The sequence below is a fragment of the Pedobacter sp. PLR genome (genome assembly GCF_026239675.1).
In the GTDB taxonomy this organism is placed as follows: domain Bacteria; phylum Bacteroidota; class Bacteroidia; order Sphingobacteriales; family Sphingobacteriaceae; genus Pedobacter.
Genome location: NZ_JAPIVQ010000005.1, coordinates 1 through 57671, shown reverse-complemented (window position 1 = coordinate 57671; position 57671 = coordinate 1). Strand labels below are relative to the sequence as shown.

The following is a 57671-nucleotide window of genomic DNA, read 5'->3' as shown; positions in this document are numbered from 1 at the left end:
AAACCTTTGTTCTCACCTACCCGGGATACATACCTAGTACTCAGACTATTCAATATTTCATCTGCTTTCTGAAGATAGAATGTTTTGTTTTTGCTATAACTGCTCAATTCATATAATCCAGACGTAATTACAGCAGCGGCAGACGCATCACGTGGCTCATTAGGGATATTTGGCGCGTTATAATCCCAGTAAGGTATCAGATCTTCTGGCATATTTTTATGCTTAAGTATAAAGGCTGCAATATTTTCAGCCTGCTTTAAATAAACGGGATCTTTAGTAAAGCGATAACACATGGTATAACCATATAATGCCCATGCTTGTCCGCGTGACCATGCAGATTCATGACTATATCCCTGGTGGGTGTTCTTCTTCAACACGGCACCGGTATTAGGGTCATAATCAATTACATGAAAAGAACTGTAGTCCGGACGAAAATGATTCTTTATCGTTGTATTGGCATGGCTAACCGCAACTTTATAAAAAGAAGAGTCACCAGTAAGTTTAGTCGCCTCAAAAAGAAGTTCAAGATTCATCATATTATCAATAATTACCGGATTTAACCATTTGTCGGTACCATGATCCCATGAGCGAATCACACCGGTTTTTGCATTAAAGCGGGTTGCCAGTGTTTTAGCTGATTGGATAATAACATCGGCATAGTGCTTATCTTTAGTGATGCGGTAACCAGTACCCACGCTGCAATACACTTTAAAGCCCATATCATGAGTTTTCCCGTTAAACTGTTCTTTTTCAATCATTGCAGTGTAGATTTTTGCCTGCTCCATCCACATCTTTTTACCGGTATATTCATATAAAAACCAAAGTTCACCAGGAAAAAAACCACTGGTCCAATCACGTGATGGTACCAGCTTTAATCTTCCATCTTCCAAAGTCCTAGGCGTAACAAAATCTCCTTTCGCACCTTCGGCCTTAACCTTCTCTACTTCCTTAAGCATCAAAAGTGCTTGTTCATCGGCTTGTTTAAAGGCGTTTTTAACATTTACCTTCGGTCCCCTGGATTTCGAAATTTTAGCGTTCACATAGGTATCTGCCTTAAATGCACTTATTTTTTTTTCCTGTGCAAAAGAATTACCGGAAGCTAGTAACACTGCACAAATCGTTATCGAGAGTAATTTCATAGACTTTTATTATGGTTAATATTTTATTTAATAGGTAAAAGCTGGACTTCAAGTAGTTTCATTAACTCTTCGTATTTAAAATCCAGCGGCTTAATGCTAATTTCAATTAGTCCGATTCCAAGCCAAATGCTGTTAAAGGAATCTTCTTTATACCTTCTGTTTATTTTTTTAGGCCCCAGGTCCAATTGTTATTAATTGTCGCTTTAACCGGTAAAATATGTTGATCGGTCAATTTCTCTGATGGGAAGAGAAGTACTGTTTCTCCAGCCATAGTTTTTAAGTTAACTACGCTCTTCCCTTCATATGAGGTTATAGAATATTTTAGATTTTTCCGCTTATTTGACATGACTGTTTTTATTTCCATGTCGGTCTGCAAAACGCATGTACCACCTTTTTGAGCATTTATCTTAATCATTGTAGTCTTGCCCTGCTCCCGTTTGGCTGAAATCAGGAAAGCGCCTTCTGTCAACAAATTATCAAAAGCTACATCTTTCCATTGCGAAGGGAGCGCGGGAAAAATCCTGATTTTATTTCCCCAGCTCTGGATCAACATTTCCTGAATTGAGGTAGCTGCTGCAAGAGGCGTCTCCATTACCGGACCGGTTTCCCTATACAAAGTATTAGGCTGCATAAAACGATCAAACAATTCATTTAACCATTGATAGGCCTTATCTCCATTTTCAATGTTTGCATACATTGAAGCCGCTCCTGTAAAGGAAAATCCTGCAAGCGCATCCTTATAGGACAACCAATGTTCAAGAGATTTTGATATCAGACTCCTATTCTGTTGTTGATCCCAATTTACCGTATGGAAGGGATGCACCATCATCAAATGTGAATAATGCCTGTGAGAACTGTTCAAAGGCAAATCCTTACCTATCATAAAACCAGTTTTATCTATTGGATATGCAACCAGATTTTTCAATATCTCCTCCCATCTTCGCTGATCCTGATCCTTTATATTCATGGATTTATTTATATCACCTAACGCCTCCAGTCCCCAGCGTAGGGCGGCAAGAGAATAATTCGCGTCCACTGCATTCTTATATTCAGGTGAGGCCGAAACTGGTAAGTGTAAAATTCCGTTTTCATCTTTTTCCAATAAATGTATCAGATAATTCACCGCTCTTTTTAACAGCGGATATAACTTCGTTCGCAATTCAACCTCATTTTGTGAATGCGTATAGTACTGGTGGTAACAATATAATGCCCAGGTCAAATTTCCCGGCTCAAATTGCATACCTGCTAAGTTTTTCTGGTTAAGAGGAGAAACGAGATCATAACTACTAATTCGTCCTAATGCGGCTGCATTATATTGCCATTTTTCAGGCACATTTGCAATCAGATTTTTTAAGTTGTCATTAAATATCTTATTTAGGGGTTTACTCAGTTCAAGATGGTTGGCTGTATAAATTGGAGAATAAGTTAATTGAACATTCAAATTCCACCAAATGGCCGGCCAGGGAGTTTGTGAGGTAAACCACGGTCCCATTAAATCTATTATGGGTTTATCCTCCCGTGTAGCAGATGCCAGCTTGTACATTTGAATCCAATAGAAACTCTCCAACCTTCGGTCAGGTAAAGAAATAAAGCTTTTCTTGTAAAAACTATTCCACCAATTCCTGTGACGCTGAACAATACCTGTATACCCTATACTATCAAATAGCTTTAACTCAGCAATAGCAGTTCCAACAGGATTTTCCTTTTCCGTTGCTGACATTCCTACAGAAATCTTCATGATGCTTTTCCCATTATGCCGGTCAGATTTCCAAACGGTGGCATAGCCTCCCTTATTGAGCAGCTTTTGTTCGCATAAAGAATAACCAATCGTATCTCTTAGGTTGTAGGCTGGGTTTTCCTTATAATCCTTAGCTTTTGCAACAGATCCAAATGAAATTCTTGGTGTTATACTTTTCTCAGGTAACCATGCCCAGGCTGTTTTACTTTCTGCATCAGTACCCACTGCCTCAATATAAATCACATTGTGATTGGCGTCAACAAAGCACTTAAACTTAATTGATCCTTTAGTAGTATAAATTATTCCCCCTGCTTCGGCATTATAAATATCCAGTGCCATTTTAGCACCGGTAATCTTACCGGAGGTGATTAAAGTCATTCTGCCAATGGGTAAACGTGCATTCGTTAGCAATACATCGGTAAAACCTTGTGCCGGATTTGCCCGTTGATCCACGACATCAGTTCTACCTACATCGAACCTTATTGCTTGATCATTTTCTTTATAAATATTGGCTCCAAGCAGGCCATTTCCCAAAATCATACCTGTATAATAGTTAGTGCTGATACTGTCCCACTGCATCGTCTGACGCCCTATTAACTCAGGCCAGTTGACAACAGATTTTCCTGTTTGAGCGTATCCGGCAAACATGCATCCTAAGCTTAATAGCAGACATACAAAATATTTCATATTTCAATTTGATTTTAATAATTGTTCAGGATATACCCAGACCGAAATAATTTTAATTACCTAAGCAGCCTGGGTTCTCCGGTTGGTTTTATTCTAGTGGTGCAACATTACTTTCGCTACCCGTATACCCGAGGTTTTGGTTAATTTGACCACCTGTATTGGCATTAATATTTGACTGTGGAATTGGCCAAAGCATGTGAAACGGACTCATTTTAAACGGGATTCCTCCAGCGACAAGCTTCCCGCCATAAAAATTATTTGCAGCCATCACCCGATCATAGAAATAGTTTTTCTTATCAATATTCCCCGTACTGTAGCCATTTTTTCCCTGATCTGCCATGATAAAAGCAATTCTGGTAAGCTCAGTTTTTCGGGGCTCTTCTGTAAACAGCTCTCTCGCCCTTTCATCTAAAATATAATCCATGGTGACATCGGCCGGACCGATCAATGGCGCATTGGCCCTTCTCCTAACCGCATTAATGTCATCTGCTGCATTGCTCATTAGGTTCTTCCAATAATAAGCTTCAGCCCTCAACAAATAAGTCTCCGCAAGTCTGAAAATATATACATCAGTATAGCCCCCTCTTGCATCATTGCTGATCAAAGGGCTGTTTACCTCGTCAGGAACTACAATTTTATAATATTGAAATGGGAACCAGCAGCGAATAGTATCTGTAACCGCAGACTTAGGAATAGGTTTATTGAATTGAGCAGGATTTGCCGGATTGTTATATTTCAAACTATCCATGGGAAACCAGTTTGGCCAGGTGTGTCTGTAATCACCGCTGCTATTAGCCCAAATGCCATAGGCCAAACTAACCGAAGGCCTTGATCTGGCAATTCCTCTTAACAGATAAACATACTGTGGATCTCCCAGATTTCTTGTTGTTCCGGTTATGCCTGTCCACAAAGGTCCATAAGTCCGTGTACGTTGAGATCCGCTCGCCGTTCCACCAACTACCTGGTACCGATCCTGTCCTATCAGTATACCTTCTGTATTTTCGGCCAGGCTTATATTTTGCTTTCTAAATAAATCCCATAAAACATTGTATTTCGGATTCGCCTTATCAACTCCAAAACGGTTTGTCATTAGCGCAAGTCCAGACTTATTGATCACTTCATTTGCAGCTGATATTGCCTGATCAAACATACCAAGGCAAAGGTATATTTTAGTTAAAAGGTGATATCCTGCAGCGCGGTTAACCGCACCACGTGGTGCATTTACTGGTAACCACTTTACTGCAAACTCCATATCCGCCATCATTTTTCGCAGAATTCTCTTCCTTGAAGAAGTCTGCAGGTCTAACGTAGGTTTAGTGATTTCCTCTAACAACAAAGGCACATCACCGTATTGATTGACTATTCTATAATACCAATAGGCACGATGAAAATACCCTTCAGACAAAATCTCATTTTTATCTGCTTCGCTTGAATATTTAGCCTGTGAATGACGGGTGATCACAATATTGGCCGCTTTCACCGCATCCCAGGCTGCAGACCAGTATGAAGACTCACCGCCACTATCTGAATTATCCAGAATCTTTGAATTTCCGGCACCATTCGGGGTTAGCTGTGTATCAAAATCCTTTAAAGATTGTGGTGCGGTTTCACCATTAACAGTCAGATCAGAAGCATTATACTCTGTGGATATCAACGGATTATCATTAAGAAATTCATTTCTCAATTTTACCCGACTGGTATTTAACAAAGCAATCATAGAACCCTTATCGACATACGTGTTTTCAGGTGTAAAAATGGAAAGTGGATTAGGCGTCAAAAAGCTTTTTTTGCAAGAACCCAGCAGCAATAAACCAAATATTGATAGCATTGCCGGTACTTTATAATTATTTTTCATACGAATTAACATTAAGTTAGAAACTGAAATTAACGCCTAGGGTGGCAATTCTTGGAGTAGGCCCTTTTGTTTCAGGATCCCAGAAATCCCAATCTGAAACGGTGTAAACATTATTTACATTTAAAAAGACACGGGCATTCTGAACATGCAGTTTAGAAGTCAATTTACCTGGAAACTTATAGGCCAGAGTCAGGTCCTGAAGTCTGACAAAAGATGATCTCCTCCACATGGTGGGTGCAGGATTGTATCCTGAATTCAATCTCGCTGCATCATTAATTGGATTTTCAGGGGTCCAGTAATCATACTTATAGCTATTCAAACGATCATAGTAGTAACCGGTTTGAGGATGTAAATAATTACTGTTGCTTGAATAATGACCAAGATCTGCACGGAGAAAGAAAGACACCATAAAATTATCATAAATGGTAAAATCATTTCTCAAACCTATTTTAAAACGCGGATCTCTGTAGCCTTGAAAAACCCGGTCAATGTCGGTGATTGCAGTGACACCATTTACATTTGTAATATCCTGGATTTTAACATCTCCGGGCTTTCTGCCATATTTAGCTGCATCATCCTTTTCATTCTCCTGCCAAACACCCGTTACCTTGTAACCATAAATCTGATCTATGGCATGCCCGATATACCATCCATTGGCATCGTCATCAGCCTCTTTTCGACCAGTTACCACCCCATTTGCATCTTTCACATCTACCATATTTCCATACAAATGCTTTATCTCATTTCTGTTTGCAGAAAGCACGATCTGTGATGACCATTTTATATTTTTAGCCTCAATATTCTTTGAAGTCAAAGTTAGCTCAAAGCCCCTGTTGGTTACTTCCCCAAGATTTGATAAAACCGATCTGTATCCTGTGATAGAGGGAAGACTTCTGTCCAAAAGCAAATCTTTAGTTGACATATAATAGGCTTCAATAGTTCCTTCTATTCTATTATTAAAAATCCCAAAATCAAGTCCAGTGTTATAAGCAGTGGTTCTTTCCCAACGCAAATCTTCATTAGCAAGGCTATTATTCGTTATCGCTATTGCAGTCACTCCGTCAATAATGATCTTTGAATCTGAGACTGAGGCTAAGGCTCCATAAATTGGTATACTTCTATTTCCATTGATCCCGTATGACAGTCTTAATTTTAAATCACTGATCCAATCTACCTTATTCATGAATCCTTCATTAGAGATTCTCCATGCAGCGGCCAGAGCAGGAAAAACAGCCCTTGGATTTTTCGTCCCAAAAGCAGAGAAACCATCCCTGCGTATAGATGCAGTTAGCAGATACTTATTGTCATACGCATAATTGGCCCTTAGCATCATTGCGTCCCCAGTACTATAACTATCACTGTTCGTAGTTGTCAGTTTTATCTGGGCGCCAACACCCAGATCATGGTAACCTAATGCATCTGAAGGCGAGAACTGAGAAGTTGCAGTAGTACCACTCCATCCTCTGTTTTTCTCCGCATTGATCAAACCAGTTAAATCCAACCGATGTACACCGGCAAAGGTTTTACCCCAGGTCAGGATATTGTCTATCTGCCAGGAAGAAGTTGAGCCATCATTTCTTGATGCTGAACCCGAAAGATTAATACCCGGAATACTGGATGGCAAGGGTCTGCCGTTGTAGGTGTCTTTCCCGTAGAAAATATAGTTTTTTGACCAGGCCATCCTGTTGTTAAATGAAAGCTGATATTTAATACCAAAAGGTAGCTTTACATTAGCGAACAAATTGGCAACAATGTTTTGATTGGTATTTAACAGATCAGCTGCAGAATTAATAAATGGATTCATGGATAAGTTATCATCATGAGGAAACCATTTTATCGTTCCATCAGGATTATTGTAACTTCCATAAGGACTTAAACCGACAACATTATCCCAATCGGCAGGATTTGTGGTATCATCTCTATTTGCAAACTGGGTATTCATTCCTATTTGCAGAAATTTGGTGATATCAGCAGACAAATTCAATCTCGAACGTATTGTCTTGTACTTGTCTCCTACAACTATTCCTTCATTATTTGTAGAACCCAGGGACCAGTAATAACTAAACATATCAGACTTGCCCGAGACACTCCCATTGTATTCCTGGCGAAGTCCAGTTTGAAAAACCTTATCCATCCAATTTATACTATTCCCGGCCAGATAATTTTGCCTTTCAATCTCCTGTAATTTAAGCCGGTCGGTTAGCCATATGTTAACAGGATCACCAGCCTGTCCACCTAACCACGTAGTCAAATCCACTCCCGCAGGTAAATCGCGCGGATCTTGGTAATAATATTGAGGCCTGGTATATCCATTTAAAGAACGTTGTGCCTCCCCATGTGCCAAAAGATACTCGTCCTTGTTGAAAACGTCCTGTTTATGAAGCACCTGAGTTAAGCCCACCTTCATATCAAAATTGATCACAGGTTTTCCAGTCTTGCCTTTTTTTGTCGTGATGGCCATGACTCCTGAGGCTGCTCTAGAGCCGTATACGGCAGCTGCACTTCCATCTTTTAATAAATCTATGGTCTCAATATCATTGGGATTGATGTCATCAAGCGCACCATTATAAATGACCCCATCTACCACAATCAGTGGATCATTGCTTGCTTTGAGGGATTTTTTACCTCTGATCTCCATACTGCCGCCACCTTTTGCAGTGGTATTCATATTGGTATTAAAGCCCGCGACTGTCCCCCTAAGTAACTCCAATGGGTTAGATACTGCTTTATTTTCGATCTGGCTGGAATTTATGCTGGAAACAGCACCAGTTAAATCAGTTCTTTTCTGAGTACCATAGCCTACTACCACCACCTCTCCAAGATTCTGCTGACTTTCCTTAAGGACAATATTAAATTCCTTTTTATCATTTACCCTTATTTCCTGAGTTTGAAAACTGATATTAGAGATGACCAGCACATCATCCGATGCAACATTGATGGAAAATATACCATTCGCGTCTGTAATGGCACCTTTATCCTTTCCTTTAACCATAACAGTAACACCGGGTATTGGCTTCCCCTGTTCATCTGTCACTTTACCTTTAACGATAATAAACTTAAAATTATCCTGACTCCGATATAAAATTGACGGTAATCCTTTTTGGATAATAACAGTTTTATCCTTAATGATAAACGACAGCATATTTCCGGTAAGCACCTGGCTCAAGGCAGTCTCTAAGGAAGCATTTTTAAGCTTCACATCAAGATTTCCTGCTCGTTTGACAAGATTGCTCTGGTACACTACGGTATACCCGGTCTGTTTTCTTATTTCTGTAAAAAAAAATTTTAGATTCGTATTGCTCTTTTGCAAGGTGATTTTCTGACCAAAGCCAGCAGCACTCACCTGCATTAAAGAAATCGTAATTATGATGGTGATTATCTTCATAATTCGGAAAATTTGCATAGGCATACGAGTGTACAACCCATGCCTGATGAGATTATAAAAAATCATATATTTGGTTGTTTTGGTTATTTCCGGTTAATAGTTTTCAGCAAAATTTTTATAGGGTAACCATAACATCTGGCTGGAAGTGTTGGTAGCACTTTCAGCCCTTATGGTCATTACCCTTATGAGTAATTTTATTTCATTACAATGATCCTCCTTCCCTCTATTTTAAAGTGGACCCCGCCGGCTAATTCAAGTTTATCCAGGACCTGAGCAACATTCTCGTAACGCGACACACTACCTCCAAACTGGATTGTTTTGTCTACATCCTTATACACCACCTCTACATCATACCACCTGGAAATCCTTCGCATGATGCTTTCCAAGCCTTCATCTTCCAATAAAAACAGTCCGTTTTTCCATGCGATGGCGGATCCGGCATCCACAGAGATAACCTGAACGTCTTTTTGTGATAGTATAGATTGCTCGTTTGGTTGTAAAATAAGATCCTTAGACAGTTTATTATTTAGAAAGGTGGCAGATACCTTTACAGATCCTTCAATAAGTGTTGTTATAGTCGATGCTTCATCCGAATAAGCATTCACATTGAAATGCGTACCCAAGACTTCTATCACCTGATTGTTGCTTTGTACGCGGAAAGGAATTCCCTTTACTTTAGCAATCTCAAAATACGCTTCACCATGCAACTCTACTTTCCTCTCCCCGCCAGCAAACTTTACAGGGTACTTCAGACTTGATTTTGCATTTAGCCAAACATGTGAGCCATCCGGTAAAACAACCTGCCATTGTCCCCCCAAAGGTGCTTCAATGGTATTGTATTGAAGCGCAGCATTTTCATTTGAGATACTATTTACTATTTCATATACCAATGCTCCATTTGCTGTTTTAGTAATCTCCATGCCAGACTGGAGCGCAACCTGTCCGCTTATTGAATCGTTTAAACTAATCTTTTCTCCATTAGCCAGGGTCAATATCGCCTTATTGGTCCCTGGATGAATCGAACCCGCATTTGTGATCTGCTCTTTTTTATTTTTATCTTTTGTCCCTGGAGAATAGAAATAGGCAATGCTGTAGAAAAGTAACAAGCTGGCAGCTACGGCTATGCTCCATCTTATTTTTAAAACCCGCGTATCCTGTCTTCCATTTTTAATATTGCTGAATAAACGGATGTTCAACTCCTCTTCTGACTCGTCGCCGCCTGTCCATTGCAAAGGTTCAGCTGTTTCCAGATCATACCACTTATCAAGTATTTCTTTTTCTTTAGGGGTAAGTGTACCTTTTAGCCATTTATCTGCTAACCGATTCAAATCCGATCTACTAATTGGTGTCATAACCCAGGCCTTTCTTACATAGTGTCTAAAACTATGCGACTACCCTATATGACTATTAAAAAAATTAAAGAAAAAATAGAAATTGACCAATTGAGGTTCTTAAAAATTTTAACGCCCTGCTGATATGGGCTTCGATATTTTTTTGAGATAGGCCAAGATTATTCGCAATTTGCTTATTGGTTAAACCGGATTCCCTACTCATCCTGAATACGAGCTGACATTTTTCGGGGAGCGCCTTAACAGACATTTCAATTTCGCGCTGAAGATTAGAGAATTCGATCCATTGCTGTGTGGAATCATCAATCACATTCAATTGATTTATTTCTTCAACATGATCATATACAAGCTTCTTATTGCCTGCCATTTTTGCCATGATCTTGTAACGAACTATTGCAGCGATATAGGTATGAAAAGTATTATGAATTTGTAGCTTATGTCTATTTCTCCAGATGTCGAGAAATGCATCCTGTACAATCTCTTCCGCATCAGCCTCTGACAACAGCTTAAATACAACTTTATGAAGCATACGCTTCCAATACCTCTGGTATAAGAGCGTAAATGCTTCTTCATTATCCTGCTTTAATAAAACAAGTAATTCATCATCCCTTAAGTTGTCAATTTTTCCCATTACCATTCACCTTTAAGTCGGCACGCTGTGCCTGAATCATGAATATTATTGTTATTTGAGAGAAAAACATCACTTAATTTTGGTTTTAAAAAAAATGGTAATATATTTTTAAAATCACGAAACCCTCATAGAAAAACTTTATTAATCCTCAACATGTATAGTACCGCCTCTACTCCAGCCAATCTCTGTTCCACGTAAAGCTACTGGTCACCAGTTGATAAACATTCCAAAGCGCAAGATCATAAGATCGTCAAAATGGCCTCAGATGTTTTCATGAATGGATTCACTATTACTGTCTGGATATTGCTTTGAAAAAAAAGACAGTAATATCAAGAGGCTAAAAAAAACTCCATTGTGTTAAGATTCTATTTGGTTTCAGAAAGACTAAATTATTCTCTTTATTCCCATAGAACAATGAATTATTCTCTTTTTTTAATGGATTATTAACCTATTTGTTTGATTGAGTAAAATGACTTTTCATAGAAGATGTTTTATGCAAAATTTGTAATATTTATAGAACGTACAGAAAAAGCCTAGCTCAAACATATGTTATCTTATATATTGCTTTATGTTTAGAAATTTAAATTAACTAAGCTCATTACAAAATTATCATGGGCTTTGTGTTACCCTTTCAATATTTTTCTATCACTGATTTATCATAGTACATAATTCTCCCGATTTCCCTAAAAGGTATGGTCCCGCGAATCCTAAGGTTTTTTGATAAACGAGGTGACCAGAGAAAAAGGAAGAACCGTACGAGGCTCCGGTTACATTTGTACCGAAGAATAGCATATCAGAGGGAGAAGTTAACAGCGAAGAGATCGTTATACAATATTGAATAGTTAGAAAAAAAAGAGTCCTCCAAAACGCAAATTAAGTAATACACATTGCATTTGAATTATAATAGACAGTGAATAATAAACTAACTAGAAGAGATCAAATGCAATGTAATATATTTATTATCAAAAATTTATCAATAAAGACTCAGAACAGACAATCATAATCCCATTCTTTATTAGTGACCAAATTTTCAGGGAATAGCTGGTCTATGCATTCCGGAGGTGATCAATGCGCCATCCTCAATAAGCTTCTTCTTATAAGTTACCTGTGTACATCTGCGAAAATCTAATCTATTTATCCCATGTGGGACTTCCTGTATTTTAAATTGGCAATTATTGTAATCAACAGAATAGACTGTGAAAACAAAAAAGAGGAATTCTACCCATGGAACCATTTAGTTTTGAAAAACTTCCCGAAGTAATCAGAATCCTATTTGAGAAAGTAGAGCATATTGAAGAATTACTTCAGGATTTACAGCCGAAGGATCCCAACGATAATGAACTTTTAACGATTGAGGAAGCTTCCGAATTTCTGAAAGTCACTGTTCCCGCACTATACACAAAAGTAAGCAGACAGGAGATCCCGGTAAGCAAACCAGGCAAAAGACTATACTTTAATAAATCCGATCTTAAGAAGTGGATCATTGCTTCAAGAAAAAAAACAGTTATGGAAATTAGAAAAGAAGCTGAAGAGCGGATGAAAATACTAAATAAACATAAAAACTTTGTTTGACATTACCGCACAAAACGATGATTCTATTTAGTTTTTTTAGAACCTATAACGAAGTTTGATATTTCTCCCTATAGCCTTAAGAAGCTCCGTATGATCGCTTACAGTCACATCAACAGCATCCCAGTCCCCGTTCGAATTACAAACCAGCTGATACTCCCTATTATTCAGGTTAATCTGAATTTCAGTAGTTAGTTTGGTAATTCCCTTGGTAATAATGAGGTAAGTATAGTCTTTCTCCTTAAAGTTGATGCGCATGGGTAAGTTCATAATGCAAATATAGCATCGCAAATTACCTTTTATTGTGCTATTTGTTACAAACCCCATAAATAGCTATGAAGGGGTTAAAACTAATTTTCATTCCGATGCACAATAAACTTAAATGATTTGGGGGCTAAGTTTTCATCTACTTCCATTGCTTCAATTTCTTCCGGCATTTTCAACATCACCTTGTCTGCAGCATTACGCTTGGTCTTGTCTACAATTTTGGCATAGATCTCCGTATTCTTAAAAGCCTTATGACCCAACATTTTAGAAACCGTGTAAATGTCTGTTCCCAATTCCAATTGGAGTGTGGCAAAAGTATGGCGAAAACTATGAAAAGTAATGTTCTTTTTAATACCAGCACCAGCCAGCCAATGCGTAAAGAAGGCCTTCAATCTGGAATACCTCAAACCTTGAAAAACAAGTATGTTTTCTGTGTTTTGAATCCCCATAATGGAGACAGCCTGATCTGAGATTGGCATTACCTCCGCTGCTTCTGTTTTTTCCTGCGAGAACTGAAGTTCATATTTCCCGGCAGTTCCACGCAGCTCTGACCATTTCAAAGTCGCTACATCAGAAAATCTCAAACCGGTAAGCCCAGAAAAAAGCGAAGCCATTTTCATTACATCTGAGTCAGCAGGAGTTTCTGCTAATTGTTGGAATTCCTCAAGGGTAAGCCTTTCTCTATGCGTCTCTTTAGGTGTAATCGGCTTAACTATCGCATGTAGATCCTGGGGAATTAAACCCTTTTTATAAGCGATTCTTAAAATATGCCTAAACTTAGCATAATAACTTACAGCAGTATTTTTTGAAATTGGCCTTCCAGTCCTGCTAATACCAGGCCCACTAAGTAAATAATTTTTATAATCCTCACACAAGTAATCATTGAGCTCAGGAAACTTCAAATCATGGCCGGAAAATGCGATAAAGTATCGTAAGCCCATCCCCCAGTTATCTGAAACAGAGTGTTGCTTTTTACGAGCTTCCGTTTGAAAAAAGTCGATAAAGCTAGAGTCTCTCAGGGCATCAGAAATAAAACCAAACCTTCGATTCTGTATATCCAATTGCCGTTGAGCACAAACGGTACGAGCCAGCAGCATCGTTTCCTTATTGTGTTGACGTTCCAATTGATCAGCAGGATCATCAAAAATATACAATTTGAGCATCTCAAATCTATGTAATTTTCCGTTACCTGGATTTTTAAGGGGTGGTGAATAGTCAAGCAACAAACTTTGTCTATTTTTCGTAATGCTTCTCATCCTCAATTTCACTTTAGCCATAACTTTATCTGTTTTGGTTTATAATTCTTTCTAAATCAGATTTCAGTACATAGGTGTACCAGCCACTTTGATATTTTGGAATGTTATTTCTTTTGATCAGCGAGTTTAAAGCAGTTTCTGAAAAATTGAACTTTTCCTGAGCTTCACCCATAGAATAGCAATATTTCGGATGCGGCGGCTTCTTAGGTTTCTCCCTGATTTTAACTGGAATTTCTGAGTGTTCAAATATTTTATCAACTTCAGTCCTTTTAATAATGAGTTTCCTGTCAGAAAGCCGAACTGCCTTTATTTTTCCGCTATAGATGATGTTGTAGATCGTCCTGGTACAGATATGGAGTAATTTGGAAGCCTCCTTAACAGTTAGAAATTCAGCCGGTTCCTGTTTAAATTCAATCAAAGCTGCAGTTTGTTTCACCTCCAGATCAGACACGTTCACTTTAAGATCACGAACCTTCTGTTTTGCATGTCTACTGTTGCATTTAAGACTGCAATAGCGGGTAACAGTAGTCTTCGCGATAAAGGTATTCAGGCAAAATTCACAAATTCTTTTAACGGCAATATTCGAACTCATTGTATAATTATTTAACACCCTTTCATTCGTTCTCGAATCCCCCTTTTTCTCCTCAAATCATCGGTGGTAATTTACCCCCAGTTTTAGCCCCATTTAGGGTAATTAAGGTGATTTAAGAGGAATTAAGATACATTAAGCGCAATGATTTACCCTCAAATTTTTAGGGCATAAAAAAACGCATTCGAGTTACAAATGCGTTACAAAAGTCAGAAAAACAAAAGCATAAATCCAAAGATATGGACAAAAGAAATCCACACAACTTATTAACAATAAGCCACTTACTTATCATTACTTGTCGTAATTATGTGGTAATTATCATCGGTTATTTCCCGATACAGAACTTGCTGAAGATATTTTCCAGCAAGTCATCCGTAGTCACTTTCCCGGTAATCTCACCTAAATAATATAGAGCTTGCTTAATATCCATTGCCAGAAAATCCGAAGTAACCGGATTTGTCAATCCTCTGATTACGCTATCCAAAGCTGTGCGGGTTTTCTGCAAAGCCTCTACATGTCTGATATTCGTTACCATCGTATGGTTCGAAGAAAGCTTATCACCTACTGCCGTATCATACAACAATTGTTTCAACTCTTCAATCTGATGGTTTTCTTTCGCTGAAATAGAGATAAAATTAATATCAGCAGGAAGGCCTAATTCCTTCACTCTATCTGTAAATGAAAGGTCAATTTTATTCGCAACTGCGATAAAAGCAACGCCCGGTTTATGCAGACTTTTAATATCTTCTCTGATCTCATTCGCAGAAAGATTCACCACATCAAACAAGTAAACCAACACGGCAGACTGACTAATTTTCAACATCGTCTTCTCTACCCCTATCGCTTCAATCGTATCTGTAGCTTCCCTGATACCTGCCGTGTCAATCAATCTGAAGTTTATCCCATTGATATTCAAAACCTCCTCAATGGTATCACGTGTAGTACCTGCAATCTCACTAACAATCGCACGGTCTTCATTTAACAACGCATTTAACAACGTTGATTTTCCTGCATTTGGTCTGCCGGCGATTACCGTATTAATTCCTTCTTTAATGACGTTTCCTAACTCAAAAGAGCGGATTAATTTATTGATCACCAGATTGATCTTATTGATCAACTCCTGCAGCTGATCTCTGTTTGCAAATTCTACATCCTCTTCAGAGAAATCAAGTTCCAGCTCAATCATAGAAGCAAAATGTATCAATTGCTCTCTTAAAACATTCAATTCTGTACTAAAACCACCTCTGAGTTGGTTCATCGCCACGCTATGTGCTGCCTGAGAATCTGATGAAATCAAATCTGCAACCGCTTCTGCCTGCGACAAATCCATACCACCATTCAGGAAGGCCCTTAAAGTAAACTCGCCGGGTTTAGCAGCCGAAGCACCTTTTCTGATCAATAAAGAAATGATCTGTTGAATAATATAATTTGAACCATGGCAGCTAATTTCAACCACATTCTCTTTAGTATAAGATTTTGGAGCTACAAATAATGCGACAACCACCTCATCAATCACCACATCACCATCTTTGATCAAGCCAAAATGTAAAGTATGAGAATCTTGTTTTAGCAAATCCTTACTAAAAACGGAGTTCGTGATAGTTATTGCATCCTTACCTGAAAGACGAATTACACCGATGGCACCAATTCCCGGTGGTGTAGATAAGGCAACTATGGTTTCATTACTGATCATAAGAAGAAATATTCTGTGTTTCGATTATTTACAAAACTAGCCAAACATTTCATACCTTACCGTGTTTAGTTTTTGAAAAAACAAATAAACTACAATTAAACCCATCCTGGATCTATCATTTTTAACTCAAATCTGAGTTTTCTACCATTGATATGGTCTGTTAATTTAGCTCGACACTTATGAAAGACATGCCCCTAACCGTTAAAAGATCCATTGAACTCCTCGGACTCGTTCTCGTAGCCACCATCCTTGTCATTGGAAAAGACATCATCATGCCGGTGATCATGGCGTTCTTTATCAGCATTATGCTCTTACCGGTTTTCCGGTTTTTACGGAAATACAAATTCCCGGAAATAGCAGCCATCATCTTACCAATTCTATTGGTCGTAATATTCGTAGCCGCTATTGTCTGGTTTTTCTCCGCACAAGTTGGCTTCCTTGCGGCAGACTTCCCTCAGATCAAAGCCAATGTGAACTCCCATTTGAAAACACTTAGCGAATGGTTCGGTAACATTAGCCATATATCTACAACCGAACAAATGAAATTCATTACCGAAAAAAGTGATGATTTACTCGCTATGGGCGGTAAAGCTGCCAGCGGTGCCGCAGTAACTTTAAGTTCATTATTCGTGTTTGTAGGCTTATTACCAATCTACATCTACCTGATGCTTTTTTATAAAGATATCCTGCTTCGCTTCGTGTTTATGTGGTTCAAGACGGAACATCATCCAAAAGTGAAAGAAGCCATTTATGAAACCGAATCCATCATCAAGAACTACCTCGTAGGCTTACTGATTCAAGTGACCTATATGACTATTTTACTTGGCGGAATCCTGCTGCTTATAGGCATCAAACACGCTTTACTGATCGGGGTGATTTTTGCCATACTCAACCTGATTCCCTATGTAGGTGCATTAATAGGAAACATTATAGGCGTTTTACTCACCCTGACTTCCTCTACAGAATTATGGCCGGTAATCACTGTTCTTGCAGTAATTGCCGCGGTTCAGTTTCTGGACAACAATATCCTGATGCCTAGAATAGTAGGTTCAAAAGTGAAGATCAACGCGCTGTTTGCCATTCTGGGAGTTATCATCGGTGGAAGTATTGCCGGAGTATCAGGCATGTTTCTCTCCATGCCCATCATCGCGGTATTAAAAGTAATCTTCGACAGAACCCTGATATTTAAGCAATGGGGAGTATTATTGGGTGATGAAAGACCCGCAAAAAGTCCGATGACTTTCGCGTCCTTCAGGAAAAAGAAAAATGTAGCTACCGCAACAGGGGTACAAAAATAATCACCTGAATCATCCTTAATACATCATTGTTAAATAAAATGGAACCAAACACTAACGCGCGCTGGATACTCGGATTAAAACACTGGCAACTCTTTACTTTTATAGTTGCCCCCAGAATATTAGAATATCTTTTCGGCTCCTTTAGAAATCCCAATCAGGATTATTATTGGATCGAACTCTGTTATTTTACTTATCTGCTGGTTCTGTTATGTGGTTGGATCTATTTTACCACTATAAATCTTTATCCGCTCTTACCTGCTAACCTATCAATGAACCTTGGGAAATTTAAAAGAGCCATGGCTTTCTCCTTTTTCCCGGCCTTCATGCTCTTAGCACTCGCATTATATCGGGAAACTGAAGGAAATGGAGGATCTGGCTTCTTTCTGTTAGCCCTCTTAATCGGACTAATCCTGGCGTTTCCAGTAATATGTCTTTTCTACGCCATGTACTTTATGATAAAAACGCTAAAAGGAGTAGAATTACAAAGGCCAATCACAAAAGGCGACCTGGGATTTATGGATTTCACCATTCTTTATCCCCTGATAGGTGTCTGGCTTTTGCAGCCACGAATCAACCATGTTTACGAGATGTCCAATATCATGCAACAACTACAAAAGAGTAAAACCAGCATGATCTAAACCCATCTAAAGGAAAATTATTTCTATAAACAAAAAGTCCTGAACATTACGCTCAGGACTTTTTTTTATGCGATTATAAAAGAAATTACATTCTTTCCGGAACCGTAATCCCTAAAATTCTCATACCGGTTTTAAGAATGCCCGCCGTAACTGCACTCAGATTTAAACGGTGATGCTTCAAGGCCTCATCTTCTTCTTTCACAATTGGCGGAACCTCATGGTAGAACTTATTGAACATCTTAGCCACCTCATAAAGGTAATTAGCCAGACTCGCCGGACTAAACACTTTCGCCGCAGCCACAATCTCTGCCGGGTACTTAGCCAGCAACATGATCATTTCACGTTCTGTATCCGTGATTACCACTTCAGCAGCACCTTTTGCAGCATCATAACCTGCTTTATTTAACAGCGACTTGATACGTGCGTGGGTATACTGAATAAACGGACCTGTATTTCCCTGGAAATCGATAGACTCCGAAGGATCAAATAACAGACGTTTCTTAGGCTCAACTTTTAAAAGGAAATACTTTAAAGCACCTAAACCAATATTATTATATAAAGCGCTTTTCTCTTCTTCACTGAAATCATTTACTTTTCCCAGTGCTTCCGTTTTTTGTTTCGCTGTTTCGATCATCTCTGCAACAAGATCATCAGCATCTACAACTGTACCTTCTCTGGATTTCATCTTGCCACTTGGCAGATCCACCATGCCATACGACAAGTGGTGTAAGCCTTTAGCCCAGGTTTTACCTAGTTTTTCTAAAATCAGGAACAACACCTTGAAGTGATAATCCTGCTCATTTCCTACCACATAAATAGACTCATCCATATGGAAATCGTCATATTTCATTTGAGCGGTACCCAAATCCTGAGTGATGTATACCGAAGTACCATCAGCACGTAAAACCAATTTCTGGTCTAAACCATCAGCAGTTAAATCGATCCATACAGAACCATCCGGTTTTTTAAAGAACACGCCTTTTTCCAAACCTTCTTCTACCGTTCCTTTTCCTAATAAATAGGTATTACTCTCGTAATAGTATTTGTCGAAATCAACACCAAGGTTTTTGTAACTCACTTCAAAACCAGCATATACCCAGCTGTTCATGGTTTTCCAAAGTGTAATCACCGCATCGTCTCCGGCTTCCCAGTCCTGCAGCATTTTCTGCGCTTCCAGAATCAGCGGCGCATTTTTCTTCGCCTCCTCTTCCGTCTGACCAGCTTCTTTTAACGCTTCAATTTCTTTTTTGTACTCTTTATCAAAGATCACATAGTATTTTCCTACAAGGTGATCCCCTTTTAAGCCTGAACTTTCAGGAGTTTCGCCATTTCCCCATTTCTGCCAGGCCAACATGGACTTACAGATATGAATTCCACGGTCGTTTACCAGATTCACTTTAACAACCTCATGACCGCTTGCTTTAAGCAATTCAGCCACAGAATAACCTAACAGGTTGTTTCTTACGTGTCCTAAGTGTAGTGGTTTATTTGTGTTTGGCGAAGAGTATTCTACCATTACCTTTTTGCCATTCGGTTTTATGGCGCCGAATTCAGGGCTTAAAAGCTCCTGATTGAAAAGGCTTAACCAATAGCTATCTGCAACAGATAAATTAAGGAAACCCTTAATCACGTTAAATGCAGTAACTTCTTCAATATTTTCAACCAGGTATTCTCCAAGTTCTGTAGCGGTTATTTCCGGCGATTTTTTTGAGAAACGTACGATTGGAAACACCACAATAGTGATCTGTCCGTCAAATTCAGCTCTGGTATCTTGTAAACTAACCTGGTTTTCAGGAAGATCCTGACCATATAAATGCTTTACTGCAGCAAGCGTTGCAGTGGTGATATGTTGTTCGATATTCATAATTTACTCGTTTCTAAAAGCGTTAGTCGCTTTAATTAAAATTTCAAAGGCGTGTTCTGCCATTTGATTCTCTCTGTCGAGAGTTGGGTTGACTTCCACAATCTCGAAGCAACATACTTTCTGATTGGTGATCAGACCCGACATCAGCTTCCCTGCTTCTCTTTCTGTCAATCCCTGAGCAACCGGTGTCCCCGTTCCTCTTGACGCCGTAGGATCCATAGAATCCACGTCAAATGAAACATAAATGAGGTCACAATGATCAAGATAGACCAGCGTATCAATCACTGTCCGTTCTACCCCTCTTTTCCGGACATCAGCCGTCGTAAAGATCTTTACTTTATTTTTCTTCAGCAAGTATTCTTCCGGCTTCTCCATATCCCGCGCAGAAATCAGCACAAGATCGCGATAATTAATCTTAGGTGCTATATTTCCGACGTTTTTTAGCTGAAACCAGTAGTTGATCGTTTCCTGATCCAGCTTGTTCACTTTCGACTCTAAATTATCTTCGTCAAGTGCCATCGCTAAGGGCATTCCGTGCATATTTCCGGAGGGTGTAGTGTATGGAGAATGGATATCTGCATGCGCATCGATCCAGATTACCCCTAATTTCGACTTTGGAAAGGCCGCTTTTATCCCCGCAATCGTGCCCGCTGCCGTACTGTGATCACCCGCTAAAACTACCGGAAACTCTTTTTCTTCCAGGGTTGTCCGCACCTGATCACTCACCCGCTCTATCATAGTCAGTATACCCGAAATCCGCTTCGCATACGGGCTGCCGGTGCCTTCAAGCAACAAATGGTTCTCATTTGGCACCTCTACTGATTTGTGTTTCTTGAAAAATCTACTCCCAAAATCCAACGCTGCAATCTTAATTGCATCCACTCCTAAACTGGCTCCCCGTGTACCGGCGCCAATCTCGGATTTTACCTCAATAATTTTTAAAGTCTTAGTCATAAAAAAAAATACAAGTGTATTTTATAAAGTGTTTATCTTTGAGACCGAAAATTAACTCATTTAATTAGCTACCCCTTTAAATAATTGTTCAAAAATATAAAAAATGCAGAGTTACTCCGAATTTCTTGATCTAAGTGTTGGTTTCCCTCAGGAAGGTTACAGCGTTATAGACGACGAATTGTATTTTCAAGATCTCAATCTGATGGAAATGATTGAAACCTATGGTACGCCATTACGTTTCACTTATCTTCCAATGATAACTAAGAAAATCCAACAAGCCAAATTATTATTTCAAACGGCTATCATCAAGAACAATTACCGTGGGGACTATAAGTATTGTTACTGTACTAAAAGTTCGCACTTCAGGCACATTGTTGAAGAAGCCTTAAAGAATGGCATTCACCTGGAAACCTCATCAGCATTTGATATGCCTATGATTGAGGCATTGGAGAAAAAAGGTGCCCTAACCAAAGACATTACAGTGATCTGTAATGGATTTAAAACTTATCAGTACAAACAATATATCATTGATATGTTGCACGACGGATACAAAAACATCATTCCGGTATTGGACAACAAAGAGGAATTTAACCTTTTTGATGATGAGGTAGAATTAGATACACCTTGTAACCTGGGTATCCGTATCGCTGCTGAAGAGCAACCAGACTCACAGTTTTATACTTCAAGACTGGGCGTACGTATGGAAGATGTTATTGAGTTTTACAACAATAAGATCTCTGCTAACCCTAACTTCAGAGTAAAACTATTGCACTTCTTTATCAACTCAGGTATTACAGATTCTCCGTACTACTGGAACGAGCTTGAAAAATATGTGACCTTATATTGCAAGTTCAAAAAAATCAATCCTGAACTGGATACTTTAGATATCGGTGGTGGTATGCCATTCAAAGACTCTTTAGTGTTTGATTTCGATTACGAATACATGGTAAATGAAATCGTAAAAAGGATTAAAGAAATCTGTGCAGAGCATGACGTTGTAGAACCGGATATCATTACTGAATTTGGAAAATACACTGTTGCAGAAGCATCAGGTATCCTATACAAAGTATTGGGCCGTAAGCAACAGAACGACAGAGAGAAATGGTTAATGTTAGATGGTTCATTCATCACCAACCTTCCGGACGTTTGGGCTTTAAACCAGAAATACATTTTACTTCCGATCAACAACTGGGACGCAGAATATGAGCGTGTCAATTTAGGAGGAATTACTTGCGACGGTCAGGATTACTACAATCAGGAAGCGCATATGAACAGTGTGTTTATGCCGAAAACACGTAAAGTACAATACCTGGGCTTCTTCAACACCGGAGCTTATCAGGAAGTATTGAGCGGTTACGGAGGTATTCACCATTGCTTGTTGCCTAGTCCGAAACACGTAATTATCCGTAGAAACAGAGATGAGACTTTCAACTTTGAAGTATTCGGAGAAGAACAAAACAGTAAACAAGTGTTAAAAATCCTGGGTTACGCCTAGGCGATATCCAAATCATCACAAATAATCAAGAGCGGATCCGTAAAAAGATCCGCTCTTTTTTTATCCGTCAAGCACCGAAACACTGGAAAAAAAGGTCATAAAAAAAAGGACACACCCTCCGGTGTGTCCTCCCAACCTTAAACCAAACTTATTATGAAAACTCTTCCGTTTCTTAATTAAGAAACTTTTATCTCTTTAGCAGCAGATTTTGATTCATCTTTTTTGCCAATCGTGATGTTTAAAATTCCGTTGATATATTCCGCAGCAATTTTCTCTGCATCAATACTTTCCGGCAACACGAATGATCTTGCAAAAGAGAAGTAATCAAACTCTTTGCGGGTATAATCTTTTTTCTCTTCAGTTTCTGATACCTTTTTTTCCGCCCAAACGGACAAAGTATCTTTCTTCAGATTAATTTGAAAATCTTCTTTAGTTAAACCAGGTGCAGCTATTTCTATTTTGTAATCTGCTTCCGTCTCCAGGATGTTTACTCCGGGAACTTTGTTAATCGTTAAATTTTTATTTAACGCCTCACTGAACAAAGAATCAAATACGTTGTTAAAATAAGGTGCAGTGTTTCTGGTTCTGTTATTAAAATTTACTAGTGTCATCGCTTATTTCTCCTTTTTTTTAAGTTTTAATTTTATACTTCGATATAATCAACACTCATACCAAACCCATTATATATGATTTTCAAGACATTTTGGCGCAACAAAGTAAAAACAAATGACAAAAAGACAGATATAGTCAATCATTTAGACAGTTTTAAGTATAAAACACAGATTGAAACACGTTTTGTAGATTTCGACATGATGGGCCATGTAAATAATGCGGTGTACTTTACCTACATGGAAATTGCCAGAGTAAAGTATTGGAATACGGCCGTAAAATGGGACTGGAAGAAAACCGGAGTGGTCATCGCAAAAGCAGAACTTGACTACCATACCCCAATATTTCCGGAGGATAAAATCAGTATGTATGTAAAAACATCAAGAATAGGTAGCAGCAGTTTCGACCTGGAATACCTGCTGGTTAAGCTGGTCCATGGTGAAGAAGTGATTTGTAGCAAAGGAAAAACAGTCTGCGTTGCCTTTGATTATATCAGCAAGAACTCCTCGCCTATCCCTGAAGATGAAAAAGCAAAGATGATCTCATTTGAGCAGCTGCTTGAGAATTAAAATCTCTTTTAGCGGAAAAGAGTCCAAAACAAAGCGTAATTGGGAAAAAGAAAACAAGAATTTTCTAATGAAACACCTTTTCCTGATTAAAAGCAGGCTTCTTGCAGGTTAAAAACTGCAAGAAGCTCAATAAATTCTTAGAAAATCTTTCCCGGATTAAGGATACCAGCAGGATCAAAAACTTTTTTGATGCCCCTCATCAGGTTCAGATGAATCTCCGAATATTTAATAGACATAAAGTCTTTCTGTACCAATCCAATACCATGCTCACCGGAAATTGTACCTCCCAGAGCAGTGGTCAACTCAAAAATCTCTACGATACCGTCTTTAAGTTTGTCATTCCAGGCTTCATCACTCATCCCCGCTTTAATGATGTTCACATGAAGATTTCCATCTCCGGCATGGCCATAACACACGCTTTCAAAGCCATATCTTGAACCGATTTCTTTGATGCCATTGATCAGTTTCGGCAATGCAGCTCTTGGAACTACTGTATCTTCTTCTTTATAAATAGAATTAGATTTCACCGACTCAGGCATGGTCCTTCTCATGCGCCACAATTCCTCCTTTTGCTGAGCTGTATCAGCAAATAGCACATCCGTACAACCGAACTGCTCTAATACCGCATTCACCTTCTCACAATCCTTGAAAATGCTGTCCATATCATTACCATCAAATTCAATCAAAAGAAAAGCATTGATGCCATCTTTAAGGTCAAACTTAATACCATCGTATCTGATCACCCACTCCACTCCTTTTCGCTCCATAAATTCCAAAGCAGAAGGGATCACCTCTGCGCGGAAAATAGCGGATACTGCCGCGCAAGCCTGCTCATTTTCTACAAAAGAAGCCAGCATCAACACACTCTGTTCAGACCGCGGAATCAACTTGGTCACCACCTTTGTCACCACCGCAAGCGTACCTTCCGAACCGATCATGAGTTGGGTCAGGTTATAGCCAGACGCGTATTTAAGCGTATTCGCTCCGGTCCAGATGATTTCTCCGGTAGGCAAAACTACCTCCAGATTCAATATATATTCTCTGATGGTGCCGTATTTCACTACCCTTGGTCCGCCGGAACCATGCGCAACATTTCCACCAATAAAACAAGAACCTTTGCTCGATGGATCAATTGGATAGAGCAAGCCTTTCTCCGTAACCGCATCCATAAATTCCTGCGTAATTACACCAGGTTCCACAACTGCCTGAAGGTTTTCTGTGTCAATTGAGATGATCCTTTTAAAGCGCTCCATGGACAACAGTACACCACCAAAAACAGGTAAAGCACCGCCACTCAATCCTGTTCCACCCCCTCTCGGGGTTACAGGAATCACATATTGATTACAAAGTTTCAGCAATGCGGATACAGATTCCGTATCTTTTGGTTTAACAACGACTTCAGGATAATATTTCAGATCTTCAGTTTCATCGTGACAATAAATACTCAAAGATTCTTCATCAGTAAAAACACTGTCTGCGCCAACAGCTGCTTTGATTAAATCCAGCAGTTCCACAGTAATTTTAGTGTAATTCATGGTTATATAGGTTTAGGCTTTTTTAAGAGAAAACAATTACAATACAGGATAAAAACCAGCCTGCTTATTGAGGAGTAGCATAGCTCAGCTCAACAAAAGAATGGCCGATATCACCAGGCATAGCCGGACTCAGTTTCCGGATCCCGACTTTTCCAGTCAGCAGGAAAGAATAAGTCTCCAATACACGGTCCAGAATTCTACGGACTACCGTTTCCAGCATTTTCTGCGTGTTCCCCATCTCTTCCAGCAAAATAGTGTTCAGAACTTCATAATTTACAGTATGATTCAAATTTTCTGTATCACCCGTGTGTACAAAAGTAACCTCAACATCTACCATGAAATAAATCCCTGTTAACTGCTCCTCAGGATAATATCCGTGAAAAGCATAACATTTTACATCTCTTAACGCAACCGTTTGAATATAGCTTTTAGCATTGCTCATTTGACAAAAATAATTCTTTGAACGGTTATTACCAGCCATTCCTCTAAATTATTAACTTTGAGATAAGCCTGACTAAAAAATCAAGCACAAAGCACGATACCAAATATCTCCTGAACTATGAATAAATCTGCAAAAAAAGACCTTTACGAAGCTCCTGACTATTATCAGCTGGATGAATTATTGAGTGATGAGCATAAGCTGATCCGTTCTTCTGCCAGAGACTGGGTAAAAAAAGAGGTCAGTCCGATTATTGAAGATTATGCACAGAGGGCAGAATTCCCTAAACACCTGATCAAAGGATTGGGAGACCTTGGCGCATTTGGCCCTACTATTCCGGTGGAATACGGTGGCGCAGGTTTAGATTATATCGCCTATGGTATCCTGATGCAGGAAATTGAACGTGGAGATTCCGGAATCAGATCTACCGCCTCCGTGCAGGGATCACTGGTCATGTATCCGATCTACGCCTATGGTACAGAAGAACAACGCAAAAAATACCTCCCTAAATTAGCCACAGGCGAATTAATGGGCTGCTTCGGATTAACAGAACCTGATCATGGTTCTAATCCTGGTGGAATGGTAACCAATATAAAAGATAAAGGAGATCACTATTTGCTTAACGGTGCAAAAATGTGGATCTCTAACGCGCCTTTTGCAGATATCGCAGTAGTATGGGCAAAAGACGAATCCGGAAAAATCAGAGGCCTCATCGTAGAACGAGGCATGGAAGGTTTCAGCACCCCTGAAACGCACAACAAATGGAGCTTACGAGCTTCGGCAACCGGAGAACTGGTATTCGACAATGTTAAAATTCCTAAAGCAAACATCTTCCCTGACATCACCGGATTAAAAGGACCGCTAGGCTGCCTGAATCAGGCACGTTACGGTATTGCATGGGGTGCATTAGGCGCAGCGATGGATTGTTACGATACGGCCTTACGCTACTCTAAAGAACGTGTTCAGTTCGGCAGACCAATCGGCGGATTCCAGCTGCAACAGAAAAAACTAGCGGAAATGGTTACAGAAATCACCAAAGCTCAGCTATTAGTATGGCGTTTAGGTGTGCTTAAAAGCGAAAACCGCGCTACCGCAGAGCAGATCTCTATGGCCAAAAGAAACAGTGTAGAAATCGCACTCGACATTGCCAGAAATGCACGTCAGATGCTTGGTGGAATGGGAATTACCGGCGAATATTCCATCATGAGACACATGATGAATCTCGAATCGGTAGTCACCTATGAAGGAACGCATGACATTCATTTACTGATCACCGGAATGGATGTTACCGGATTAAATGCCTTCAAATAAAGATGATTTTCCCTTTTGAATTGGATATATTTGCATTTTAACAGCACATGAAGACATTTAAAAAATATTATCAGCTACCTGCACCTCCTGAAGAAGTGTATTTAGCCATGACAAAAGCACAAAGCATACAACTCTGGACAGGTGCCGGAGTAGAATTCACAGAAGAGCCAGGTACAGAATTCTCCTTTTGGGATGGTGATATCGTAGGTAAAAACCTGGAATTCGAATACGGGAAAAAGATCGTGCAACAATGGTATTTTGGAGAAGATAACGAACCTTCAATCGTGACTATTAAACTCCACGAAGATAAAAAAGGAACTTCTTTAGAATATGTGCAAACGAATATCCCTGAAGAAGACTTTGAAGATTTCACTACCGGGTTAACAGCCTACTACTTCGGAGGCCTGATCGACTTTTTCGAAGAAGACTAAGAAAGAAATCAAATCCCATAAAAAAAGCTTGTTGAAACCATGGAATTTCCAGCGTTTCAACAAGCTTTTTTATTTAATAGCTATGTTATTATCCTTCTGTATCGTACACAGAAACGACATTCTCTCTTAAATTGTAATGCGAAGCCATTACCTCTCCATAAGCACCTGTGCTGCGTAAAGCGATCAGATCTCCACGGAAAGTTTCCGGAAGCTCCACTTCCTTACCAAAACAATCCGTACTCTCACAGATCGGACCCACTACATCATATTTAACTGCATCTGCAACATCAATTTTAGAAATATTCTCAATTTTATGATAAGCCTGATACAAAGCAGGTCTCATCAACTCTGTCATACCTGCATCTAAAATGATAAAGTTCTTTTTCTTTCCGTTCTTCACATAAAGCACCCTGGTGATTAATGAAGCGGATTGTCCGACAAGCGCTCTACCCAGTTCGAAATGAACCTCCTGGTTAGACCTAACTTCTAAGAACTCCTGGAAAACTTTAAAATAAGCCGCGAAATCAGGAATCTGTTGTTCTGGATTGTGGTAATCAATACCTAAACCACCACCAACATTCAATACTTTCACGATAAATCCACGCTCTTCAAACCATGCAGCGAACTCATTCACCCTAACACATAGGTTTTTGTAAACGTCCATATTGGTGATCTGAGAACCGATATGAAAATGCACACCGATAAATTCAAGGTTCGGACTTTCTTTCAAAGTGTCCACACATGCAGGTAAATCCCATGAATTTACGCCGAATTTATTCTCATCTAAGCCCGTAGTGATGTTATGATGCGTATGCGCATCCACATTTGGGTTGATACGAATAGCGACTCTTGCTATTTTTCCTTTTTTAGCGGCCAGTTCATTGATCACTTCCAATTCCTGAATAGACTCTACATTGAAGCAGAAAATATCCTGGTCTAAAGCCTCATTGATCTCTCTGTCCGACTTTCCAACACCTGCAAACACCACCTGTTTCTGCTCGAAGCCAACTTCAATCGCCTTGCTTACTTCGCCACCGCTTACACAATCAGCACCAAAACCTACGGCCTTGATCTTTTGTAATACTGCAGGATTGAAATTTGCTTTCATAGCATAGTGCACATGAAAATTATATACCTTTGCCGCCGCTGCACAATCATTTAATGTATTTTGCAACAGGTTTAGGTCGTAATAATAAAAGGGTGTTTCTAAATTCGCGAAACGTGCTATATCTTTTTCGGAAAACATAATGTTCAAGTATCTGATTATATTTTTTGTTGTTGTTCTGGGGTTTATTTATTTCGGCAATTATGTCGATTTCAGAAACAACAAAATGAGTAGAAAAGAGTACGATAGAAGAGTAAAACTCTTTATCGCACTCGTTGTAATTCTTGTTGCCGCTATGATCTGGCTAAGAAAGAGATAAACTCTTCTTATTCAAACAAACGGTTATGTAAGCTCTTTAAAGCTTCCGTCTTATTCGCAGTATTGATCAGTAAAGAGATGTTGTAATTACTACCTCCGTAAGAGATCATTCTGATTGGAATATGTTTGATCGAATCTAAAACTCTTGCAGCATAACCATGCGTTTGCGCGCTGAAATCACCAACCACACAAACAATACTTTGATCTCTATCAATTTCTACTGAACCGAAAGCATGAAGCTCTTCTACAATTTTATCCAGGTTATCGGTAAAATCAATCGTTAAGGAAACCGCTACTTCAGAAGTAGTAATCATATCGATTGGTGTTTTATAACGTTCGAAAATTTCAAAAACCCTTCTTAAGAAACCATAAGCCAATAACATACGGCTGGACTGGATCTTAATCGCGATGATACCATCTTTGGCAGCGATAGATTTGATCTTTCCTTTTTCACTTTCCGAAGAGATTAACGTACCTGGCGCAGAAGGCTCCATGGTATTTAATAACCTAACCGGAATTTTATATTTCTGTGCAGGGAAAACCGACTGTGGGTGTAAAATCTTTGCACCGAAATAGGCAAGCTCCGCAGCTTCATCAAAAGAAAGGTGAGAAATCGGCTTGGTACCTTTAACAATCCTTGGATCATTATTGTGCATCCCGTCGATATCAGTCCAGATCTGAACCTCTTCTGCAAGGATTGCTGCACCGATTAACGAAGCCGTATAATCACTTCCACCGCGACGTAAATTATCGACTTCACCAAAGCTGTTTCTACAGATAAAACCCTGAGTAATAAACAACTTATTTCCTTTATTCTGCTCCAATATTGGCGTCAGATGTTTCGTAGTAAATGGAACATCCGGCTCATTATCTTCGTCAGTCTTCATGAAATCCAATGCAGGAAGCAATACCGATGGTACGCCGATAGATTTCAGGTATATATGATATAAGGTAGTCGACAACAGTTCACCCTGTGCCAACACTACTTTTTCTTCAACCGGAGTAAAAATATCATTCACTAAAGAAGCCAGGAAACCAAAGTGGTATTCTACAACTTCCTGTCCTTGTTCATGAAACTCTCCATGAGGTAATAGTTCAATAATGAACTCATTATATTTCTGGTGCAATGCGTTAATTAAGCTTAACGCCACCTGTTTATCCTCCTTTAAAAGTTTGCCTGAAATTTCCACTAAACTATTGGTTGTACCAGACACGGCTGATAGGACCACAATTTGCTCTTCGGCCGGATTGATGATATCCAGCAACTTTTTCATACGCTCAGGGCTTCCTACGGAAGTTCCTCCAAACTTTAATATCTTCATTTAATTGAGGTAAGAATTTTATTTTTTGATAAATTGGCTATATACTTGTATAGTGGCCGTGAAATTAAAAAAAACGGCGATAATAAACACTAAATACACAAAATAAAATTTGGAATTCCGCATTTTAATCCTGTTCTCACAAAACATGGTGAAAGATTATGCGTTTATTCCAGCAAGAGTCAAAAGATAGAAACAATCATATGCAATTAGAAGCAGCAACCCTAAGTACCATCAACCAATGGCTAAATGGTAATTACGACAGTAAAACAAAAGAAGGAATCCAGCAGCTATTAGATAAAGAAGCTTTAACTGAGCTTACCGACTCTTTCTACAGAAGCCTGGAATTCGGAACTGGAGGCCTTCGTGGCATCATGGGAGCCGGATCTAACAGAATCAACAAATACACCATTGGAACGGCCACACAAGGACTTTGCAACTACCTGATCAACAAATACCCTAATGAAAAGATCAAAGTAGCCATTGCGCACGACAGTCGCAATAACTCGGATTATTTTGCCGGAATTACTGCAAATGTATTCTCCGCAAACGGAATCCACGTCTATTTCTTCAAAGAATTAAGACCAACACCGGAACTTTCCTTTGCAATCAGAGAACTGGGCTGTAAAAGTGGCGTGATGCTAACCGCTTCCCATAACCCTAAAGAATACAACGGTTATAAAGCTTATGGCGCTGATGGCGGACAATTTACTTCCCCTGATGACGCGATGGTGATGGACGAAGTGGCCAGAATCAAAAGCATCGATGAGGTGAAATTTGACCGTGTTGAAGAAAATATTGAACTGATCGGAGAAGAAATTGATCAGCTATACCTGGATAAAATCACTGAATTATCCGTATCACCTGAAGCGATTGCGCGTCAGAAAGACCTTAAAATCGTCTACTCTCCTATCCATGGTACAGGAATTACACTGGTACCACAGGCATTGGCACAGTTCGGTTTTACTAATTTAACCCTGGTAGAAGAGCAAAGCACACCGGATGGCAATTTCCCAACCGTTGTTTACCCTAATCCTGAGGAAAAAGAAGCCCTGACTTTAGCGCTTAAAAAAGCAGAAGAAATTGATGCAGACCTTGTACTGGCAACAGATCCTGATGCAGACAGAGTAGGTATCGCCGTTAAAAATAACGACGGAGAATTCGTATTGCTGAATGGTAATCAAACAGGTAGTCTTCTGATCAACTATTTACTAAGTGCATGGGAAGAAAAAGGAAAACTTGATGGTGATCAATACATCGTTAAAACCATTGTGACGACCAATATCATCGAAGAAATCGCTAAAAAGAAAAACGTTACTTTCTATAATACCCTGACCGGATTCAAATTCATCGGACAACTGATGACCAGCCTTGAAGGAAAGAAAACCTTTATCGGTGGTGGTGAAGAAAGTTATGGTTACCTGATTGGTGAACTGGTTAGAGACAAAGACGCTGTAGTTTCCTGCGCATTTATCGCAGAAATGACCGCTTTCTATAAAGACAAAGGCAGTAGCTTGTACAATGCCATGTTAGACATGTACGTAGAATACGGCTTGTATAAAGAAGAACTGGTTTCGATCACTAAAAAAGGAAAAACCGGTGCGGAAGAAATCAAAGCGATGATGGAGAAATTCAGAAGCAACCCACCTGCAACACTTGGAGGTGCTAAAGTAGCTTTATTGAAGGATTATGAACTGGGCTTTGAAACTAACCTGAGTACTGGTGAGAAAACAAAACTAGACTTCCCTAAATCGGATGTATTACAGTTTATCACCGAAGATGGCAGTATTGTTTCGGCAAGACCATCGGGAACAGAACCTAAGATTAAGTTCTATTGCAGTGTGAACACCGCATTAAAAGACAAAGCAAGCTTTAAAGCTACTGACGCCTTACTTGGCGAAAAGATTAAAGCAATAATGAAAGATTTAGAGGCTTAAGCCTCTAAATCTTATCTTTCTATAAATTTAGTAGGTAAGGTAACCTTACTTCTTTCAGTTTGGGGTAATGATCTATCCGCAGAAAGCTCCTGGAGAATGATATCAATGATTTTTTCAGCGATCTGTTCTATGGGTTGATCAACCACACTGATTGGAGGTGTATGGATCTTGAAAACATCCTGATCATCATATGCCACAATCATAAAACCATCATCAATAGGCTTCTTAATCTTTTTAAGGAAAAACAAACCTCTTACAGCCAGGTAATTCGTAGAGAAAAACACGGCATCAATCTCCGGATTCTCTTCAAACAAGACTTTTAAGCGCTCATTCGTATCCTCTTCTGTACTATCGAATGGAATTTTAACCAGGAAATGCTGATTTGCCTCAATACCATGATCCTTTAATGCCTGCTCATATCCCAGATAACGGTTGTTAATCTGATCTACCGCTACATCAACCGTCACGAAAGCAATGTTCTTTCTCCCCTTTTTAATCAGGAATTCCGCAGCGGAATAACCACCTTTAAAGTTATCGACAACCACAAAATTTACATCCAGATCAGGAAGATTTCTGTCAAAGATGACCACAGGAATTTTTTCTGCAAGTAACTGTCTGATGTCTTCCTCAATACCCGGAACCGGTGCAATGATATACGCATCTACCTTTCTGGACTTGAACATTTCGATCAGATCTCTGGCTTTTGCCGGATCATTCTCCGTACTCGAATAGGTGATTTTATAGCCCTTTTTATAGGCTTTATCTTCAATACGTCTGGCAATGGCTGAGAAAAATGGGTTAGAAATATCCTCCACAATCAACCCGATTGTTTTGGTATTCCCTGTCCGCAGACTTCTGGCGATCTGATTTGGTTTAAATCCAAGCTCAAGAATAATCTCTTCTACCCGTTTGATCACCTCCTTGCTAATACGCATCTTTTCGGCTTTGCCGTTCAAGATAAATGAGACTGTTGTAATGGATACTTCTGCTTTTTTTGCAATATCCTTAATAGATGGAGGTTTCATTAGTAAAATAATTTACAGCCAATCTATAGAATTAATTGTTAATCTCCTCAAAATATTTACCTGCAATTTTAACAAACGCGTCTTCATTTAGAGGTTTATGTAAGTAATTCATAATTTCATGGTCGGCAGAGGCCATTAGTTCATCATCCGGATTTAGAGAAGTTGTGAGCATGACTACAATTATTTTCGATTTTCTGGAAGCCTCAATTTTACGGTATTCCTCCATAAAGTCCCAGCCACTCATTCCGGGCATATTGATATCCAGAAAGATGATTCCGGGCCTCATCTCCTCAACATCCTGCTCATATTTTCCGGTAAATGTCAGGTAATCCAGCGCCTCTCTTGCAGAGGTAATTGCCTTAATATCGACTTCTATATTGGTATTCTGAACGATTTTACGGTGGATATAATTGGTTGGGATGTCATCATCAACAAGTAATACACAACTAAGATCCTTAAATTTTTTCATGCTTATCTATCATTTTTAAGGCTAAAACAAAAGGTACTACCTTCATTCAAAGCGGATTTCACATAAATCTCCCCGCCATGGAGCTCGACTATCTTTTTACAGTGGGAAAGCCCGATTCCATGCCCTACATAGTCTTCCTGACTATTTAAACGCTGAAAAATCAGGAATATCTTGTGCTTATATCTTTCTTCTATTCCGATTCCATTGTCCTTAAACTGAAAATGCCAATGGCAATCTTCATAATGAGCGGTCACCTGAATTTTCAGGACCTCTTCTTTTTTTCTGAATTTTACCGCATTGCTGAACAAGTGTTGGAAAAGCTGTTTCAATGCCAGTTCATAAGCGGGAACACGCGGTAAATTATCGTACCCGATTTCCAGTCCAGGCCCCTCTATTTCATTAGAAAACGACTCTTGTAGCCCTGCCATCAGCTCATTGCAATCCACCAGATCCTTAGGCTCATGGGTTCCTAACCGCGCATAATCTAAAACGCCTTTGATCAGGTGTTTCATTTTTTCTGCGGATTCCGCGATATAATTCAGGTATAAAGTGCCGTTTTCATCAAACAGTGCTCCATACTCTTTCTTCAATAAACCTACAAAGTTTTTAACAGTCAGCAGTGGCTCCTGCAAGTCATGGGAAGCGATGTATACAAATTGTTCCAGCTCTTTATTTCTGAACTCAAGTACCCTTGCATACTCTTTCAATGCTTTTTCGGCATTCAGCTTATCGGTAAGATCCCGGGTGAATTTAGAAAAACCGATCACCTCATTCTCGTCATCATAAACGGTGGTGATGGTGACATGCGCCCAGAATTGTCCCCCATCTTTCCGGACGCGCCACCCTCTATGATGGGCCTTTCCATTCAGAATCGCTTCTTCCAGCAATTGATCAGGAATCTTATTGGCCCGTGCTTCTTCGGTATAAAACAACCGGAAGTCCAGGCCCACAATCTCCTCAGCAGTATAGCCTTTGATCTTCTCGGCACCTTTATTCCAGCTTCCCACGCATCCATACTGATCAAGAAATAAAATCGCATAATCCTCGATTTCCCCTAACATTTTCAACAGTAAGGGTTGAGGTTGACTTAAATTGTTCGACATGGAATAGGAAGTAGTTATGCTGAACAATATTCAAAAGTCAAGCCATGCTACCTTACCCGTATAAACACGGGTAGCAATCCCTTTTTTTTGCAATAAGCGAAAAAACATTGTCCTTCTTTTTTCCCAAATAGGGAATTGGGGAACTCACAGTTAATTTCTTATTTGCCCATCCCCTTTCACGATCCATTTTTCCGTTACCAGTTTTTCTAAGGCAAAAGGCCCTCTGGCATGAAGTTTCTGTGTTGAAATTCCGATTTCAGCACCCAATCCGAACATCTGTCCATCAGTGAAGCGCGTAGAGGCATTCCAGTAAACAACCGCAGCATCAACCTCTTCCAGGAACTGTTCGGCTTCCTGCGCATTTTCCGTCACAATCGCCTCCGAATGCTTCGAAGAGAATTCAGATATATGAGCGATTGCTTCATCTATATTTTCGACGATCTTAACAGAACACTTATAATCAAGAAATTCCCTGCCAAAATCATCAGTCGTTGCTCCGGACAAATAAGGATATTCCTCCCGATTTAAAATCGAAAAGGCAGTATCATCTGCAAAAATTTCTACCTGATGCGCAGCCAGTAAAGGCGCCAGCAACTTTAAGAAATCAGCAGCAATCATTTGATCTACCAATACCGTATCCAGTGCATTACATACTGAAGGACGGGAGACCTTCGCATTCTGCACGATTTCCGCCGCTATAAGCAACTTTGCCGTAGCAGCTACGTAAGTATGGCAAACACCTGCTCCGGTCTCTATAACAGGCACCAAAGCGTTCTTACGCACAAAAGAAATCAACTCATTGGAACCACGGGGAATAATAACATCAATATATTTCTCCGCCTGGAGGATTTCCAGTATATATTTCCTGTCCGCCGGCAATTGTTGCACAATATTTGGATCTAATCCGGATTCCAGTAAAACCTCCTGAATTAAAGAAACTAAAAAGAGATTGGTATGAAAAGCATCTTGTCCGCCACGAAGCAGACAAACATTGCCGGACCTGATACATAATGAAGCCACATCAATGGTAACATTGGGTCTGGATTCGTAAATCACCCCAACCACCCCCAGCGCTACAGTTTTCTTTTGAATCAGTAAACCATTGTCCATTGTCTTACTGGAAATCAATTGATTGGTCGGATCAGGTAAAGCAGCTACATCTTTCAAACTGCTGGCCAATCCTAAAATTCGTTCGCTATTCAATAGCAAGCGGTCTTTTTTAGGATCTGAATCTGCCATTTTCTGAAGATCTTTTAAGTTCTCTTCGATGATCTGAGCAGATTTATCACGGATTACTACGGCCAAACGGTGCAACAGCAATGTTTTCCCTTCATCACTCAACGAAGCGATGGAATATCTGGCTTTCTTAGCATTAATCAACTGGTTTTCTATAGATTCCATTGCTTTTTTTATAAGATAACGATGTCACTGGCGTTGGCAATCTCCAGATTATGTTGTTTTAAATTGTTTTGAATCGATGCTGAGGATGCTTTTGCCCTTGCTACCGCAACGATGTTCATTTGCGCATCTATCAGCTCAAATATTTCTCCGTTTTCAAAGGCAGCAACGACAGAAACCACGCCTACTGCCAGTAAGCTTTTGCGACTTCTAATCGCCTCAGAAGCTCCCTCATCGATCATTAACCTACCGGTGACCAGGCTTCCACTGGCCAGCCATTTATTTCTGGCCGTCAGCGTGCAATTTCCAGGTGTAAATAAGGTACCTGTTTTCCCGGCTGCCGCATCCAGAATACCGTTCGGTGTTCTGATGCCAAAAATCACCACTTTAATCCCCATCGTAGAAGCCAGATGAGCGAAAGTAAGTTTGGAAACCATACCTCCCAATCCGAGGTCAGAAGTTTTCTTATCTGCCAGAGAGAATACCTCATTATTGACCGAGTCTATCTGCTCTACAACTTTTCCGTCTTTATCCAATACCCCCGGAACCGAAGTCCCCAACAATATCAGCGAAGCGCCAAAACCAACACCTAACAGCGTTGCCAGCTCATCATTATCAGAAAACCTCAATTCCAGATCACTCACTACATCATTCTCATTTGCAATGGGGATTACCCCGTTTCGCCACAATTCTTCATAAGTCTCTTTAAGTTGTAGAAATTGCGTTCTATTGGAAAAGTGCCGGCGCTCACACAGACTTTGCGCCATCTGGATGCCGTAGGGGTAAAAATGCTTCGAATAGGTGTTCAACAATATGGGGTTCCCGATAGCAGCCGCAGCCTTTCTTTCAGAGATTTTCCCTTTGTAGTTCTTTAAGAATTGCTTTCCCGCAGCAACAGCACCGGAAGAAACCAGAATTAGCCGGTGTCCTTTCGCCAGCCGGGCAACCTGTGCCGCTACATCAGCAATAACTCCCTCATCCAACTCTCCTTTTGGAGTCGTAATAGATGCAGTACCTAATTTCAAAACAAGTATCGGCTTATTCATTTCTATTGAATTTGATAATTTCTCCTAAAATAGAAATTTTACCTTATTTCTCTCATCAATTCCTTTATTTTCAGCCGGTTTAAAGAATATTGCGAATTTTATTCACGCATTTGCGATTAAAACCGCTCTAAAATGATAAAACTGCCAAAAGCATTTATTTGCATCTGACAGTTTCATCTGTTAATCGCTAAAAGACAGCGAGGTACTTATACTAAGCTAGCGTCTAAAGTAATATCCATAGCGAAGGCCTTACTCACCGGACAATTTGCTTTTGCTCCCTTTGCAATTTCCTGAAACTGCTCTTCTGTAATACCAGGAATGCTGGCTTTTAAAACCAGATTAGAACTGCTGATTACGCCATTGTCTAAAGAAATGGTCGCTTTGGTTTCCAGATTACCTGGCTTAAAACCTGCCTCTGTCAGATCCAGACTTAATTTCATCGTGAAGCATCCCGCATGAGCAGCAGCCAATAGCTCCTCCGGATTGGTGCCAATCCCATCTGCAAACCTACTGTTAAATGAGTATGGTGTCTGATCCAATACTGTACTATCGGTGCTCAGATGTCCGGCACCCTCTTTAATTGTGCCATTCCAAACGGCTGTTGCGTTACGTTTCATAGTTCAATTGTTTTAAATAGTTTATTGATTTTAAGCGGCTTACAGGCTTTCTATCAAATTTATCAATTTTACCCGGCTTTCAACAGTAATTCTTCCTCATCTGTGTACGTTAAATAAATTGAATCTGTACCCCTTCCGCTTAGCATAAAATTGCGACTTTTACGGTTAATTCAATTTAAGCAAAATGTTAAAAGACGTTACCATCATTCCTTCAGCACAAAACGACATCGGGCGCATCTTTGAACTTTATGACGATGCCATCGCTTATCAAAAGACAGTATTTAAAAAACACTGGCAAGGATTTGAACGTAGTTTAATTGAAAAAGAGATTGATGAAACCAGACAATGGAAAATAATCATCGACGGACAAACGGCCTGCATCTTTGCCATCGACTTTAATGATCCGCTGATCTGGAAAGAAAAAGATGTTGATCCGGCCATATATATCCACCGTATCGTCACGAATCCCGAATTCAGGGGTCATCATTTTGTGAACATGATTATTGAATGGGCTAAGGAATATGGCGCTAAAAAAGAAAAGAAATATATCCGCCTGGATACCTGGGGAGACAACCCGAAATTGATCGCCTATTATGAGCGGTGTGGCTTCGATTATTTAGGGAATATCGTTCCTGAAGCGTCAGACGTATTGCCTAAACACTACGAAAACATCGTTCTGGCATTATTTGAAATCGAAATCCCGGGCAGCATTTAACCGACGACCGGCAACAGTTCATCCTGTTGCCTTAAATCAATTAAAACCTCCCTATTTTCCTTTGTTCTTGTTCTTATTCAGCTTGATCTTAATCTTGCCATCCTCCCCATCTGTGGCCAGTAAATGAAGGACAATCCCTTTCATTCTACGTTCCTGAATTTCCTTTTTATCGGTAATATCGGCATCCTTTTTAGGATTTCTTAAGGGCACATCAACGGCAATATTCGTTCCTTTCGACATCGAATATACCCCTGCCACATCCATATTCAGGATACTGGAATTAATCTGCATCGGGTTAATGGTAATCATCGGACCTCTGACATCGAACTTCCCGTTCAGGTTACTAAACGTAATATTGTCCAGATCCCGGAAAGGAAAAGCAAATTTCCCGACGCTGATTATCGGTTCAAATTTCAACAGCGCACCTTGTTTCAGGTCAAACGAGATATCTCCATTCAAAGAACTGGTGACCAGTTTCCCCTGATCGGTAACCAGTCCACCAATGGTAGATTTAGAGAAAAGATACCCTTTCAGGTTTTTAGAAGTCAGGGTGGTCATCCCGAAGTTATCAAAAGAATAAAAGAAACTTTTAACGTCTACATTATTCAAAGTCGTGTTGACGAGAAATCGATTATGGTTACCTTTCTGGGAGATATTACCATTCACCTTCATAGAACCGTTGCCCTGTTTCACACTGATATTTTTCAAACCTATACCAGCTTCCGAAAGGAACAAATCTGCTGTAACATCGGTACCGGTAAACTTATTGTAATACACCTTTGCTACCCTAAGGTGCATATCCACCTTACTTTTCTCAAACAGATCATTTACATCTTCTGAGAAACTGGTATTCTTAGCATTCTTTTTTGCCGCCCGGGCTGGCTTTCTACTGCCTAGAAATCCTAAAAACTCACCCAGGTGTAACTGCGGACTTCTAATCTGCCAGTTCAATAATATTTTTGCCGGATCATTATAATACAAATTCAGGAAGTTACGGATATGGCCGTCCATCAGGACAATACTCTTTCCGCTCTGCAAACGAATATTCTTAATAAAAAGATCATCAGTGGTAAAATTCAGAGAGACTGCGGTATTGGTAAAATTCAACTTTCTGGGCACATAACTTACATCTGCATTGACCACATCAATTACACCGGTCACCAATGGTTTGTGCAACTTAAAATCGACAATATCTGCCTTATAAGCCAACTTTACCGTTGCAGTACCTTTACCAAACCTCAACGTTTCCGTACCAATTGCCTTATTCAGCTTCGCGACACTAAACTTAGATTTGAACACCCCTGTGGCAATCGGTTTATCCAGATTATGGATAAAGACCGTATCAATTGAAAAAGGCATTTCCGTATAGGCACCTTTAAACTGATACAACTTGATCGCAGAATTCGCATCTGTAAATCCCTTACCCTGCTCATAATTATTGGTAAAAACTCCTTTAAAATTACAGCTGTCGATCACAGCTCCCGGAGTTTTCAAAATATTGTCTTTCACTAAAGCCATAACGTTAATTTCCGGATCACCACCAGGCCCCATATCACCTTTCAGCGTACAGGTTACATCTATCGGCTTTTTCAAATCAAACATCACCAGCTTCTCCGTAATATTAGGTGCCAGCAGATTCGCAGCATCTATCCATAGAATTGAAGGAGCTTTAATGTCAATTGCAAAATCAGTATTCTCTTTTGAGGTGTCAAATCTGGCACCGATCATAAAAGGATCTTTTCCAATATTCAATTGATTCGGTGCAACCAGAAGAACCCCGGTATCCTCATCGAAATTGACCTTAAAAGGCCCCTCTAACACCTTATCCTTGATAAAACTACCTCTTCTGGTATTAAAGGCCATACTCTTCGCCAGCGTCTTTAATTTCAACTGAGCCTCCCATCCGGAAAATGAATAATCCATCTTTCCTTTCAGCGCTTCCACCTCAAAATGAAACAACTTGTGCCCCTTTCTATTGTCGACGATAAAATTCACGTTATATAAACTGAATTCCTTCAGCTGTGCATCTGTGCTCCCCTTATCCTCTTTAGGTTTTTTCTTGTCTTTTTTCCTGAAAACAGCCGTATTACTATACCCGGCAGTATCTGTATACAGGTCTATTTTAGCATTACTGATTCCAATTTTCTTGATTTCAATGGTGCCCCTTAGCAGGGCCATTGTATTGACGGAAACTTCAAAATCCTGTGCTTCCAGTAAAGTATGCTGATGCACCTTCCATAGGCTATCTTTGATCACCACATTCCGCAGACTGATTGACACCCCCGGAAAGCCTTTGAAAAAGGTCGGATCCATACTCCCAATGGTCAGTGAGCCGTTGAGGTTCTTATTTAACTGTTCAGTAATCGTTGCCAGCAAGGTCTTTTTATTTGCATTTACATACAAACCAAGTCCCGTAAAAATGAGCGCAACAAAGGCGACTAAACCAATAAATATTCTGAGTGCAATTTTAGACCAGCGAGGCATTTTTTCCATGTGTAAAGAGCTAACGTTTTTGACCCTAAAATTGTTTGGCAGCATTCATCATTGCCTTGCTTTCAGCAGGATTTACAGTATGAAATATAACCATTTATACACGAAAGCCCCTGATTAAAAACAACAAAACCCGGTAAGCCTGAACTTACCGGGTCAAAAACGTAAAAAAAACTATTAAATAGAGGCCATGTCTATCACAAAGCGATAACGAACATCGCCGGTCAAAGTTCTTTCATAAGCCTCATTGATCTGATCTATTTTGATCATTTCTACATCAGAAGTGATGCCATGTTCTGCACAATAATCCAGCATTTCCTGTGTTTCTTTAATTCCTCCAACCAGAGAGCCCACCAGACTACGGCGACCAAAGATCAGTTGTACCGCCTGTACCTCAGAAGGTGTTGGCGGAACGCCCAGCAAGATCATCACCCCATTGGTACGCAATAAAGCAAGGTATTGGTTATAATCATGTTCTGCAGAAACCGTATCAATGATAAAATCAAAAGTATTGGCAAGACCTTTCATCGTCTCTTTTTCTGTAGTCAATGCAAAATGATGGGCACCCAATTCTCCGGCATCTTTAGCCTTTTCAGGAGAGCGGCTCAACATCGTTACGTCTGCTCCCATGGAAGCGGCAAGTTTAACGGCCATATGCCCTAAACCACCCAAACCGACTACCGCCAGCTTGTCTCCTTTTTTCACGCCCCAATATTTTAACGGGGAATAAGTAGTGATCCCCGCACAAAGTAAAGGCGCTACCTTTTCTAAAGGCAATTTATCGGAAATATTCAAGACGAAACCCTGTGTCACCACAATGTGTGTAGAATAGCCGCCGTAAGTAATCGTTTTTTTATCCTGTTCGAAAGAATTATAAGTCTGTGAATTTCCGTTTTCGCAATACTGTTCCTGATGATCTTTACAATTGCTGCAATGGCCACAAGAGTCTACAAAGCAGCCTACACCAACCGTGTCGCCTACTTTGAACTTACTTACGTTAGCACCAACCCGGCTCACTTTACCAACAATTTCATGACCGGGTACAACCGGATACATGGTACCTCCCCATTCATTTCTTGCCGTGTGAATGTCCGAATGACACACCCCACAATATAAAATCTTAATCTCCACATCATCTACTCCTGGCTCACGACGAGTCAACTGGAAAGGTTCTAATGGTTTATCAGCCTGATGAGCTGCATACGCTTTTACTGAAGTCATATTCTTTGTGATTAGTTTTCCCTTATAATATCCAAAACAACAAAAATGTTTTACTTAAAAAGCAGCCTGTCCTTCAAACCTGATCTAAAATCAATCAAGCCCTGAACCCTACTCATATTTAAGCGCATCAATGGTATTGGCTCTTGCCGCCTTATAAGATCTGATACTAACCGTGATCAGGGTGATCAGCATAGAAATGCACATCGCCAGCACAAAAGGCCAGATACTCAGCTCTATCCGATAGGCAAAAGTAGACAGCCATTTGGAAACAAACAGGTAAGCCAGCGGCCAGGCCACAAGGTTTGCCAGAAAAACCATGACTAGAAATGATCCGTTGAGCATTTTAACCAATTCGAAAGTAGAAGCGCCCAATACTTTTCTAATGGCAACCTCTTTGGTCCTTTGGGCAGCAACAAAAGAGATTAAACCAAATAGACCAATAAAAGAAATAAAAATAATGATACCCGCAAAAACCTTAAATAGTATACCCATTACAGCTTCACTCTCATAATAGCTATTGATCCTTTCATCAACAAAGCCAGAATCGTAAACACTAGTGGGGAAGGTAACATTCCATAAGGCTTCAATTTGTTTCATGGCAGGCAGCATATGTTCGCCATCCAGCTTTATGGCCGCGCGCCAATATTGATCTTTGTCTGAAGAAATAACCAGTCCGGAGATATTCTCTTTTAAAGATTTATCATTATAATCTTTCACCACACCAACAATAGGGATATTGACGTTTGAAGCTTTAATTATTTTGCCAATTGCATCCTGAGGGTTAACAATCCCTACCTTTTTGAGAAAGGTTTCATTAACGACATAACCATTCGTAGTGTCGCTTTTTGTAAAGACCTTGCCTGCAATAATTTTTAAGTCAAACAGCTCAAAGTAGTTTTCATCCGCTGTACAAACTCTGACTTCGAAATCATGGTTCTTTACCCCATTGAAGGTGAAATCTGTTGAATTTACATCCTGAGAAAGCGGAGGCGACTGGCAATAACTCAGCAGCTGTACGCCCGGAATCTGCAGGACCTTCTCTTTGAAAATATCACGTCTGCTTACGCTGGTACTATCCCCTGGAATTCCAACCATGGCTACAGCATCTGAACTAAATCCCAATGGTTTTTGCTGCAAATACTCCATTTGACGAACGATCACCAGGGTCCCGATAATCAGTATTATGGTAATTGCAAACTGTACAACCACCAGGATTTTACGCAAGCTTAGGCCATTGTTATTCAGTGCAACCTTATTTTTAATAGCCAGTGCCGGATTAAAGCCCGATATAATCATTGCCGGATAAAAACCCGCTAAAAAGCTGACAAATACCACCAGCAACGCCATAAACACAAAAATAACAGGGTGTGCAAACAGGCTGAATGACATTTGGTTTTTGAAAAGATTTTGCATGGAAGGAATCGCAAGCTCACACAGCATGCAGGCAAATAACAAGGCGATTACCACTATAGCAACAGTTTCGGTTAAGAATTGAACAATAAGCTGTCTACGGTTACCGCCCATTACTTTACGAACCCCAACTTCTTTGGACCTGTTAACCGCCTGAGCAGTACTTAAATTAATAAAGTTGATGCAGGCTGTACAGATTAAAAACAGGCCAATGACAGAAAGACCATAAATCTGGTGTTTACTAATCGTCAAATTGGCGAAATTATCATAAAGTTCAGAAAAATGGATCTCTTTTAAAGGCTGAAGTCTGTTCTTCTGGTTACCCGCGATATTTTGATCTGCGTAATGTATTTTGTTGAACTTTGTCAGCATCTCCTCAAGGTCTGAACTTTTCATTCCTTCTTTAAGCAATACATAACTGTTGTTGCCGGAGCTTGTACAATCCCAGCAGGTACTATTTCTTTCCGAAAAATTTTTGTAGCTGATGACTATTTTTAAAGGGAAACTACTGTTTTGAGGCATATCCTGAAATACACCGGTCACCTTTAATTCTGTTTTACTTCCAATTGTGATGCTTTTGCCAACTGCATTTTGAGTGTTACCAAAATACTTAATGGCTGTAGCTTGCGATAAAGCCACGGTATTAGGCTCCTTTAATGCTTCTGATGGCTTACCATATTGCCAGTCGATCTGAAGTATCTCAAAAAACTCTGGTTCTGCATAGTAGAAATCTTCCCTGGTTTTTATAATTTCTTTGCCTTCTTCATCTTTAACATGAATTACATTCCCTCCCTTGGCTATTGCGCCTATCTTCTCTATGCCCGCAATTTCATTTCTGGCCGCTGCAGTAAAAGGTATGGGTACTCCTGAAGAATAATCGTCGAAAGAATTGTATTTCCAATCGGTAACCACGCGATAGATCCGATTTTGATTTTTATAGCCTTCATCAAAACTCAGCTGGAAACGGATAAAGATAAAAATCAGGATACAGCTTGCCATGCCAATGGAGAGACCCAGAATATTAATCAAGGTATAACTCTTATTTTTCCAGAGGTTACGCAAAGCGATTTTTAAATTGATCCTAAACATAAGCGGTTTTTTCTCCTGCCATTCGCCAACGATATGCCAAACCCAAAAACAGGCAATGATCACGGCTTATTCATCTTTAAGGATTTTAAACTGTTCGTTAACGCACAGCGGCTGACCGAAAACGCACAATGTTATAAAACCCCGGTGCAGGTTAAACTAAGGAAAAGTAGCGCTACAAAAAAAGGACTTTTAGTTGTTACACCAAAAGTCCTTTAATATAGGATCAAAATCTTCTTTTATTCTGCTTCGCGCAAGTTTAAAGTTTTCGTGGTATTCGATCTGATTTCTTCAGTCATTTTTATGTTTTTACTAAGTGCATGTCCATAAGAAGGAATCATAGCGCTTAGTTTTTTCTGCCATTCTTTGCTTTTCACCTGTTCACCGAAGCAACGCTCCATTAGGGTAATCATGATAGAAACTGCGGTAGAAGCCCCTGGAGAAGCTCCAAGTAAAGCAGCAATAGAACCATCGGCAGCAGTAACTACTTCTGTACCGAATTCTAAGATACCGCCATGTTCTTCATCCTTCTTAATCACCTGAACACGCTGACCAGCAGTTTCCAGTTCCCAATCTTCCATTTTGGCAGTTGGTAAATACTCTCTTAAAGCGGTCATACGATCTTCCGGAGATTGACGTACCTGGTTGATTAAATATTTTGTAAGTGGTAAATTATCCAGTCCGGCGGAAATCATCGGACGGATATTATTCACTTTAATTGACATAGGAAGGTCCATTAAAGAACCGTTTTTCAGGAATCTTGTAGAGAATCCTGCATAAGGACCAAAAAGCAATGCTTTTTTACCATCGATCATTCTGGTGTCTAAGTGTGGAACAGACATCGGTGGCGCACCAACCGAAGCTTTACCGTATACTTTAGCATCATGATTGGCAATGACATCCGGATTGATACATTTCAACCATTGTCCACTTACCGGGAAGCCACCAAAACCTTTACCCTCAGGAATACCGGATTTCTCCAATAGTGGCATTGAGCCACCACCAGCACCAATGAAAACAAATTTAGCTTTCACCACACGCTTATCTCCTGTGAATCCGTTTTTCACTTTCACATCCCAAAGCCCGTCTTTTTGCTTTAGTTTTTTCACATCATGAGAAAAGTGCATGCTCACACCTTCCATTTTTTGAAGTGTATTGAACATCATTCTGGTTAAGGCACCAAAATTTACATCGGTTCCCATTGTCATTCTTGTGGCGGCTACCTTTTCTGCCGGATCACGTTGATCCATTACTAAAGGCATCCACTTCTTCAATTGTTCCGGATCTTCAGAATACTTCATTCCTTCGAAGAGAAGATTTTCCTGAAGTCTGTCAAAACGTTCACGTAAAAACGCAACATTTTTCTCTCCCCACACAAAACTAACGTGCGGAATGCTCTTAATAAATGTTTCGGGTGATCCTACCAGGTTGCTATTAACCAGGAACGACCAAAACTGCTTGGATACTTCAAAAGATTCTGCGATAGCTACAGCCTTTGCAGTTTCAACTGAACCATCCGCTAATTGTGGCGTATAATTTAGCTCACAAAATGCAGAATGCCCGGTGCCGGCGTTATTCCAGGCATCAGAACTCTCTGCAGCAGCAACATCCAGTCTTTCAAAAATTTCTATGGTGATATCCGGCTGCAATTCTTTGAGTAATACACCTAACGTGGCGCTCATTATCCCTGCTCCAATCAATACAACATCCGCAGTTTTTTCCGAATTACTATTCTTACGAGTCATTTATTTGAATTTTTATGCAAAAATACAATACCTTATCAAATAAACCCTAAGAAAACAAGATGTTTTGTGAATTATTTCTGTCTATTCTATAAACTTTAAAAGAATAGTCCAGAAAAATGAGGTGAAGTCGGCGGCAATTAGCGTAATTCCTTCCGGAATTTTCATCCGTTCTAATTTTATTACCTGTATTGACAGCCTGATTTCTTTTAATCTCGTATAATTCACACAAAGAAAAGTCAGAACATCCACGTTTTACCCGTTCATTTGTTTGTCATTTTTATATGACCTGCCAAATATAATTTGGAGCAACAGGTAAACTGATCAAATCCGGGTTAAATCCTAATCCTGGTTAATCATTAACCCTTTTCTGAAAAACCATTTAACATTCAGAATGTTATCTTTTTTACAAACAGGCCTGATGATTCCTAACCTTAAAATTATTCATTATGAAAAATCAAAGTACGCCAAAGCCCGGTTCAGCAGACTATGACGCTGAAAATCCACAGAATTTAAACATCCCAAAGCACCACAGCAGCACCGACCGAAGAGACAGTCATGAATTGCCGGCAATTGAAAACCTGAATGATCAGGCAGATGAGAACGAAACAAAAATTCCCTGGCAAGACCTACCGAGAACTGACCTGGGCAATCCACGACGCAAAGATGAACATCAACGTGAACGGATAATTACGCCATAAATTCATTAGCTTATCGCTTCAATAAGGAGATCACTTTTTTAGTACCTGTTGTTGCTGCAACCACAACTAATCCGGCAACAAATCCAATCAACGCCTCTTTAATCATAGCGGGCATACCCGGAAATAAATGGTGTAAGAAGTCAATATTATGAACAAAGATTCCGCCGGAAACCAGGATTAAAGCAATGGTTCCAACGACACTTAGAATCCTGATGATTACGGGTAGCGACTTCACCAATAACTGCCCAAGGCTGGCAAAGATCCCTTTATCATTGGAACGTTTGATTAATTTATGGCCAACATCATCCATCCTTACGATAACTGCAACAATGCCATAAACACCAATGGTAGCCAATATTGCCACGGCCGAAACGGTTAAGATCTGTATCGGTAAAGTTGCTGTTAAAACCGTTCCCAGTGCAATAATGACGATCTCTACAGAAAGAATAAAGTCGGTGGTAACAGCCGATTTAATCTTTGCTTTTTCCGCCTCATCACCATCCTGTTTAATCTCTGCAATCACTTCATGTCCATCCTTTGAACGGTGGAAAAGGTATTCCACTATCTTTTCAACCCCCTCATAGGCCAGATAGAATCCTCCTAAGACCAGGATAACTTTGATAGCAACCGGGAAAAATGCACTGAGCAGTAAGGCGATTGGAACAATAATAATCTTATTAATTAAAGAGCCTTTGGTAATTGCCCAAAGCACAGGTAATTCACGTGAAGAGAGGAAACCAGTGGCTTTTTCTGCATTCACCGCTAAATCATCCCCCAATATGCCTGCTGTTTTTTTCGTCGCTATTTTAGCCGCAACCGACACATCATCCATTAAAGCAGCTATATCATCCAAAATCGCAAAAAAACCTGAAGCCATATTTATTTAATTAATCTGGCCGCAAATTATAAATACGATTTTGAATTATAATAAAAACGCCTGTAAATATTTATTAAATATCTTCTTATCTCCATCCCTATCAGGCATCCCTTGACGTTAAAACCCTATTCATTCAGCCCTCAGGTATACAATGGCTATCCTATAACCCTAATTCGGTTAGCATGCCTACATATTGACAATACGATTATCAGGGCATCCTTTGTGTTTTGATTGGAGGTTGATAGGGCCTAATAGGGCTTTAAGCCCTATGAAAGCCTTGAAGGTCAGCTTGTAACTTTCTTTTAACAGCCTGGTAATTATGATGTCATTAGCGGGATAACCCGAAGATTATGACTACCTTCATGCTAAGCATGCTGTATGGTACTGCGCTCAACTTCAAACCTTTAACGACTCTAATATGGCAATAGCTTCTAACGGCCCACAGGGCCACCTCAACGGAAAAGTCGGCAATCTTGTTTTTTATATGCTCAACGGGCAGCCTGTAGTACGCTTAAACGGCAGAAAAGGAAAACCAAGTACACTTCAACTGGCCAATTATCAGGAAATGGCCGTCACCACCAAACTGCTTAAAAGAATGGGCGGGTTTATTAAACTAGGTTACGGTTTGCAAGCCAGAGGAACAGTCCATAATGCACATAACTTAGCCACTTCCTATCATAAAAAACAGGCTTTAAAAGGTGAATACCCAAATATCAGCATCGATTACAGCAAGGTTAAGTTAAGCCAGGGTGTGATGCCGGAAACCGCTGATTTAAAGATCAATAAGTTAGCCGGTGGACTGGAAATCACCTGGGATCCAAAAGAGTATCCAGGCTTACAGGACAACGACAGCGTGATGGTCATGATTTGTTGCCCGGAAACCGGAAAAGACCAGGAATATCTGAATGTGGCTAGAAGATCTGAGGGAAAGTGCTTTATTCCGGTGTATGAGAACGTGTTGAATCAACAGATAGAACCCTATATTTCCTTTATTTCTGCGGATGGCGAAAAGGTGTCTGACAGTGTTTATCTGGGTAATCTGAATGGTGAAGGTCAAAATGCAGCAGAAAAACAACAGGCAGAGAAATACCAGCAGGTAAAAGTAAGGTTTGATCAGCTGGAAGGCAATTATTCAAAGCAAATGATAGCCAATTATGGCGAAAAACCGCGGACTAAAGCTTTTAAATATCTGGAAAAAGAATATCAGACCCTCAAAAAACAACTGGACCACTTACCGGGAAAACCCGGTTAATCACCTGAACGGAAAAACAATACCCTTTTTAGCGTAAAATTTTATACAACTACAAAAAATAACTATCTTACATGATAGTTACAGGAGATTCATGTTCAAAAATTAATCAAACAAATCCTCCTGGTTATTTGCTGTTATAATTTAGATATAAAACGCGGAAAAGTATGATATCAGTGAACCCTACGAATGGAAAGACGATAAAAACCTATATAGAAGATACGGAAAAGCAAGTAAATGGAAAGATAGAAAAGACACATGCTGCCTGGTTAAAATGGAAAGATACCCGTTTTTCAGTACGGGCAGAATTCCTCAGAAATACTTCGGCTGTGCTTTTAAAGCGAAAAACGGAACTAGCTACTTTAATGGCTAAAGAAATGGGAAAACCTTTACCGGCAGGAATTGCAGAAATTGAAAAATGTGCGGCAGTCTGCGATTTTTACGCTTCAAACGGCGCCAACTTCCTGAAAGATGAAATCATTGCCACAGAGGCGAGTAAAAGTTATGTGAGCTTTCAGCCATTGGGCGTGGTACTGGCGGTGATGCCCTGGAATTTTCCCTTTTGGCAGTTGTTCCGGTTTTTGGCACCTGCCCTGATGGCGGGGAATGCGGGTGTATTAAAACATGCCTCCAATGTAAGCGGTTGCGCATTGGCGATAGAAGAAGTGATCAAAGAAGCTGGTTTTCCGAAAGATGTTTTCAGCGTGCTCCTGATCAACAGTAAAATGGTTAAACTGGCCATTGCGCATCCTTTCATCAAAGCCGTAACCTTAACCGGAAGCACCGAAGCAGGGAAACAGGTGGCACAACAAGCAGGTTTTCATTTGAAAAAAACCGTACTGGAATTGGGAGGAAGTGATCCTTATCTGGTATTGGCAGATGCCGACCTGGAGCAGGCCGCAGAAATTTGTATGCAAAGCAGACTGATTAACAATGGCCAAAGCTGTATTGCAGCGAAGAGATTCATTTTAGTCAAAGAGATAGAAAAAGAGTTTCTCAAAATCTTTCTGCTCAAGATGCAGTCGAAAACTACCGGAGACCCTTTTGAAGCCAAAACCGACCTCGGTCCTATGGCCAGAAAAGACCTGCGCGATGAGTTACACCAACAGGTAACCGACAACATCAAAGCGGGGGCAAAATGTATTCTTGGTGGAGAAATCCCTGATTTTAAAGGCGATCACGCTTTTTATACGCCTACCATTCTTACGGGTATAAAAAAAGGAATGCCTGCCTGGCAGGATGAAATATTCGGTCCGGTAGCCTTGATATTCAGTGCAAAAGATGAGGAAGAAGCGATAAAAATCGCTAACGACAGTCCCTTTGGATTAGGAGCAGCAGTATTTACAGCTTCCAAAGCACATGGTGAAGAAATTGCTGCAAAGAAACTAAACGCAGGATCCTGCTTTGTCAATAGCCTTGTAAAATCAGATTCGAGATTGCCATTTGGTGGAATCAATCAAAGTGGTTACGGGAGAGAGCTCAGTTCTTTTGGCATCAGGGAGTTCGTGAACATCAAAACTGTATACATCCGGTAAGTTCAGCTCAACACATTTGAGTATCCAGATCAACGGTTGAAAAATGTATTTAAACCCGGGGGTTTAGGTTTGGTTCCATCTTGGCAACTGTCCATAAATCCCCTGGTATATCTGGAGGATTTTAGATTTCATGGTTGCTGGTAGGTCCTTATTCTTATGGTCATAAGTAACATACCAATGGACGTGTAAAGCTTCTATATCCTCAATCATCATTTGAACGGGCCATGAATTCTTGCGTTCAATTTCACCGAACTGGAAACCATTCAGTAAATTTTCCCGCAGGTCGTCTGCAATGTCTGTATTGATCTTCAAATCTTTTGATTTTTCCGGTGGACCGGATTTATTGATATAAACCAGCTCCACCCTGCCCTTTCTTAAGGCGTAAACCAGGTATAGCCCATAATTATGGGCATCTACATTGCAGACCTCTACTAAACTGTCTGTTGCCTGAAAAAAGAAATTGCCCTGTTTATATTTACTCAATTCGTCAAACATAAATTTAATAGTTTTGAAAACCGATCATTTTTTCAATCGCGTTAACCTAATATAAAAAAATTGAGATCATCTAACAAATTAACCCCTTAAAGGAGTGAAGAAAATAAATGCTACTCCTGCCCCCTGTAAATCCGACCTGTACAAACTGTCCATATTATCCGTATTTCCCGTATTTATCATCCCTCTTCCCCGTATTTTATTGTCAACAATATTGATCAGTTTAACAGTTTAACCACAACATTCAAAAACCACATACTACTGAATTTTAAACAGATAACTTTAATCTACAGCCTTATCCTCCTAAAAAAAGACCTGGACCTCGTTTAATTTATCGATGTATCTGAACCCCCGAAAGACCAGATTAATACCAGGCAGATTTAAGATACCGTAAACACTGTTACTCCTGTAACTGAGGTGGCGAAGCTGTAGCCAAACACCTGACTTTTAACGTTTTCATCATGAAATTACAGGACACACACCATGCGTTATGGCGCAAACAATGGCTGGTGATCTACACCCGCCCGAGATGGGAAAAAAAAGTAGAACGGCTCTTACAACTCCAGGGCATAGAATCCTATTGTCCGTTAAGAAAAGTCATGAATCAATGGGCAGACCGTATAAAACAAGTGGATTTACCACTGTTCAGCTCTTATGTTTTTGTGCGCATCAATGAGCGTGATGCTTATAAAGTAAGGCAAACAATTGGGGTTATGAACTTCGTTTATTATATGGCCAAACCTGCAGTGATTAAAGATCAGGTGATTGAGAAAATAAGAGAATACAGCCAAAACTGCCCCGATGTAGAGGTGCTGAGCCTTCAGGGCATCAACAGTGGTGACCGCGTAAGGGTTAAGCAAGGCCTGTTTTCCGATCAGGATGGAACGGTTATCAGGGTTCAGGGCAAAAATGTGATTCTGGTTTTTGACCATTTGAACTGTGTATTAGTCAGCAATTTCCCGGTCAGCAATGTGGTGTTAAACACAATACACACTGGCCCGATATCCTATAATTAACAGGGAGATGCGTGCAAAAGCGGTGGAATTGCGTTCAGAAAATATGCTGGATGGACTCTTGAGAAATACAGCATTCAAATCTTCCGTCAATTATGAAAAGATTAATTCAACTATTTGAAAAAGAAGACTGGAAGTATTATGTAGGAAATTCCTTGCAGCACGACTTTTACCACAGCTGGCATTATCATTCGATGGAGTTGGCTGCTGAGCCCTTACTTTTCGTTTATGAAGAAGGAGAAAACTACCTGGCGCTTCCCTTAATCAAAAGAGAAATCCCTGGTGAGGAGTACTCCGATCTGACTTCTGTTTATGGGTATACCGGTCCTATTTCCAATCAGAAATTCTGCACACTGAGCACACTGTTTCTTGAAAATTTCAGGCTATCCTTTCTGGAATATTTAAAAGAAGAAAAGATAGTTTCGGTTTTTTCAAGGTTACATCCATTTTTCGATCAGTCCTTACCCATATCCAAATTGGGTGGCATTCATGCTAACGGGAAAACGGTGGCCATAGACCTGACGCTCTCTATTCAAGATCAGCGGAAAAAATACCACAGCCGGTTGAGGAGCAACATCAGTCAATTGAGACGAAAGGGTTATATAGTCAGGGAGTCGGATTCTATAGCCGACATTGACATCTTTGCGCAGCTATATATGGAGCATATGAAAAGGATTAGTCCTTCCGGCAGTCACCTGTTTCCCCGCTCCTATTTCAGAGATCTCTATTATTCGGATGAGCTAAATTGTAAATTATTACTGGTATACCTGGGTGATCAGGCGGTATCAGCTGCCTATGTGGTATGCAGCAATGAGATTATCCAGGCTCATCTTTTAGGCACACTTACCGCTTATTTACCAGATTCCCCGGCTAAATTACTCACGGATGAGATCAGTGTGATTGGCCGTAAAATGGGTGCCCGGTATTTCCATCTTGGTTCCGGGCTAAATTTTAAGGAAGACGCGCTTTTTGAATGGAAGGCCGCTTTTTCAGATCTGATCCTTGATTTCAATAGCTGGAGATACATTGCCAACCCGGAAGTTTATCATGTATTGGTTCAAAAACTGGAAATCAATAAAGCTGCTGACCTGGATTTCTTCCCTTTATATCGATACAACTCATCGTAAAAGCAACTATTCTACCTATGAGCAATTAGGCGACCTGTAAGGAGTAATCCATGCAATTAATTGTTTCATCAGAAAATTTATTTGTTTTGAGATTAGCAATTATTTTCATTACCTTCCAAAAAGATTAGTCCCAATCTGGTCTTATGTTTGAAATAATAGTATGCTGGTTTCTTATTAAACCTAAACTATTATCTTATGATTTTAATCAACAACGACGGTCTGATTGAGCGTGTCGTGCGCAATAAGATCAGCATTTCAGAACTTTCCCGTATTTTAGATGTAAGCAGAACTTCTATTTACAATTGGTTTCAACAGAAACAGATTGGCATTGATGTGGTGTGTAAAATCGGCAAAGTAATAGATCATGATTTTGGAAATGAATTTCCGGAGGCTTTTGCAAAAGAAGGAGATCGGATCATGGCAGATTTAACTAAGGAAAGAATGGAAGATGAGCATTATTACAGCGATTCTGTCCAGTATTGGATGAAAAAGTACATCATTCTCCTGGAAAAGCATAATGATTTGCTTCATGATATCCATAGCAAACCAGGAAAAACACCTGTAGTTCCGGGGGCGATGTTAGGTACTTCCAGAAATACGCGGTTATATTACCCAAAGGCAGGTTATTGATTTAGAATACCCTCGGACAAATGAAGGATCTCGGGACTTTACCAAAGGCGAGCCCCATCGTGATCTCATGGGATCCATTTTGATTACTCCCCAATGCACTGGTGACGTGATCATAAGAGTACCCAAATCTAAAACGCTCATTTACAAAAAACTGAACAATGCCGGATATAGAATTTTCTTTACCCGGGGAAGATCCTTCTAAGTTCTTTTTCCACAGGTTGAACCCTGTGCGAATGGAACCGCCGATCCAGACTTTATCATTAATGATGAACATGGTATTGAAATCGGCACTGGTTGGCCCTCTAAAATCTTCTTTAATGAGGATACTGGGTCTGATTCTGATTTCCGGTGAAACATTAATTAATGCCCCGCCCATCATATATGCGTGTCGGCTACGAATGACATTTAAAGAGGAAGATTGATTCCTTCTTTTATCGGGTCCGGAAAACAGGTCCAAAGCAGACAGTCCGAGGTACCAATAGTCCGAATTGTAAAACACACCGAGGCGTAAATCAGGAACGATATTACTTTGATTCCCTATTGGTATGGCCTCGTCTCCGGGCTGAACCGTGGTTAGCAGCTGCCCTTTTAAACTATACTGTGCCGCACCTACGCCCAAACCAAAACTCAATCGCTGGGTATCCTCTCCATTTAATTGTAAGCGGTAAGCGTAATTCAGGGTTGCTGAAGTTGCAGATTGCGCCCCGATTTTATCGGTTGTAATCTGCACACCTAAGCCCATTTTACGATCCAGCGGATCTAATATCCCATCAATGGAAACCGTTCCTGTTTGTGGTGCTCCCTCCATTCCCACCCATTGTGCCCGTAATCCGAGTTGTACAAACCACTCTTCTTTATAGCCCGCATAAGCAGGATTTACACTCAGACTATTGAATATATACTGCGTAAACTGGATGTTTTGCTGTGCAGCTACTTTTCCAATTTGCATGCAGCAAATACCTATCATTATGGTGATCAGTTTTCTCATTATCTTTTGATTAAAATCCAGCTTTTACGGGTCGTAACCTCTCCTGCTTTTTTAAGTTTTAACACGTAGAAATACGTCCCCTCATTTAAGCCCATCCCATCCCACTCTCCTTTATAGTTGTTGTTTTTGTATACCTGATCGCCCCAGCGATTAAATACAGCGAGGTCAACATTTTCATAAGCGGCTATTCCAATGATCTGGAAAGTATCATTCTTTCCATCGCCATTTGGCGTAAACGTATTTGGTATTTCCAGATCCGGCGGAACTACAGTGATTGTTACCATGGCTACATTAGAAGATAATCCTACGGAATCGTTGATTTTATAGCTAAACTTTTCAACGCCCGAGTATCCTTTATTTGGCTGATAAACGATTTTTCCATCTTTATTCATTTGCAGGCTTCCGTTTGATGGCATCATCTGCACTTCTACCGTACTAACATCTAAAGGAAAAAGACTTGCGCGGTCGTTTTTAGCTACTGCAACCATGACTTCATTATCTATTTTGGTCTTTGCATAATCGTCTACTGCGGAAGGGTAACGGACAACATCTATATCCGTCGGCCTATCATTGTCCTCGCTCGTACCAGAGATATCCGAAACAACTTCCCCGATCTCTGTCTTCCCATCTACCTGAGCAACATTTCTCACGTTCCCATTCAACTTTTCATCTTCTGTAACGGTATAATTTTCCCTATGTGTGATAGAAGCTCCCGGTGCGATTGTGGTTGCGGATATGAGGATTGGTCTGGAGATTTTTGGGTCAGACAGGACCAGATTGTGCAGGGTAACGTTTCCGGTATTCTTGATGATAAAATTGTAGGTAATCGTTTTAAAGTCGTTATTGAAGCGCCCGGTTTTCAGCAAACTCACTTTAGGGTTCTGCTGAATACGTACATCTGCTGTCGTCGAAACAAGAGGGTGTTCTGTACTTTCTACAGTCGCGGTATTTTGAATTTTAGCAAGGTTTGCAGTTGGCGCGCCATTTTTATCTAAATCTGATTGAGTTACGGTGTAAGTTCCTTTATAAATCCATGATTCTGATCTTTCCAGAATGTTGTTACCATTGTCGCCAGTCTTCTGGTTCAGTTGTCCACCGATCAGCGGATCGCTAACGATCACATGGTGATGATCTGCCGTTCCGGTATTTTTAACCGTGATCGTGTAATTTATCTTTTCTCCGGCAACAGAAACAGTTTGCAGGTCTGCGGTTTTCGTAATTGAAAGGCCGATACAAGCGGGAACTCTGATGGTGATTTTAAAAGGAATTCCATCACAGCCACCGTCTAGCCCTTTTGGCGTAACGGTGTAAATAACATCCTGAGCGATTGCTGTTGGGTTGTAAAGATTGGTACTAATGGTATTTCCCGTTCCGTTTAGTGCACCTGTTACCGGAGAACTTACCGTCCAGCTGAATGTTGCCGGTACCGAATTTCCACCTTTTACCGTATTGTTGATATTGGCTTGCAGTGGGTAAACAAATGAGGATTGATTACAGGTTAAAGGAGTCCTGGTGTCGTCATAGCCTTTAGGAACCTGGCTTACAGTCACTCTGGTTGTCGCTGAAACTGCACTGGTACAACCCGCAGTATTGGTCACTTTGACGGTGTACACACCAATTTCATTTACGCTGTAACTTTGAGCAGTTGCATTAGGAATGAGGATTCCGTTTTTATACCATTGGTTTCCATTTACCGCTGATGAGGTTAAAATTACAACTCCACCTTCACAGAAAGTAGTTTCATTTGATGGAGAAATATGAGGCTGTTCAGGGTACTGAACTTCTGTAACGGTAGTTGGTAAGGATATCGTGCTTACGCAACCATTGTCGTTTGTAAATTGAACGGAGTAGTCGCCGGGTGTAGTTGCAGTATAGGTTTTAGCCGTAGCACCTGGAATTAGTACGCCGTTTTTGTACCATTGATTTCCGCTGATTTCTGATGAGGTAAGGGTTGTACTACCACCCTCGCAAAATACTGCATGGTTTATGAAAGTAATGGTTGGCGGATTTGGAATCGGGTTTACCGTAACCACTGCTGGTTCCGAAGCCGGGCTTTCGCAGGCAATCGAAGTGATTTTTACGGTATAGATTCCGCTTTCGGTAGCGGTATAAGTCTGACCGGTTGCACCTGTTATTGGACTGCCTCCTTTGTACCATTGGTAACTGTCGGACGCAGTAGCGCTTAATACTACCTGCCCGCCTGCACAGAAGGTCGTCTGGGTGGCAGCGGTGATAATGGGTTGATTTGGAATCGGGTTCACCTTGATCGTTACCATTTCTGACACCAGACTAACGCAGTTATTTAAGGTTACATAAACTGTATATTTTCCGCTTTCTGTGGCGATGTAGGTTTGGTTGATTGCACCTGTTATTGGGCTGCCATCTTTATACCACTGGTTGCCGGTAGCTGCAGAAGAAGTTAGCACAGTACTGCTGCCCTCGCAGAACTCTGTCTGAGTTACGGTAACATCCGGAGTAGCTGGAATCGGATGAGCAATTAAGACAACTTCTTCCGATGTTAAGCTCAGGCAATTGTTTAAGGTAACGGTTAAAGTGTATTTCCCGCTTTCCGTAGCGATGTAAGTTTGCTGGTTTGCATCCTGTATCGGGTTACCATCTTTGTACCATTGGTTGCCGGTAGCTTCCGGGGAAGTCAGCGTAGTGCTGTTGCCTTCGCAGAATTCTTTCTGGCTTACGGTAATTTCAGGAGTCGCCGGAATCGGGTGAGCAATCAGGATAACTGCATCAGATACCAGA

The 57671-nt window shown here is 40.2% G+C and carries 46 protein-coding genes (1 of these 46 running past the window's edge); 15 read left to right on the top strand and 31 right to left on the bottom strand.

The features are described from left to right. The 6 genes from OQX61_RS13325 to OQX61_RS13300 all read right to left on the bottom strand — a co-directional run. Positions 1-1139: the 5' portion of a glycoside hydrolase family 88 protein gene (locus tag OQX61_RS13325; RefSeq protein ID WP_265842209.1), read on the bottom strand. Its footprint begins 124 nt before the window's first position; only the first 1139 of its 1263 coding nucleotides appear in the window; the start codon lies at positions 1137-1139; its stop codon lies off the left edge, out of view. Between the two features lie 160 nt (positions 1140-1299). After that, complete coding sequence (locus OQX61_RS13320) at positions 1300-3216, bottom strand: glycoside hydrolase family 95-like protein (RefSeq protein WP_265842208.1); 1917 nt, start codon at positions 3214-3216, stop codon at positions 1300-1302. Positions 3217-3652: 436 nt separating this feature from the next. Further along, positions 3653-5419, bottom strand: coding sequence for a RagB/SusD family nutrient uptake outer membrane protein (locus OQX61_RS13315; RefSeq protein ID WP_265842207.1), 1767 nt, complete (start codon positions 5417-5419; stop codon positions 3653-3655). 16 nt (positions 5420-5435) lie between these two features. Continuing rightward, positions 5436-8804: a TonB-dependent receptor gene (locus OQX61_RS13310; RefSeq protein ID WP_265842206.1), complete on the bottom strand. Its 3369-nt coding sequence runs from the start codon at positions 8802-8804 to the stop codon at positions 5436-5438. Positions 8805-8998: 194 nt separating this feature from the next. Further along, the gene (locus OQX61_RS13305; RefSeq protein WP_265842205.1) at positions 8999-10156 is read right to left on the bottom strand and encodes a FecR family protein; all 1158 of its coding nucleotides are present in this window, start codon (positions 10154-10156) and stop codon (positions 8999-9001) included. A 64-nt stretch (positions 10157-10220) separates the two neighbouring features. Beyond that, positions 10221-10784: an RNA polymerase sigma-70 factor gene (locus OQX61_RS13300; RefSeq protein ID WP_265842203.1), complete on the bottom strand. Its 564-nt coding sequence runs from the start codon at positions 10782-10784 to the stop codon at positions 10221-10223. Between the two features lie 1224 nt (positions 10785-12008). Between OQX61_RS13300 and OQX61_RS13295 the strand changes: the two genes are divergently transcribed. Beyond that, positions 12009-12356: a helix-turn-helix domain-containing protein gene (locus OQX61_RS13295; RefSeq protein ID WP_265842201.1), complete on the top strand. Its 348-nt coding sequence runs from the start codon at positions 12009-12011 to the stop codon at positions 12354-12356. A gap of 36 nt (positions 12357-12392) precedes the next feature. Here OQX61_RS13295 and OQX61_RS13290 read toward each other — a convergent pair whose 3' ends face one another. The 4 genes from OQX61_RS13290 to mnmE all read right to left on the bottom strand — a co-directional run bounded on the left by OQX61_RS13290 (position 12393) and on the right by mnmE (position 16158). Then, positions 12393-12623, bottom strand: a complete 231-nt coding sequence (locus OQX61_RS13290) for a hypothetical protein (RefSeq protein ID WP_265842200.1) — start codon at positions 12621-12623, stop codon at positions 12393-12395. Positions 12624-12703: 80 nt separating this feature from the next. Further along, positions 12704-13897, bottom strand: a complete 1194-nt coding sequence (locus tag OQX61_RS13285; RefSeq protein ID WP_265842199.1) for a site-specific integrase — start codon at positions 13895-13897, stop codon at positions 12704-12706. Positions 13898-13901: 4 nt separating this feature from the next. Next, the gene (locus OQX61_RS13280; RefSeq protein ID WP_265842198.1) at positions 13902-14468 is read right to left on the bottom strand and encodes a helix-turn-helix domain-containing protein; all 567 of its coding nucleotides are present in this window, start codon (positions 14466-14468) and stop codon (positions 13902-13904) included. A gap of 322 nt (positions 14469-14790) precedes the next feature. Continuing rightward, positions 14791-16158: a tRNA uridine-5-carboxymethylaminomethyl(34) synthesis GTPase MnmE gene (gene mnmE / locus OQX61_RS13275; protein WP_265842197.1), complete on the bottom strand. Its 1368-nt coding sequence runs from the start codon at positions 16156-16158 to the stop codon at positions 14791-14793. Between the two features lie 179 nt (positions 16159-16337). On the opposite strand from mnmE, the gene OQX61_RS13270 reads away from it, so the two are divergent. Together OQX61_RS13270 and OQX61_RS13265 are read left to right on the top strand one after the other, a co-directional pair. Beyond that, a complete protein-coding gene (locus OQX61_RS13270) occupies positions 16338-17456 on the top strand; it encodes an AI-2E family transporter (protein WP_265842196.1) in 1119 nt (372 codons plus the stop codon). Positions 17457-17494: 38 nt separating this feature from the next. Continuing rightward, positions 17495-18094: a hypothetical protein gene (locus tag OQX61_RS13265; protein ID WP_265842195.1), complete on the top strand. Its 600-nt coding sequence runs from the start codon at positions 17495-17497 to the stop codon at positions 18092-18094. Positions 18095-18179: 85 nt separating this feature from the next. Here the strand turns inward: OQX61_RS13265 and argS are convergent, their stop codons facing one another. After that, on the bottom strand, positions 18180-19958 hold the full coding sequence (argS, locus tag OQX61_RS13260; protein ID WP_265842194.1) for an arginine--tRNA ligase: 1779 nt from the start codon (positions 19956-19958) through the stop codon (positions 18180-18182). 3 nt (positions 19959-19961) lie between these two features. Further along, positions 19962-20912: an arginase gene (locus OQX61_RS13255; RefSeq protein WP_265842193.1), complete on the bottom strand. Its 951-nt coding sequence runs from the start codon at positions 20910-20912 to the stop codon at positions 19962-19964. A 103-nt stretch (positions 20913-21015) separates the two neighbouring features. Between OQX61_RS13255 and OQX61_RS13250 the strand changes: the two genes are divergently transcribed. Beyond that, positions 21016-22407: an arginine decarboxylase gene (locus tag OQX61_RS13250; RefSeq protein ID WP_265842192.1), complete on the top strand. Its 1392-nt coding sequence runs from the start codon at positions 21016-21018 to the stop codon at positions 22405-22407. 176 nt (positions 22408-22583) lie between these two features. On the opposite strand, the gene OQX61_RS13245 is transcribed toward OQX61_RS13250, so the two are convergent. Next, positions 22584-23018, bottom strand: a complete 435-nt coding sequence (locus OQX61_RS13245) for an Hsp20/alpha crystallin family protein (protein ID WP_265842191.1) — start codon at positions 23016-23018, stop codon at positions 22584-22586. A 75-nt stretch (positions 23019-23093) separates the two neighbouring features. Between OQX61_RS13245 and OQX61_RS13240 the strand changes: the two genes are divergently transcribed. Beyond that, positions 23094-23585 carry a thioesterase family protein gene (locus tag OQX61_RS13240; RefSeq protein WP_265842190.1) on the top strand — a complete coding sequence of 164 codons (492 nt, stop codon included), beginning with the start codon at positions 23094-23096 and terminating at the stop codon, positions 23583-23585. Positions 23586-23722: 137 nt separating this feature from the next. Here OQX61_RS13240 and OQX61_RS13235 read toward each other — a convergent pair whose 3' ends face one another. Together OQX61_RS13235 and OQX61_RS13230 are read right to left on the bottom strand one after the other, a co-directional pair. Next, positions 23723-25120: an FAD-linked oxidase C-terminal domain-containing protein gene (locus OQX61_RS13235; RefSeq protein ID WP_265842189.1), complete on the bottom strand. Its 1398-nt coding sequence runs from the start codon at positions 25118-25120 to the stop codon at positions 23723-23725. A gap of 64 nt (positions 25121-25184) precedes the next feature. After that, complete coding sequence (locus OQX61_RS13230) at positions 25185-25562, bottom strand: dihydroneopterin aldolase (RefSeq protein WP_265842188.1); 378 nt, start codon at positions 25560-25562, stop codon at positions 25185-25187. Positions 25563-25679: 117 nt separating this feature from the next. Here OQX61_RS13230 and OQX61_RS13225 point away from each other — a divergent pair, with 117 nt between their 5' ends. Next, a complete protein-coding gene (locus tag OQX61_RS13225) occupies positions 25680-26870 on the top strand; it encodes an acyl-CoA dehydrogenase family protein (protein ID WP_265842187.1) in 1191 nt (396 codons plus the stop codon). A gap of 47 nt (positions 26871-26917) precedes the next feature. Then, complete coding sequence (locus OQX61_RS13220) at positions 26918-27301, top strand: SRPBCC domain-containing protein (protein WP_265842186.1); 384 nt, start codon at positions 26918-26920, stop codon at positions 27299-27301. A gap of 88 nt (positions 27302-27389) precedes the next feature. Here the strand turns inward: OQX61_RS13220 and lysA are convergent, their stop codons facing one another. Next, a complete protein-coding gene (gene lysA, locus OQX61_RS13215) occupies positions 27390-28547 on the bottom strand; it encodes a diaminopimelate decarboxylase (RefSeq protein ID WP_265842185.1) in 1158 nt (385 codons plus the stop codon). A gap of 185 nt (positions 28548-28732) precedes the next feature. Next, a complete protein-coding gene (locus OQX61_RS13210) occupies positions 28733-30046 on the bottom strand; it encodes an aspartate kinase (protein WP_265842184.1) in 1314 nt (437 codons plus the stop codon). 200 nt (positions 30047-30246) lie between these two features. Between OQX61_RS13210 and OQX61_RS13205 the strand changes: the two genes are divergently transcribed. After that, positions 30247-31980, top strand: coding sequence for a phospho-sugar mutase (locus OQX61_RS13205; RefSeq protein ID WP_265842183.1), 1734 nt, complete (start codon positions 30247-30249; stop codon positions 31978-31980). A gap of 11 nt (positions 31981-31991) precedes the next feature. On the opposite strand, the gene OQX61_RS13200 is transcribed toward OQX61_RS13205, so the two are convergent. From OQX61_RS13200 to OQX61_RS13175, 6 genes are all read right to left on the bottom strand, one after another. Further along, the gene (locus OQX61_RS13200; protein WP_265842182.1) at positions 31992-33005 is read right to left on the bottom strand and encodes a LacI family DNA-binding transcriptional regulator; all 1014 of its coding nucleotides are present in this window, start codon (positions 33003-33005) and stop codon (positions 31992-31994) included. Between the two features lie 31 nt (positions 33006-33036). Further along, entirely contained in the window at positions 33037-33474 is a 438-nt protein-coding gene (locus OQX61_RS13195; protein WP_265842181.1) for a response regulator, read from the bottom strand. 2 nt (positions 33475-33476) lie between these two features. Next, positions 33477-34577 carry an ATP-binding protein gene (locus OQX61_RS13190; RefSeq protein ID WP_265842180.1) on the bottom strand — a complete coding sequence of 367 codons (1101 nt, stop codon included), beginning with the start codon at positions 34575-34577 and terminating at the stop codon, positions 33477-33479. A gap of 150 nt (positions 34578-34727) precedes the next feature. Then, a complete protein-coding gene (locus OQX61_RS13185) occupies positions 34728-35978 on the bottom strand; it encodes a glutamate-5-semialdehyde dehydrogenase (RefSeq protein WP_265842178.1) in 1251 nt (416 codons plus the stop codon). An 8-nt stretch (positions 35979-35986) separates the two neighbouring features. Next, the gene (proB, locus tag OQX61_RS13180) at positions 35987-37021 is read right to left on the bottom strand and encodes a glutamate 5-kinase (protein WP_265842177.1); all 1035 of its coding nucleotides are present in this window, start codon (positions 37019-37021) and stop codon (positions 35987-35989) included. 206 nt (positions 37022-37227) lie between these two features. Beyond that, positions 37228-37638: an OsmC family protein gene (locus tag OQX61_RS13175; RefSeq protein ID WP_265842176.1), complete on the bottom strand. Its 411-nt coding sequence runs from the start codon at positions 37636-37638 to the stop codon at positions 37228-37230. Between the two features lie 184 nt (positions 37639-37822). On the opposite strand from OQX61_RS13175, the gene OQX61_RS13170 reads away from it, so the two are divergent. Continuing rightward, positions 37823-38353 carry a GNAT family N-acetyltransferase gene (locus OQX61_RS13170; protein ID WP_265842175.1) on the top strand — a complete coding sequence of 177 codons (531 nt, stop codon included), beginning with the start codon at positions 37823-37825 and terminating at the stop codon, positions 38351-38353. A 51-nt stretch (positions 38354-38404) separates the two neighbouring features. Here the strand turns inward: OQX61_RS13170 and OQX61_RS13165 are convergent, their stop codons facing one another. The 4 genes from OQX61_RS13165 to OQX61_RS13150 all read right to left on the bottom strand — a co-directional run bounded on the left by OQX61_RS13165 (position 38405) and on the right by OQX61_RS13150 (position 46305). After that, the gene (locus OQX61_RS13165; RefSeq protein ID WP_265842174.1) at positions 38405-40846 is read right to left on the bottom strand and encodes an AsmA family protein; all 2442 of its coding nucleotides are present in this window, start codon (positions 40844-40846) and stop codon (positions 38405-38407) included. 174 nt (positions 40847-41020) lie between these two features. Continuing rightward, entirely contained in the window at positions 41021-42064 is a 1044-nt protein-coding gene (locus OQX61_RS13160; protein ID WP_265842173.1) for an NAD(P)-dependent alcohol dehydrogenase, read from the bottom strand. 108 nt (positions 42065-42172) lie between these two features. Continuing rightward, positions 42173-44563: an ABC transporter permease gene (locus OQX61_RS13155; protein WP_265842172.1), complete on the bottom strand. Its 2391-nt coding sequence runs from the start codon at positions 44561-44563 to the stop codon at positions 42173-42175. Positions 44564-44799: 236 nt separating this feature from the next. Further along, positions 44800-46305, bottom strand: a complete 1506-nt coding sequence (locus OQX61_RS13150; RefSeq protein WP_265842171.1) for a malate:quinone oxidoreductase — start codon at positions 46303-46305, stop codon at positions 44800-44802. Between the two features lie 446 nt (positions 46306-46751). Here OQX61_RS13150 and OQX61_RS13145 point away from each other — a divergent pair, with 446 nt between their 5' ends. Then, complete coding sequence (locus OQX61_RS13145; RefSeq protein WP_265842170.1) at positions 46752-47003, top strand: hypothetical protein; 252 nt, start codon at positions 46752-46754, stop codon at positions 47001-47003. Positions 47004-47013: 10 nt separating this feature from the next. Here OQX61_RS13145 and OQX61_RS13140 read toward each other — a convergent pair whose 3' ends face one another. Then, entirely contained in the window at positions 47014-47880 is an 867-nt protein-coding gene (locus tag OQX61_RS13140) for a DUF808 domain-containing protein (protein WP_265842169.1), read from the bottom strand. Positions 47881-48298: 418 nt separating this feature from the next. Between OQX61_RS13140 and OQX61_RS13135 the strand changes: the two genes are divergently transcribed. Then, a complete protein-coding gene (locus tag OQX61_RS13135; RefSeq protein WP_265842168.1) occupies positions 48299-49132 on the top strand; it encodes a DUF6266 family protein in 834 nt (277 codons plus the stop codon). A 164-nt stretch (positions 49133-49296) separates the two neighbouring features. Continuing rightward, positions 49297-50664 carry an NAD-dependent succinate-semialdehyde dehydrogenase gene (locus OQX61_RS13130; protein ID WP_265842167.1) on the top strand — a complete coding sequence of 456 codons (1368 nt, stop codon included), beginning with the start codon at positions 49297-49299 and terminating at the stop codon, positions 50662-50664. A 63-nt stretch (positions 50665-50727) separates the two neighbouring features. Here OQX61_RS13130 and OQX61_RS13125 read toward each other — a convergent pair whose 3' ends face one another. After that, the gene (locus tag OQX61_RS13125; protein WP_265842166.1) at positions 50728-51159 is read right to left on the bottom strand and encodes a hypothetical protein; all 432 of its coding nucleotides are present in this window, start codon (positions 51157-51159) and stop codon (positions 50728-50730) included. A gap of 458 nt (positions 51160-51617) precedes the next feature. Here OQX61_RS13125 and OQX61_RS13120 point away from each other — a divergent pair, with 458 nt between their 5' ends. From OQX61_RS13120 to OQX61_RS13110, 3 genes are all read left to right on the top strand, one after another. Further along, positions 51618-52172, top strand: coding sequence for a UpxY family transcription antiterminator (locus tag OQX61_RS13120; protein WP_265842164.1), 555 nt, complete (start codon positions 51618-51620; stop codon positions 52170-52172). 92 nt (positions 52173-52264) lie between these two features. Beyond that, a complete protein-coding gene (locus OQX61_RS13115) occupies positions 52265-53296 on the top strand; it encodes a GNAT family N-acetyltransferase (protein ID WP_265842163.1) in 1032 nt (343 codons plus the stop codon). 195 nt (positions 53297-53491) lie between these two features. Continuing rightward, positions 53492-53926, top strand: a complete 435-nt coding sequence (locus tag OQX61_RS13110) for a hypothetical protein (RefSeq protein WP_265842162.1) — start codon at positions 53492-53494, stop codon at positions 53924-53926. Between the two features lies 1 nt (position 53927). Here the strand turns inward: OQX61_RS13110 and OQX61_RS13105 are convergent, their stop codons facing one another. Further along, complete coding sequence (locus OQX61_RS13105) at positions 53928-54914, bottom strand: type IX secretion system membrane protein PorP/SprF (protein WP_265842161.1); 987 nt, start codon at positions 54912-54914, stop codon at positions 53928-53930. Continuing rightward, a partial coding sequence (locus OQX61_RS13100; protein ID WP_265842160.1) for a gliding motility-associated C-terminal domain-containing protein occupies positions 54914-57671 on the bottom strand: 2758 nt, incomplete at its 5' end. The genes OQX61_RS13100 and OQX61_RS13105, both read right to left, overlap by 1 nt.

Coding starts and splice junctions, on each gene's coding strand:
- OQX61_RS13320 (WP_265842208.1), bottom strand. CDS start 3,216: ATGGCACTGGATATTTATAATGCCGAAGCAGGGGGAATAATTTATACT.
- OQX61_RS13315 (WP_265842207.1), bottom strand. CDS start 5,419: ATGAAAAATAATTATAAAGTACCGGCAATGCTATCAATATTTGGTTTA.
- OQX61_RS13310 (WP_265842206.1), bottom strand. CDS start 8,804: ATGAAGATAATCACCATCATAATTACGATTTCTTTAATGCAGGTGAGT.
- OQX61_RS13305 (WP_265842205.1), bottom strand. CDS start 10,156: ATGACACCAATTAGTAGATCGGATTTGAATCGGTTAGCAGATAAATGG.
- OQX61_RS13300 (WP_265842203.1), bottom strand. CDS start 10,784: ATGGGAAAAATTGACAACTTAAGGGATGATGAATTACTTGTTTTATTA.
- OQX61_RS13295 (WP_265842201.1), top strand. CDS start 12,009: ATGGAACCATTTAGTTTTGAAAAACTTCCCGAAGTAATCAGAATCCTA.
- OQX61_RS13290 (WP_265842200.1), bottom strand. CDS start 12,623: ATGAACTTACCCATGCGCATCAACTTTAAGGAGAAAGACTATACTTAC.
- OQX61_RS13285 (WP_265842199.1), bottom strand. CDS start 13,897: ATGGCTAAAGTGAAATTGAGGATGAGAAGCATTACGAAAAATAGACAA.
- OQX61_RS13280 (WP_265842198.1), bottom strand. CDS start 14,468: ATGAGTTCGAATATTGCCGTTAAAAGAATTTGTGAATTTTGCCTGAAT.
- mnmE (WP_265842197.1), bottom strand. CDS start 16,158: ATGATCAGTAATGAAACCATAGTTGCCTTATCTACACCACCGGGAATT.
- OQX61_RS13270 (WP_265842196.1), top strand. CDS start 16,338: ATGAAAGACATGCCCCTAACCGTTAAAAGATCCATTGAACTCCTCGGA.
- OQX61_RS13265 (WP_265842195.1), top strand. CDS start 17,495: ATGGAACCAAACACTAACGCGCGCTGGATACTCGGATTAAAACACTGG.
- argS (WP_265842194.1), bottom strand. CDS start 19,958: ATGAATATCGAACAACATATCACCACTGCAACGCTTGCTGCAGTAAAG.
- OQX61_RS13255 (WP_265842193.1), bottom strand. CDS start 20,912: ATGACTAAGACTTTAAAAATTATTGAGGTAAAATCCGAGATTGGCGCC.
- OQX61_RS13250 (WP_265842192.1), top strand. CDS start 21,016: ATGCAGAGTTACTCCGAATTTCTTGATCTAAGTGTTGGTTTCCCTCAG.
- OQX61_RS13245 (WP_265842191.1), bottom strand. CDS start 23,018: ATGACACTAGTAAATTTTAATAACAGAACCAGAAACACTGCACCTTAT.
- OQX61_RS13240 (WP_265842190.1), top strand. CDS start 23,094: ATGATTTTCAAGACATTTTGGCGCAACAAAGTAAAAACAAATGACAAA.
- OQX61_RS13235 (WP_265842189.1), bottom strand. CDS start 25,120: ATGAATTACACTAAAATTACTGTGGAACTGCTGGATTTAATCAAAGCA.
- OQX61_RS13230 (WP_265842188.1), bottom strand. CDS start 25,562: ATGAGCAATGCTAAAAGCTATATTCAAACGGTTGCGTTAAGAGATGTA.
- OQX61_RS13225 (WP_265842187.1), top strand. CDS start 25,680: ATGAATAAATCTGCAAAAAAAGACCTTTACGAAGCTCCTGACTATTAT.
- OQX61_RS13220 (WP_265842186.1), top strand. CDS start 26,918: ATGAAGACATTTAAAAAATATTATCAGCTACCTGCACCTCCTGAAGAA.
- lysA (WP_265842185.1), bottom strand. CDS start 28,547: ATGTTTTCCGAAAAAGATATAGCACGTTTCGCGAATTTAGAAACACCC.
- OQX61_RS13210 (WP_265842184.1), bottom strand. CDS start 30,046: ATGAAGATATTAAAGTTTGGAGGAACTTCCGTAGGAAGCCCTGAGCGT.
- OQX61_RS13205 (WP_265842183.1), top strand. CDS start 30,247: ATGCAATTAGAAGCAGCAACCCTAAGTACCATCAACCAATGGCTAAAT.
- OQX61_RS13200 (WP_265842182.1), bottom strand. CDS start 33,005: ATGAAACCTCCATCTATTAAGGATATTGCAAAAAAAGCAGAAGTATCC.
- OQX61_RS13195 (WP_265842181.1), bottom strand. CDS start 33,474: ATGAAAAAATTTAAGGATCTTAGTTGTGTATTACTTGTTGATGATGAC.
- OQX61_RS13190 (WP_265842180.1), bottom strand. CDS start 34,577: ATGTCGAACAATTTAAGTCAACCTCAACCCTTACTGTTGAAAATGTTA.
- OQX61_RS13185 (WP_265842178.1), bottom strand. CDS start 35,978: ATGGAATCTATAGAAAACCAGTTGATTAATGCTAAGAAAGCCAGATAT.
- proB (WP_265842177.1), bottom strand. CDS start 37,021: ATGAATAAGCCGATACTTGTTTTGAAATTAGGTACTGCATCTATTACG.
- OQX61_RS13175 (WP_265842176.1), bottom strand. CDS start 37,638: ATGAAACGTAACGCAACAGCCGTTTGGAATGGCACAATTAAAGAGGGT.
- OQX61_RS13170 (WP_265842175.1), top strand. CDS start 37,823: ATGTTAAAAGACGTTACCATCATTCCTTCAGCACAAAACGACATCGGG.
- OQX61_RS13165 (WP_265842174.1), bottom strand. CDS start 40,846: ATGGAAAAAATGCCTCGCTGGTCTAAAATTGCACTCAGAATATTTATT.
- OQX61_RS13160 (WP_265842173.1), bottom strand. CDS start 42,064: ATGACTTCAGTAAAAGCGTATGCAGCTCATCAGGCTGATAAACCATTA.
- OQX61_RS13155 (WP_265842172.1), bottom strand. CDS start 44,563: ATGTTTAGGATCAATTTAAAAATCGCTTTGCGTAACCTCTGGAAAAAT.
- OQX61_RS13150 (WP_265842171.1), bottom strand. CDS start 46,305: ATGACTCGTAAGAATAGTAATTCGGAAAAAACTGCGGATGTTGTATTG.
- OQX61_RS13145 (WP_265842170.1), top strand. CDS start 46,752: ATGAAAAATCAAAGTACGCCAAAGCCCGGTTCAGCAGACTATGACGCT.
- OQX61_RS13140 (WP_265842169.1), bottom strand. CDS start 47,880: ATGGCTTCAGGTTTTTTTGCGATTTTGGATGATATAGCTGCTTTAATG.
- OQX61_RS13135 (WP_265842168.1), top strand. CDS start 48,299: ATGGCAATAGCTTCTAACGGCCCACAGGGCCACCTCAACGGAAAAGTC.
- OQX61_RS13130 (WP_265842167.1), top strand. CDS start 49,297: ATGATATCAGTGAACCCTACGAATGGAAAGACGATAAAAACCTATATA.
- OQX61_RS13125 (WP_265842166.1), bottom strand. CDS start 51,159: ATGTTTGACGAATTGAGTAAATATAAACAGGGCAATTTCTTTTTTCAG.
- OQX61_RS13120 (WP_265842164.1), top strand. CDS start 51,618: ATGAAATTACAGGACACACACCATGCGTTATGGCGCAAACAATGGCTG.
- OQX61_RS13115 (WP_265842163.1), top strand. CDS start 52,265: ATGAAAAGATTAATTCAACTATTTGAAAAAGAAGACTGGAAGTATTAT.
- OQX61_RS13110 (WP_265842162.1), top strand. CDS start 53,492: ATGATTTTAATCAACAACGACGGTCTGATTGAGCGTGTCGTGCGCAAT.
- OQX61_RS13105 (WP_265842161.1), bottom strand. CDS start 54,914: ATGAGAAAACTGATCACCATAATGATAGGTATTTGCTGCATGCAAATT.